The following is a 56544-nucleotide window of genomic DNA, read 5'->3' on the forward strand; positions in this document are numbered from 1 at the left end:
AGTTCCTGGATGGTGATGCGCTTCAGGAAATCACCCAACCCGAGGCCGCTGTAGGCACGCGCAAACCCATAGGTCGGCAGTACGTGATTGGTACCGCTGCAATAATCCCCCATGGTCTCCGGCGTCCAGGCCCCCAGGAAGACCGAACCGGCATTGCGGACTTGCGGTACCCAGGCACGCGCCGCGGCGATCTGTATGATGAGATGCTCGGGTGCATAGGTATTGCTGAGATCGAATGCATCCTGCAGCGAATCGACCAGGAACAAGCGCGTATTCTGGATGGCTTCACGCAAGGTGCGTTCACGCTCGAGCCTGGGCATTTGCGCCGCCAACTGCTCGAGCGTAGCCTGTGCCAGAGCCATGGAGGTGGTTACCAGCACCGACTGCGCATCGGCACTGTGTTCTGTCTGTGCCAGCAGGTCGGCCGCGACGAATTCGGGGTGCGCCTGCTCATCGGCGATGACCAGGACTTCCGAGGGACCGGCCGGGAGATCCAGCGCGGCGCCGTCGGGATCGTTCGCTACCAACAGCTTGGCGGCCGTCACCCAGGCATTGCCGGGACCGTAGACTTTGTCGACCTTGGGCACGCTGGCGGTGCCGTAAGCCATGGCGGCAATGGCCTGTGCACCGCCAAGTTTGAATACACGCTCGATACCGCATAGCCGTGCAACCGTGAGTACGGCCGGATCGGCGGAGCCGTCCTTGCGCGGCGGCGTGCAGATAATGCGTGTCGGACAACCGGCGATGAGCGCAGGCACTGCCAGCATGATAGCGGTGGAGGGCAGGGGAGCCACGCCTGCGGGCACATACAGCCCTACGGCGTCGATGGGACGAAACTCGCGCTCGCACGTCACGCCCGGAGAGATCTCCAGCCGAATGGGTTCAGCGCGCTGGGCTTCGTGGAAACGTCGCACATTGGCGATCGCACGCTCCAGCGCCTGGCGCTGCACCGCATCGAGCGAGGTCTGCGCTGCGGCAAACTCCGCGGGCGTTACTTCCAGCGTCGTGAGTTCCACGCCGTCGAAGCGGCGCGCATAGTCGACCAAGGCATGATCGCCGCGGCTGCGCACTTCCTGGATGATCTCGCGCACCTGCTCATGCAGCGCCTGGGTATTACGTTGCGCGGGACGCCGCAGGGCGGTATATCGCTCCTGGGCGGATAGCGAAGACCATCGGCGTATGGGCAGCTGTGATCGTAGCTCGGCGGTCACATCAATCTCTCATTTGAGTCGGTCCACTAGAGACCGTCTGATCGATTCCAATCGGATCGGCTCATTCAGGCCAGCATCTTTTCCACCGGCAGTACCAGGATCGAGCTGGCGCCGACACCCTTGAGGCTCTCGAGCGTTTCCCAGAATACGTTCTCGCGGCAGACAGCATGCACCGCCACCTTGTCGCCGGCCCCATCGAGAGGCACGATCGTCGGCGCTTCGCTGCCGGGCAGGAGTTTGCGGATATCGGCGAGCTTGGCGCGCGGCGCATGCAGCATGATGTACTTGCTTTCCTTCACCTGCTGCACGCCATCGATGCGCATCCTCAAGCGCTGGATCCAGGCCTGCTTCTCCGCCGAGACAGCCACTGGGGTGCTGATGATCGCGGCGCGGCTTTCCATGATCATCTCGGCTTCCCGCAGATGATTGGCGAGCAGCGTGGATCCGGTGGAGACCAGGTCGCAAATGAAATCCGCCCGGCCGAGCCGGGGAGCGATTTCGACGGCGCCGGAGAGGGTGACGATCTCGGCAGTCACGTCGTTCTCGCGCAGGTAGCGCGCCAGGATGTTCGGATAGGTCGTGGCAATGCGCTTGCCGCGCAGTGAGGCTGGACCGTCGTACTTCGCGCCGTCGGGTACGGCAATCGACAGGCGGCACTTGCCGAAGTCCAGCACCTGGAGCTGCTCGAATAAAGGCGCGATGCCGCGCGCCTGGAAAGCCAGGCGTTTTTCCTCGATTACGTTCAGGCCGACGATACCCAGATCACAGACATCCTGCTGGACCAGATCGGGAATGTCATCGTCACGCACCAGCAGCAGGTCCAGCGGCATGTTCTCGCCATAGCACAGCAGCTGATCCTTGCCGCGGCTGTACTTGAGTCCGCAGCGCACCAGCAGGTCCAGGGAGTTGTCGGTGAGACGTCCGCTTTTTTGCAGCGCGACCTTGAGGCGGGAGGCTTTGTCCATCATCAGGAGATCAAACCTTGGGTTCTTGGCGGATGCGATCGATTTTGAGACGCTCGGCAGCCAGCAGGTAGCCGCCGTTGCCGGTGCTCAGGAACCGGGCGACACGGCCGATCGTAGTGACGCTGACACCGGTCTGCTTATGAATTTCGCGATAGGGAACCCCTTTCTGGAGTAGACCTACCACAACCCAGCGATCCGTCAGGGCCCCTGTAGCTCGGCAGGGGTGCACAGATCCTGAAAAAAGGCGCGACATTCCTCCGCGCTGCGCAGAGTCAGGATCGCGTCGAACAAGGCGCGTTCCGCCTGTGCCTTCTGGCGCGGCGTCAATGTGCGGTTGTCTTTCACGGCTGCTACGGTTATCGGCGGCGGTATCGGCTTATCGATCAGCTGTACTAGCGTAATAGCATGATATTACATTGATACAGCGCTTCAGGCAAGCGGTGTCTCGGACAAGCGGATTCGAGCCGGTTTCGGAGTGGACCGGTTCCGGGCTGGGCTGGTTCTGGCTGAATTGGTTCTGGAGTGGCGGGTCCCGGCCCCGAATCAATCCTGGACCGAGGGACTCCTTTTGGCCGTTGCAGACGCCGGACAACTGTCGCATAGCCACATCCCGTTCCTGGTTCCCACCGATCATGCCTTCGGATTTAAGGCATGATCGGTGGGAACCAGGAACGGGGCTAGTCCGTAGTATGAGCGAGCGACTTGAGGCTGGCGGACCGGCCGGTGCCGGTCCGCCTTGTGCGAAGTGGCGGGAACCGCGCGGTTTCGGCCGATCAGCCCAGGACCTGTTCCAGCTCCGGGAGAACCTTGAACAGATCGCCGACCAGTCCGATGTCGGCTACCTCGAAAATCGGCGCTTCGGGATCCTTGTTGATCGCCACGATGGTACGCGCATCCTTGATCCCGGTGAGATGCTGAATGGCACCGGAGATGCCGACTGCCACGTATAGCTCCGGCGAAATGATCTTGCCGGTCTGTCCGACCTGCAGTTCGTTCGCCGCATAGCCGGCATCGACCGCGGCGCGCGATGCGCCGACACCCGCGCCGATTTTGTCGGCAAGGCTGTAGATCAGCTGGAAGTTCTCGGCGCTGGCCAAGGCGCGGCCGCCGGAAACGACACGTGCCGCGGTTTGCAGGTCTGGACGGCCGGTGGCCGCCGCCGAGCGGCTGACAAAACGCGTATGAGTGGGCAGATCCACCGCGACAGTAGCCGCTTCGATGCCGGCGCTGCCGCCCTGCGGCGCCTCCTGGAAGGAGGCGGTTCGTACCGTGGCCACCAGCGTGCTGTTCTGACTGGCCTCGACCGTGATGATGGCGTTACCGGCGTAGACCGGACGCTGGAAGCGCCACGCCGACTCGGCCATCATGATATCGCTGAGCTGGCCGACGCCGAGGAGCGCCGCGACACGCGGCATCAGGTCCTTGCCGAAAGTGGTCGAAGGGCCGAATACATGGCTGTAACCGGCGGCGAGCGCGGCTACCTGGGGCGCCAGCACGGCTGCCAGGGCTTCGGCATTTGCCGGGTTGTCCACCTTCAGGACGCGATTGACTCCCTGGATTGCGGCAGCTTGAGCGGCGACTTCCGCCGCGTCGCTCGCGAACACCGCGATGTCGATCTGCGCGCCGTCTATGGCGCTGGCACAGGCCACGCACTTGGCCGTTGCCGGGTTGAGCTTGCCGCCGGCGTGTTCGGCGACGATCAGAATCTTGGCCATCAGACGAGCCCCTTCTGTTTCAGCGCGGCCACGAGTTCCGCGACGTCTTTTACCATGATGCCCTTCTGGCGCCCCGCGGGCGGGTCGTACTTGAGGGTCTTGAACTGGGAGTCGGTGCTCACGCCGAGATCGGCAATGGACAGAACATCCAGCGGTTTTTTCTTGGCCTTCATGATGTCGGGCAGCTTCACGTAGCGCGGCTCATTGAGGCGCAGGTCGCTGGTGATGACCGCCGGCAGATCGACTTCGATCGTTTCGAGCCCCGCGTCCACCTCGCGCGTGATCCTGGCCTTGGCGCCGTCGAGTTCGACCTTGGAGGCGAAGGTCGCCTGGGGACGATTCCACAATGCGGCCAGCATCTGCCCCGTCTGGTTGTTGTCGTCGTCGATCCCCTGCTTGCCCAGCAGCACGATCTGCGGAGACTCCTTTTCGATCAGCTGCAGAAAAATACGGGCCGCAGCGAGCGGTTCTACTGTCGCATCGGTTTGCACCAAAATAGCGCGGTCGGCGCCCATGGCCAGGCCGGTGCGCAACTGCTGCTGGGCGTCGGCCGGACCGATGCCGACAACGATGACTTCCGCTGCCGCGCCTTTTTCCTTGATGCGCAGCGCCTCTTCCAGCGCGATCTCATCGAAGGGGTTGATGCTCATCTTCACCCCGTCGGTCACGATGCCCGTGCCATCGGGTTTGACGCGCACGCGGACGTTGTAGTCCACCACGCGCTTCAGGCCCACGAGAATCTTGCTCACTAGCGCTCCTTGAAACGATGAATTGCTGTTGCCGCAGGCCTCGCGCGGGCATGGCACTCACGCTCTGGCCGTCTTGCGCCGAAGGCGCGGAAAAGGGCCGCCGGGAGGTGAAACAAGCCAGCGAGGGACCCGGTCGAGGTGTCGCAAGGTTGCGAGACTACCGGCCGGGCAGCGGCGGGCACGCTAACGGATGAATCGGCAAGAGTCAAATGACATTGCCGCTTCAGGCGATCAAGCCAGCCTGGCTGCCCTGCAACCCGCCATGCAGATTCACCTCGGTGAATTCCGGCCGGTGTGAGCTCATTCCTGGAACTGTCTGTTTTTAAAGGTTACGGCATATTTGAAGGGCACGGCGCACGGAATCGAATCCGCGCCTCCGTTACACTGCGCCCATCACGGCTGGATCTGTAACCCCTCATGCCCGACGCACTGGCACCGCGCCTCAAACTTGGAGTAATTTCCCCGGCGACGAATACGATCGTACAGCCCGAATACGACGCCATGCGACCGTCGGGCGTCAGCAACCAAATGACGCGGGTGATGATCCCGGACACCCCTGTGGGGACTCAGAACGAATTCGAAGCCATGCTGGGACAGGTCCGCGGTTCGATCGAGGCGGCGCTTGACACCGTCATGGCCTGTTTGCCCGGCGTCATCGTGATGGGCATGGCCGCGGAAACATTCTGGGAGGGCTCCATGGATGCCGCGGCGCTGCGCAACCACCTGGAAGCGCGTGCCGGCGTGAAGGTGGTGCTGGGCGTGCAGGCCGCCATCGCCGCGATTCAGCGTTATGGCGGCATCCGGCGCATCAGCCTGATCACTCCCTACATGCCTCCGGGGGATGCCCAAGTCCGCCGTGCTTTCACCGATGCGGGTTTCGAGGTCATCAACCTGCTGGGCCTGAAATCCAACAGCCCGCTGCTGATGTCGCACGAACCTCCCGAGCGCCTGCGCCGCGCGGTGCGCGAAGTGGATGACGGCAATGTCGAACTGATCCTGCAGATGGGTACGAACCTGGCGTTCGCCCGCATCGCCGACGAGGCGGAACGCTGGCTCGACAAGCCGGTGCTGGCCGTGAACACCTGCACCTACTGGCATGCGCTGCGCGGTTGCGGCATCGATGAGCGCATGGAAGGCTTCGGCTCGCTGTTGCGGGAACATTGAGTCGCGGGAGCCGCCGATCTGGGAAGACGGCCAATTCGGGAAGACGGTGGGAATACACCTTGCTGCAGGCGCCGAGCTGTGATCAGGTGCAGTTCTACGGGCATGCATTCTGTTATCTTTACATGTGATCTCCCGACCCGGCCGGCTTTAGCCTTACCCAAGCAGTTTTCCCATGCGCACCATCCGCCCCAGTTCCAGCCTCGCCAACGTAAAGTACGAGATCCGTGGAGACCTGGCGCGGCGCGCCAACGAAATGGAGCGCTTGGGTTACGACATCGTGCCGCTCAACATCGGTAATCCAGGCGTCTTCGGCTTCCGGACCCCGGAGACCATGCGCCTGGCCATGATCGAGAATCTCAAGGCCAGCGAGGCCTATTCCCACCAAAAAGGTATTTTTCCCGCTCGCGAAGCCATCGTGATGCAGCAGCAAAGCCGCGGTGTCCGCGGTGTCACGGTGGATGAGGTCTTCATGGGCAACGGCGTGAGCGAGTTGATCGATCTGGTGCTGCGCGCCCTGTTGTCCACGGATGACGAGGTGCTGGTGCCCAGTCCGGACTACCCCCTGTGGACTGCCGCTGTGAACCTGAATCGCGGCCGGGCGGTGCATTATTCCTGCCGCCCGGAGAACGGCTTCCAGCCCGATCCTCAGGAGATGGAATCATTGATCACCAGCCGCACGCGGGCGATCGTGGTCATCAACCCCAACAATCCGACCGGCGCGGTGTATTCGCGCGCCGTCCTGGAGGGCATCGCACAACTGGCGGAGCGCCATCATCTGGTGGTGTTCAGCGACGAGATCTACGACCAGATCCTGTACGACGACGCCGAATTCATCCCGATGGCGACGCTGGTGCAAGATACCCTGTGCGCAACCCTGTCCGGCCTGTCGAAGGTGTACCGGGCCTGCGGCTATCGCGTGGGCTGGGCGGCGTTTTCCGGGGACGTGGAACCGGCGCGCGAATACCTGGCAGCCCTGGACAAATTGTCCTCGCTGCGCCTGTGCAGCAATGTTCCGGGCCAGTGGGCGGTACAGACCGCGCTCGGCGGCTACCAGAGCATCCATGAGCTCACGCGGCCCGGAGGGCGGCTGTTCCAATCCCGCCAGGCCATCCTGGAGGGTGTCCGCAACAGCAAGTACCTGCAGATACATACGCCCATGGGCGCCATCTATGGTTTCGTCGGTGTCAAGGAAGGCGTATTGCCGGATTTCGACGACCAGCGCTTCGCCATGGATCTGCTGGAACACAAACATGTGCTGATCGCGCCGGGAACCAGTTTCAATGCGCCCTACAAGACGCATTTCCGCATCACCAACCTGCCGGATGCAGAGGTGATTGCCGAGGTGTTCCAGCGCATGGAGGAGGTTTGCGACAGCTACCTGTCGGACCGCCGGCTGCCAACCCAGACGGAGACGACCCAGCCAGAGACGGCCCAAACGGCGGATCGACGCGCCGAACCTCGGGCGGAACTGAAAGTCGTCGCCAAATAGGCCCGATCATGGGCGCACCGGCGAACGAGCGGTGTGCTGCCGTGCCGCCGGCGGCATCGTTCCCTGCCGGTGCGGCTACGATGCCCCCGAAGATAGCGTCGGTGACGATCCTGGCCGCCAGCCGCCGGCTGGCACATGCCCTGGTCCAGGACCATGCCCGGCGTGCCGTGGCCGCGGGACAGCTCGTCTGGCGTACACCACGCATCCTGCATTGGTCTACCTGGCTGCGCCAACAATGGCTCGAAAGACGCGCGCTCGGGCAGCATCCGGCACTACGGCTGTTGACACCGGCCCAGGCCCGGGTGATCTGGAGCGATGTGGTCGGCGCCAGCGAACCCGGGGCAGGGCTGCTGACGCCCGCCGGTGCCGCCAGACTCGCGGCCCGCAGCTGGCAATACATGCAGGAATATCTGCTCCCCCTGGAGGATTTGTCGCAGGCCGACGGCGCGGAGGCCCAGGCATTGGCGCATTGGTGTGCAGGCTTCCAGGCGCGTTGCCGATCCATGAATGCCCTGGACGAAGCAGACCTGCTGTACTGGGCTCACGAGCAGGCACTGCTGCCCCATGAGCCGGTGGCGCTGGTCGGCTTCGATGTCGTGCCGCCGGCATTGCGGCGTCTATTCGATCGATGGCGGGCGCATGGCAAGCTCCTCGAGGCGGATGAGACGGCGTTCGAGGAGCGCGGGCAGGTCGCCGTGGTCACCGCCCGTGAACGCGAGCATGAACTCGAACTCGCCGCCCGTTGGGCGCGCGCGCATTGGCAACAGGGTGTGCGCCGTATCGGCATCGTCATTCCGGACCTGCAGGCCCGGCGGGCGGCGGTGCGGCGTGTGTTCGAGGACGTGTTCGCGCCGGGCCGACGGGCGGTAGGACAGGACCCGCAGAGTTCGGCGGTAACGATCGCGGCTGCGCAGCCGCTGACGGACTATCCGCTGGTCGAGGCCGCCATGCAGGTGCTGCAGTTCGTCTTGCCCGGCCGTTCCAGCGTGCATGCCGGACGCCTGCTGCGATCGCCCTTCCTGGGCAGCGCCGAAGGCGAGCAGGACCGGCGCGCCCTTGCCGATGGCCGGCTGCGCCAGGAGCGGCGCGAATGTTGGGACTGGTTCGAACTGGAACGCTGGGCGGGCGTGACGCAGTGCGAACGGCTGCAGCACCACGCTCGCGAAGTCTGCACCCGGTTGCGCGGGGAAACCTCCGCCGCGCCGCCCAGTCGATGGGCGGAACGTTTTCATGGCTGGCTGAAGGCGGCAGGGTGGCCGGGCGAGCGCACGCTCAGCGGTGTGGAACACCAGACACGGAATAAGTTCCATGCGGCGCTGGCGGAATTCGGCACTTTCGATGCGGTACATACCCTTCTTGGGCTACCGGCCGCGCTGGCGCGCCTGCAGGAGTTGCTGGGCGAGACGGCGTTCGAGCCTGAGACGCCGCCGGGCGTGGTCACCGTGATCGACCCGACGACCGTTACCGGGATGCGCTTCGATGCTCTGTGGGTGGCGGGACTGGATGCGGGTTCATTCCCGGGCCCTGTCAGCCCCGATCCTCTGATTCCATTGTCGATACAACAAAACGCAGGTATGCCCGGAGCATGTGCCGAGGAGGTCATGCGGCAGGCCAGACGACGGCTGTCCGGCTGGGTCGGTTGCGCTGCGCAGGTCGTGCTGAGCTGGCCCCGGCAGGAGGCGGAGGCTGTACTGCGCCCCAGCGCACTGCTGGCGCCCTGGGCGCCTGCCGACGGCGCTCAGGAAGTCGCGCCGCTCGCCGGGGTACGCGCCTGGCACCGCAGCCTGTTCGCGCATCGGCCCCGGATGGAGACATTCGAGGATGATCGAGCGCCGATGCTGGCGGACAGCGCCGCGCGCGGCGGTGCCCGAACGCTCGAGCTGCAATCCAGTTGTCCGTTTCGGGCACAGGCGGAACTGCGCCTGGGCGCGACGGCCTTGGCGCGGATCGGCCTGGGGATCGAGCCGATGGATCGCGGCACGATCCTGCACCGGGTACTCGCCGAGGTATGGAAATCGCTGGGCACCCAGGCGACGCTGCACTCACTGGCGCAGGAACAGCTGCAGGCACAGGTGCGAGCGGCGGCGCAGCGGCATGTCGCGCGGGCGCTGCGGCCGGCGTTGCGATATCGCGCCCGTCTGGCGGCATTGGAGACCGAGCATGTCATCGGGCAGGTGCTGCGCCTGCTGGAACTGGAGAAACTGCGCGCACCCTTTGGTATTCGCGTCGCCGAAGCCTCCGAACCCTACATGATCGGCGGCCTGGCGATCACCCTGCAGCCCGATCGGATCGATGAACTGGGCGAGGGCGGGCAACTGCTGATCGACTACAAGCTCGGCACTGCACACCAGCCGCGCCAATGGCTGGATACCTGGCCCGGCCGTCCGCAACGTCCTCAGCTGCCTCTATACGCGCTGGCGCACCAGGATTCCTTGCGCGCCCTGGCGTTTATCGTGCTGGCGCCGGGAACGGTGGAATATCGCGGCTGGAGCGACGGCACCGCGGTGGGACCGGGTGTGGATGCGTATCCGCAGGGCATACGCCCGGATGAAACCGTGTCCGATTGGCCCGCGCTGCTGGCGCACTGGCGATCGACGTTGACGCAGCTGGCGCGCGCCTATGTCGCCGGGGAAGCCGCGGTGGATCCCTTGCCGTACGCGTGCACCTGGTGCCATCTGAGCACGATGTGCCGCATCCACGAGCATGCCCCGGCATTCACCGGGGAGGATGCGCCGAGCGAGTGGCGCGACGATGAGTAGCGACGCAGACGCACGCCGCCAGGCGCTGGATCCGGCGCGCTCATTCATCGTGCAGGCGCCGGCCGGCTCCGGCAAGACGGAGTTGTTGACACAACGCTACCTGCGCCTGCTCACCACCGTACAGCATCCCGAACAAATCCTGGCCATTACGTTCACGCGCAAGGCTGCTGCGGAGATGCGCAATCGTATCCTGCAGGCGCTGCATGGCGCGGACGGGCCGGCACCTCCCGAGGAGCACAAGCGTACGACCTGGACCTTGGCCGCGGCGGTGAAAAAACAGGATCGCCGGCATGGCTGGCAACTTGCGGATCATCCCTCGCGCCTGCGCATCCAGACGATCGACGCGCTCAATGCCGGCCTGGCGCGGCGCCTGCCGGTGCTGTCCGGCACCGGGGCCGCGCTGGAGCCCGCCGAGGATACCCATCCCTTGTACGAGGCGGCGGTCGCTCGACTCATCGAACGTCTCGGTGACGGATCGGCCGAGTCGGCCTGCCTGGAAACGTTGGTGATCCATCTGGGCAATCGCGTCGACCGGCTCGATAAACTGCTGCGCGATCTGCTGGCCAAGCGGGATCAATGGCTGCATCCCATCATGAACGCGGCGGCGCACGATGATCTGCGCGGCATGTTGGAGCAAACGCTGTCGGATCTGATCGAACGCCACCTGACGCAATTGTGCGCCGAACTGCCGGCCCCGCTGCGCGCCGAGGTGTGGGTCCTGACGAGCTATGCCGCCGCGAATCTGTTGCGGGGTGCCGACCTGCCGCCCGGGCGGCGCGCGCTGTTCGAAGCCTGTGTGGAAAACAGTGCGAGCGGCGCGACGGCCCTGGAAGCGCGCGGCGAGTGCCTGCAGGCGTGGCTGGCCGTCACGGAAGTATTCCTGCGCAAGGAAGGCCAGGTCTACAAATCGGTCAACGTCAGGCAGGGCTTTCCGCCGCAGGATACCGCGATGAAATCGCGCATGCGCGAGACGCTCGCCGCGCTGGCCGAGAATGCCGACCTGTGCGCATATCTTGCGCTGCTGCGCGAGTTGCCCGCGCCGCACTACTCGACCGGGCAATGGCGCGTTCTACAGGCCTTGCTCACGGTGCTGCCGCTTGCGGTGGCCGAACTGCAACTGGTGTTTCAGGCGCAAGGCAAGGCCGATTACCTGGAAAACGCGCTGCGGGCACTGCGGGCGCTGGGTACGAACGAGGCGCCGACCGACCTGGCGCTGGCCTTCGACTACCGGCTGCAGCATCTGCTCATCGACGAATGCCAGGATACCTCGTTTGCGCAGTTCGATCTGCTGGAACGCTTGACGGCGGGCTGGACGCCGGGCGACGGGCGCACACTATTCTGTGTCGGCGATCCCATGCAGTCGATTTATCGCTTTCGCCAGGCCGAAGTAGGATTGTTTTTACAACTGCGCCGCCAGGGACTGCGCACGGTGCAACTCGAGCCGCTGCGGCTCACGGCGAATTTTCGCTCGCTGCGCCCGCTGGTGGAATGGGTCAACCAGGTCTTTCCTTCAGTACTGTCGCCGCGGGATGATCCGGAGCAGGGTGCCGTCAAATACAGTCCCAGCGAGGCGGTACGCGGAGCATATCCTTCCAGCGAGGCGGTACGCGGAGCGGCTGATGCCAATATCGCGATACACAGCGGCGACGCCGAACCCGCCGATCAGGCTCAAAACGGAAATTCGGCTCTGACATCGGCGGGCCTGGCACCGAACCAGGATGGATCGCCGGAGGCGGACACGTTGCCGGTCGGCGTGCATGTACATGCGGCGCTCGATGAGGATGCTTCGGCGCAGGCGCTGCGCGTAGTGCATATCGTGCGCGAGGCACGGCGGCTCGATCCGGCGGGAAGCATCGCCGTTCTGGTGATGGCGCGCCCGCACGTACAGCAGATCGCCGCCGCGCTGAGCGCCGCCTCGATCGATTTCCAGGCCATCGAGATCGAACTGCTGAGATCCCGGCCGGTGGTACAGGATCTGATTGCGCTGACGCGCGCGCTGGTGCATCCGGCCGATCGCACCGCCTGGCTGGCCGTGCTGCGTGCGCCATGGTGTGGCTTGAGCCTGGCCGACCTGCATGCCCTGGTCGGCATGGATCGGAAACACACGATCAATGAACTGCTGGCACAAGCGCAGCTGGAGAATGGCTGGCCGGAAGCGCTCGGCACCCAGGGTCGCATACGCATCGGCCGGGTTCATGCGGTGTTGCGCACCGCCTTGCATGAACGTGGCCGCGTTTCTCTGCGCGACTGGGTCGAGCGCACCTGGAACTCCCTGGGTGGACCGGCTTGCCTGCAGCGCGAGCAGGATCTGGACGATGCGCAAGCCTTCCTGGAACGCCTGGAACAAATCGAGGTGGCTGGCGACCTGGCGGACGTGGCGCGGCTCGAAGAGCAGTTGGAGCGCCTGTTCGCACGCCCGCGCGGCGAGCAGGAAGCGCAGCAGGCGGGCCCGGTGCCGGGACCGGCAGGCATCGAACTCATGACCATCCACAAGGCGAAGGGCCTGGAGTTCGACACGGTGATTCTGCCGGAACTGCATCGCCGGATGCGTAACGAGGACCAGGAGCTGTTGCGCTGGACCCGCGTACCCGGCCACGGCGGCATCGTATTCGCGCCGCTCAAAGCGCAAGATGCCGAGGTGGATCCGATGTATCGCTGGGTCGAGCGGCTGGAACGTCAGCGCGGCTCGTGTGAACGGGCGCGACTGCTGTATGTGGCGGCGACCCGCGCCCGACGCGCGCTGCATTTGCTGGGCAGCGTGCGTTCGAGGCAGGACGACTCGGGAGTGCGCCTGGTCGAGCCGCGCGAGGGCTCGATGCTGCGCATGCTGTGGGGCGCATTGCGGCCTCGCTTCGAGGAGCTGACATCGGCATCGCCGGTGGCGCTGCCGCCGGTGCCGCCGGCGTCCGGAAGGATATTGCGGCGTTTGCCTCTGTCCTGGCAGGCGCCTGCCGCGGATAGCGCCGTGCCCGCGCAGCCCCCACCGCTTGCCGGCATCGATGCCTCGGCGCCGGATTTCGATTGGGTGACGGAAACAGCGCGCCATGTGGGAACGCTGGTACATCGCGAGTTGGAGCGTCTGGTGCGTAACGGCCTTGCGGTGGCCGGTGGCGCCGTACCGGCCGACGCCGCGCCGCGCCTGGCAACCGAGCTGGCCGAACTGGGTGTGCCGCCGCAGCGCTGCGAAGCGGCCGTCCTGCGCGTGTTCGAAGCTATCGAGAATATCTTGTCGGATGCCCGGGGCTGCTGGCTGCTGGGTATCGGCGAGCCGATCCAGGAGGCGGAATCGGAGCTCGCGCTCAGCGGGGTGGTGAACGGCCGCGTCGTCTCCAGTGTCATCGATCGCAGCTTTGTCGACGCCCGGGGGATACGCTGGATCGTCGACTTCAAGACCAGCACGCACGAGGGCGGGCAGCTTGCATGGTTCCTGGATTCGGAGGTAGAGCGTTATCGTCCGCAACTGCGGCGTTACGTCCAGCTGATGCGCTGCCTGCATCCGGCGCAGCCGGTACGTGCAGCCTTGTATTTTCCCCTGCTACGCCAATGGCGTGAAGTCGAAGTATAGGCAGCCTGTCAGAAGCTGCCCTCGAGGGAGAAGGGCCGGCGGCCCTGCGCATCCGCCGGACCCAGAAACTGCAACGCCTGGACGATCTCGCTCGAGGCTTCGGGGCGCGGTGTGACGAGTCCTTCGATGATATAGCTGCGATCGGCCCGCAGCTGCACGCTGCCTGTCACCTGCAGCGGACCGCCGGTGTCGATGAGCGTGCCGGCCGGCACCGCGGCTCGTGTGCTGTCCGCGGCGGGCGCGAAATCGACCCGATAGCTGCCGAGCCTGAGCGGCCTGCCCGCTGAACCGCCCATCGATCCGCCCACCCATCCGCCCACCCATCCGCTGAGCGCCACGGCATCGAGCCGGCCGGCCGCCTGGATCGGCCAGCCCCGCTCCAGGCGCAGATCGGCAAACTTGAGATCGAGCGTACCGTTCCAGCCGCCCATCGACGGTATCGCCGACAGCGCATTCAACGGCAGGGAGGCAGTGAGATCGGTGACGCGCAGCCGGCCTTGCCGGCCGGCGGTTACCGTGGCCTGCGCAAAACCATCGGCACGGTTGAGGGTCAGGTCCGCACGCAGGCGCGCGCCCAGCAGTGCTGTCGGGTGCAGTCGCCATTCGAGCCGCCCCAGTCGCGCTTCCTGCCATTGCAGGTTCTCGGCGCGCCCATGCCAGAGCGTACCCGATATGCCCTCCAGGCGTGTCTGAGCGGGCGCAAGCCATCCCAGCGCCAGGCGCGCGGGCAGGGTGAGCAGCGCAAACAGGAGGAAGGCACCGCCGCCCAGCAGGACGAAGGGCATGATGCGGCAGCCAGACGCTTCCGTGCCGAAGAGCTTCTTCATGGCGGCCCGCCGCAGACCTGGGTACGACGGAACGCCCCGCTCGGAGGTAAGGCCGGCGAGTACATCGATCAGCTGCCTGCGCGTGTGAGCACCAGGCTCGCGTTGACATATCCAGGATTGCCGCTGCGATCGATCGTCGCAGACTCGACATTGATGGCATACCGCTGCTGCAGATCCCCCAGGCAGGCCACCAGCGTGTCGAATTCCGCGGCCTCCAGCCTGACGCGAATACCGGTCTCGCCGTCGGGCGTCTGGCCGGTGAGTGCGGTGCCCAGGCCGCATTCGCGGGCGGTACGATCGACCAGTACGACCAGCGAATCCGTGGCGGCGTGCTCCGCGGCGGGGGCGCCGGCATTCAGCGCCAGCATCTCCGGGCCGATGCCGCGCATCCAGGCCAGATCGGCTTCCTTCCGGACGACCCGTTCGCTGCGCGATTTCACGGCATCGTGGAAGGGCGCAAGCGCCAGCGTATAGAGCGCGAGCAGCACGGCCAGGACGACGCCGACACCGATGAATAGCTGCTCGCGCGCTTGCAAGGAATGAAATCGGTCCTTGAGCTGCTGCAGATTCATACGCCCGGATTCCTGAGTTGCAGCCGGCCCTCGAACTTGGAATCACGGGGATTGGCCGATTCGATCTTGGCGCTGACGCCGCGTTCGCCGGCCACCTGGCGAATACGATCCAGCGTCTCCACGGACGGGACCAGCACTCGCAGATCGGTGATCTGGTCCCGATAGGACAAGGCTTCGATGTTCGTCCCGGGCGCTTCCGCCAAGGCTTCGCCCAGGGCCGCCAGGGTCGCCATCATGCCCTGTGCGACATTGCCGCCGCGCAGCTGGGCCAGGCGAGCCTCCACCCGCCTGCGCGCCTGGTCCGCCGCCGGCACCGGCGTGCCGGGCATGAGCTGCTGATAGATCGCGGTGATCTGCGTATCCAGGCGTGCTTCGGCAGCGCGGTCATGCATGTACTGCCAGGATTTTGCGCCCAGGTGCAGGGCGGCAAACACCAACGCCAGTGCGGCGGCATGGCGCCAGGGGGCGAACGATATGTTCAGTCGTGTACGGACCTGATAGGGGCCCTGCAGCAGGTTGACCGCCGTACCTTGCACGATCTGCGCAGCCAGCATCGGCAGCGGGCCCTGCGGCAGCAGTTTCAGCTGCAGGCTGGCAGTGAATTCACGCAGTCCCTCCAGCAGCTCACGCTCCCGTTGGTAGTCCTCCTCGCCGACGTAGATCGTGACGTGCTCACGTGTTTCCTCGCCGGAGGCGAGCGCCAACTGCAAGGCTTCGATCAACGGCTCGACCTCGAGTACCACGGCGGGCGCGAGCGGACGCTTCAGGTACACGCATAGTTCGTGGATCAGCACCGTGACGCCGTTGGGTGTCGGCGGCAGCGCCTCGGTCTCCGCGTAGATCGCGTTCGGATGCAGTCCGGCGGCGGCCAGCGCGGCCTGCCATGCCTGCATGGCCGGGTGCGTAACGATAGCGACCGGCGTGCCGCGTGACGCCGTACGCCGAGGTCCGAGCGCCGCGCCTGCGGCGAGGCGGCCGATGGCGAAGTGCTGATCCTCGAGATCGCCGGCCAGCTGTTCCTCGAGCGCGAAGGGTACGATCTGCGCCAGTTTTGCTCCGCTGCGCGGCGGCAGCACCGGCTCGACAAGCAGCACCTGCGTACCCGGAACGAGCACGATCAGGCGGCGTGCGGGGGTCTGTGCCGCGGCGGCCAGCGACAGCGGACCCGAGCATACGGCGTCACGCGCCACGCCGTCGCCGTCGACGATGAGCCACTCCGCCAGGTAGCTGATCGGATCGGCGGGCGGTACGGCGCCGCCGTCCTGACCGGCTGCCGGCTGGAGCGGCGTATCCGCGCCCTGGGTGCCGGGAGTGTTCCTGTTGCCGGGGCGCAATCGAACGACTAGAAATTCCGGCATCAGCATCCTGTCCGGGTCGACGGCGGCGGCGAAGTTTCGAGGGGCGAGCACATGCCTATTCGGATTCTCTGTCCTGGAGCGTCCATCCGCGATGCCTGGCTGGGGGGGGGGGGGTACCTGAATGTCGGATCGGGGTATCGGGTCAGGTCAGGGTGTACCGGCGCTTCTGAGTATGGGGCGCACCAGATTCGTGCCTTCGTTGCGGTACAACAGACTGTACAGCGTGTACCGGGTAGTTCCAATAGTGACCCAGAGGGTGGCGCGAAACCAGGCGCTTTTCTCGTCGATCGAGGCTTCCAGGGTTTCCTTCTGTCGCGCGTTCAGGCCGCTGAGGCGCTGCTGAAAGTCCCGTCTGTCCGGGAAGCAGCGCTGCTTGCGCATTTCCGCAGTGTTCTCGCGTGCGAGGGTATACTCCGTCTGTCCGTCGATCAATGCATCCAATACCTCGGGTGAGGCCGTGCATAGGTTGATTCGAGTGCCGACGGGCAGCGCCGTTACGAACGGCTCCAGCCGCCGATAGCGCTCCGGCCCGAACCCGGCGATGGCCAGCAGTTCGCTCACCCGTGTGATGGGCATGTTAGCCGTGCGATAGGGCGGCGTCAGTCCGGTATAGGCCGAATCCTCCGCGCCGGCAGGAAAGCCCTCCTCGATGTCGGAGTCGATCCAATCGGCGATGATTGCCGCCCATTTTTCCTCGAGATCCAGCAGCTCCAGCAAACGGCTGAAACGCTCCAGCGCTGCCGTGTCGACCCGCAGCGTGCCATCCTGCAGTGTCACCAGATTATTGAGATTGAAGCGTCCTTGCATATCCTCCAACTGTCCCTGGAATTCACCATCCTCGATCGGAATGGGCGGAATCGGTGTCGCCCATTCCTCGGTGAAGTCATCGGTTTTGCTTCGCTGCCCGTCGCGCTTGAGTACGTCGGCTGCCCAGGCCTCCCCGCCGAGTGCGATCTGTAAACCCTGATCCAGAGCAAAGGCGGTCGCCGTGCGCCGCTGGTCCAGGTATCCCTTGAAGCCGACGCTTACGGCCAGGATGGTCGCCAGCGCCACGATCAGCACGGCGGTGATGAGTGCGACCCCGCGCTGTCGGCTGCGCCTCATCCCGGCACCTCGATCAGCCGGATGATCCGGCCCCAGTCCGCAAGCTCCAGGGTGATCTCCACGGCGATCGGCCGCAGGCGCGGCGCATCGGATGCGGAATAGCCCGCCGGCGGCCATTGGGCATGCCAGTTGCGATTGGCGTCCAGAAAGCGCAGCTTGAGTTCCTTCACCTGATCCAGGAGTACGACGCCGACCGGCTCGATCGCCAAGGTACGATCCAGCACCACCCAATATTCGCGGCGCAGCGTCTCGTCTTCGAGCTGATAGGCCACCCGTTGCAGGGTGGAGCGCGGTATACCGGCAGGGTTGCTCCAGCCGGCGCGGGTGAAATCCGCGATACGTGTCCCACCGCCCTCGGCACGCAAGGCTGGTTCGATGGCCTCGCCCAGAGGCTCACGCACCGGACGGGGTTCGAGCATGGAAAAATCCAGACTCAGGCGCTGCACGGCGCGCTGCACCGCGCGCGTGCGTGCGGCGCCGGCCTCGGCGATCCCGCTTTGCTTGACCAGTTCGTTGTAGCCGCTCAGCGCCAGCGTGCCCACGACCGTGAAGATCGCGACGGCAACGAGCACCTCCAGCAAGGTAAAACCGCTCGGGCACCGGCGCATCATTGTCCGTCCTGCGCCGGGTCCATGGGCGGCTCCACGGGATCTCCGGTCTGCGGCGACGGTACCTGCCCGGGCGCCGGCTCCTCGGCTTCATCCGCATCGAGGGCCAGTGCGTCCCGCCAGGAGACCAGCGTCGTTCCCGATGGCGCGATCGCCGTTCCGTAGAAGCCGATGACGGACGTCATGCGCACCGTCTCGCCGGCCTCGGCGAGCCGTACGCCGACATCGATCCGCCGGACGCTGTCCACCGGCGTCTGGGTGACTTCCATGGTCCAGCGCCAGCGCCGCCCGGCCATCTCCACCTCACCGGAGGTCTTGTCGATCTTCGGCGCGGTACGCTGCAGCCGGACTTCCGTCAACCGATTCAAGGCCACCCAATGGGCAATCGTCTTGTCGCGCAGATAGCTGCCATTGCCGGCGGTCTGGCCGACGGCCTGGATGACGCCCAGCATGCCCAGGGAAACGATGATCAGTGCAGCCAGGACCTCGATGAGAGTGAAGGCGCGCTGGCGGTTTCCCGCCGGTGCGGACGCGGCTCGGCGGATAGTGCGGGAAAGGCGGGGAGTACGGTGCCAGAGGGTGTTCGGTCCGCCGCTTCGTACCGCATCATGATACGGCTTAGCGGCGCGCATCGGATACCACTCTCTGATCCTCGGCAGACCGGGACTCGCCGGGGCGGGTTGGGGTGGGGCGGGTGTGGGCGACCGGAATCCAGTCGCGCTGGGATTCCCGGCGCTCGATCCGCAGATCGTTGTCGGCCTGTGCCACGAAGCGCCACAGGGCTTCGGCGGCATCGCGCTCCAGGCGCAGTTCGAACGGCATGACTTCGCCGCTGGACAGCACCAGGATCTGGGGCGGCCATCGCTGATGTTCGTCCTTCCGGCCGCGATCGACGGGTGCGGGCTTCAGCACGATCTCGCGCGCATCCACCCATAGCCGGAAGCGCAGACCTTCCGGCAGACCGCGGGGCGCATACAAGCGATCGTCCGTGATGGGGATCCAGTCCGACTCGCGCGGCTCGTGGCGCAGGAATTCATATCCGGTGGCCGAGACGAACAAGCCGAGATCCACGCCCTGCAGTTCGGCTTCCTCACGTATTTGCTGCAGCACTGCCCAGAAACGCCGGGTTTCGTCCTCGGCCTGACGATCGCGCCCCAGCACCCCGACCGCCAGGGTCGCGGCTGCCACGATCACACCGATGATGACCACGACGACCAGAATCTCCAGCAAGGTGAAGCCGCGGGAAAAACGCGGCGCCGTGGCGCCCGGCAGCCGCAGCCGGTTCACCGGGCGTATCACCGGGTCATCCTCACTGCCGCACGCTCCTTGCCCCTTATTGCGTCGCCCAATTACCCCGATCGGCATTGATTCCTTCGCCGCCTTCCTGAGCATCGGCGCCGAGGGTGTAAAGATCATATTCACCGCCGCGGCTACCGGGATTTGCATAGATATAGTCGTTTCCCCAGGGGTCCTGGCGCAGGCCTCCGCTGAGATAGCCGCCCTGTTTCCAGTTGCGCACCGTCGGATCGTTGGGCTGAGTCACCAACGCCTGCAAACCCTGCTCCGTGGTGGGATACTTGAAGTTGTCCATGCGGTATAGATTCAGGGCAGTCTCGAAGGCTTGGAGATCCTGCTTCACTTTCGCGATCTGCGCATCGTCGATGCGCCGCATCACGTTCGGCGCGACCAGCGCTGCGAGGATTCCCAGGATGACCACGACGACCATGATTTCGATCAAGGTAAAACCTGCAGAACGGACGCCTGGGCGACCGGTGCCCGAGCGGATCGGAAAGGCAGTGTGCGCACGAATCATGTCAGCATTCCTGGGATCGAGATGGCGAGCCCCGCGCTCCCGCGCCGCGACTCGGACGAAGGCTGCAGCGAAGGGGTGGCATCCATTGGCCTGCGCAGATCGGGCCCGGGCAGGTTCATGGGCGCGCCGGATCATAACAAAGCCCCATGCATGATGAATGAAGGTATCGCCCCATCTTCCCAGCGGCGCTTCACTGCTCCTGCCGGTATTCCGCCAGGCGCAAGCCGCCCCCGGCAGTCGGCCTGGCTGCTTGGACTGTTGTTCGTCATTCTGGTTCTACCGGCTTGGTGTGGCGAGGCAGGGCGAGCGGCGCTGCGCTACGAACGCGCCGCCGTTCTGACCGGCGACTACTGGCGTCTGCTGACGGCCCATCTGATTCATGGCGATGGGCGCCATCTGGCGCTCAACCTGACGGGCCTGGGGCTGCTGGCCATGCTGTTCCCCCGCGCATACAGCGCGCGCGAATGGGGTCTGATCATGCTGGCAAGCATGGCAGTCATAGATCTCGGCTTTGTCTTTTTGGAGCCACAGTTGCACTGGTATCTGGGTTTTTCCGGGATCCTGCATGGTGGATTGGCAGCCGGCGCACTGGCCTGGTGGCGCCAGGACTCCAGGGCATCGGCACTGGCATTGACCTTGATCCTGCTCTCCAAGCTGTTCTGGGAGCAGCTTGGCGGAGGACTTCCCTTGTCCGGAGACCTGCCGGTGGTCGTGGAGGCGCATTTGTATGGCGCGATCGGCGGTGGACTGGGCGCAACACTTTTACGACTGCGCACGCAAGACTGGTGGTGCCAGTCGCGATCGTTATAATCGCGCGCCCTGTGCCATGCAGCCGGCCGGACAGCTCAGAGCCTGATGAGAACAGAATGACGCTTGCTTTCGTATTCCCTGGACAGGGTTCGCAATCCATCGGCATGCTGGCCAGCCTGGCAGCGGTGGAGCCGCTGGTGCAGGAAACCTTTGCCGAAGCCTCCGAGGTGCTGGGCTACGATCTGTGGGCCCTGTGCCAACAGGGGCCGGCGGAACTGCTGGCCAGTACCGAGCGCACCCAGCCGGCCATGCTGGCCGCAGGCGTCGCGACTTGGCGGGCCTGGCGCAGGCATGGCGGTGCTCTCCCTGAGGCCATGGCTGGACACAGTCTGGGCGAATACACGGCGCTGGTGTGCTCAGGTGCCCTGGATTTCCGTACTGCCGTGGCGCTGGTGCAATTTCGCGGCTGGGCCATGCAGCAAGCCGTTCCGGCCGGGCAGGGCGCGATCGCCGCGATCCTGGGGCTGGACGATGCGCAGGTGGAGGCGGCCTGTGCCGAGGCGGCGCAAGGCGAAGTGGTCCAGGCGGCGAATTTCAATGCACCCGGACAGGTGGTGATTGCCGGAGCGAAGGCGGCCGTGGAGCGTGCCATCGAGGCGCTCAAGGCACGGGGCGCGAAGCGGGCCATCAAGCTGCCGGTCAGCGTACCGGTGCATACCGCGCTGATGGAGCCGGCGGCGCAACAGCTTGCCGAACGGCTGCGTGACACGGACTTTGCGGCATCCGAGGTGCGGGACCTCTATACTGTCGACGTGCGTCGCCACGGCGACGCCAACAGTATCCGGCAGTCGCTGGTGGAGCAGGTGGTCAAGCCGGTGCGCTGGACCCAGACGATCCAGGCGATACTTGCCGCCGGCGCGCGGACCATCGTGGAATGCGGGCCGGGCAAGGTACTGACCGGATTGAACCGGCGCATCGACAAGAACAAGGAAATCGCCATGCTGGCAATCGAGGATCCGGAATCGCTGCAGCAGGCGCTGGAAATGTGCAGGAGCAATGCATGAGCGAGGCGGTCCTGGCTCAAGACATCGCGCTGGTCACCGGCGCTTCACGCGGCATCGGCCGTGAGATTGCCGCCGAACTGGCGCGCCGCGGTGCGGTTGTAATCGGTACCGCCACCAGCGAAGCCGGCGCGCAGGCCATCACCCAATGGCTCTCGGCGATGGGTGCGCGAGGCCGCGGATTGGTGTTGAATGTCACACAGTCGCAGTCGGTCGATACCCTGCTCAAGCAGATCGAAGGCGCGGAAGGCGCCCCCACCATCCTGGTCAACAATGCCGGCATCACGCGCGACAACTTGTTGTTGCGCATGAAGGACGAGGATTGGGATGAGCTCATCAATACGAATCTGGCATCTGTTTTTCGTCTCTCCAAGGGTGTCCTGCGCGGCATGATGAAGGCGCGTCGCGGCCGCATCGTCAGTATTGCCTCCGTGGTCGGCGTCATGGGCAATGCCGGACAGACCAATTACGCCGCCGCCAAGGCAGGCATCATCGGTTTTTCGAAATCCCTGGCGCGCGAAGTCGGTTCACGCGGGATCACGGTCAACGTGGTTGCCCCGGGCTTCATCGCCACCGACATGACGGCAAGCCTGCCGCCCGAACAGCAGGCGCAGTTGACCGGCCAGATCGCGCTGGGCCGCCTGGGTGCTCCCGCGGATATCGCACATGCCGTCGCATTTCTCGTTTCGCCGCAGGCCGGATATATCACCGGCGAAACCCTGCACGTCAACGGCGGCATGTACATGATTTGATTCGAGCCGGTGTGAGCGAGCCAACTTCGCATATATGTTGGCCGTAACACATTGTTAACTTAGAATACGCCCGCCGTGCGGTCCGCCCAACGAGTACGAGGGTCGGTCTTTGCGAAGGGTTCAGCAGCCTCACAGAGGACTTGTATACCAATGAGCAGTATCGAACAGCAAGTTAAAGCCATCGTCGCCGAGCAGTTGGGGGTGAAGGAGGAAGAAGTCACCAACGATGCTTCCTTCGTCGATGACCTCGGCGCGGACTCGCTCGACACCGTCGAGCTGGTCATGGCGTTGGAGGAGGAGTTCGAGACCGAGATCCCCGACGAGGATGCGGAAAAGATCACCACCGTTCAGCAGGCGATCGATTACATCACCGAGCGTCGTAACCAGGCCTGAGCGCCTGGAGGTTCCCGAGCGGCTCTGGGTTCATATCCAGGTTGTCGGGGACTGAAGTTCAGGGTCATAAGGGCGAAATCGGGCGGCTTCGGGGGTATCCCCGAAGCTGTTTCGAGGCCTACCGGGCCGCGCGCTTTTTCCACCCGACATTGTCACCGGCCAGGGAAGGCGGGCTGACTTCTCGTCCGCCGTTCTCGCAGCTATCCGAGGTATTCGCTTGTCAAAGCGACGCGTCGTCATCACCGGTCTTGGCATCATCTCACCTGTCGGCAGCACGATCGATACGGCATGGGCGAACGTACTCGAAGGCAAGAGCGGCATCGTGCCCATCACCCGCTTCGATGCCAGTGCATTCCCGGTGCGTTTCCACGGCGCAGTGACCGGTTTCGAGCCCGAGAAATATCTGCCGCCGAAAGAGCTGCGCAAAATGGATCCGTTCATGTATTACGGTTATGCGGCAGCCGCGGATGCCATCAGTGACTCCGGAATCGAGGTGACACCGGAAAATGCGGCACGCATCGGTGTTGCCATGGGCGCAGGCATCGGCGGTCTGGATACCATCGAACATAGCTACGAAAAATATATCGAGACCCGCAGCCCGAAGAAAATATCTCCGTTTTTCGTGCCGAGCAGCATCATCAACATGATCTCCGGTCACATCTCGATCAATTACAAGCTCACCGGGCCGAATCTCGCTACCGTGACGGCCTGCACGACCTCCACACATGCGATCGGCCTGGCCATGCGGCTGATCCAGTACGGCGATGCGGACGTGATGATCGCCGGCGCCGGAGAAATGGCGACGACGCCGCTGGGCCTGGGCAGCTTCTGTCAGGCACGCGCTTTATCCATGCGCAACGAGGATCCGCAGCGCGCCAGCCGTCCCTGGGATCGCGATCGTGACGGCTTCGTACTATCGGATGGTGCCGGAGCGGTATTGCTCGAATCCTATGAACATGCCAAGGCGCGCGGCGCGAGAATCTATGCGGAGATCATCGGCTTCGGCATGAGCGGGGATGCGCATCACATCACTGCGCCGCCGGAAAACGGCGAAGGTGCGCGCCTGGCGATGGCGAATGCGATCAAGGACGCGCAGCTGAATCCCCAGGACATCCAGTATGTGAACGCACATGCGACTTCGACGGAACTGGGTGATCTGGCCGAAACCATCGCCATGAAGCGCTGCTTCGGCGCGCACTCCGCGGACCTGGCGGTCAGTTCCACGAAATCCATGACGGGCCATCTGCTAGGCGCCGCCGGCGCGGTGGAAGCGATCTTTTCGATTCTGGCCATCCGCGATCAGGTGGTTCCGCCGACCATCAATCTGGACAATCCCAGCGAGGACTGTGATTTAGACTATGTACCGCAAACCGCACGGCCCATGCCGGTTCGGGCGGCATTATCGAATTCCTTCGGTTTCGGCGGGACGAACGGCAGTCTGGTGTTCCGCGCGATCGACTGACCTCGTACGCTGCCGCCTGGCCTGAGCGTCGTGGCTGCTCCCATCATCGAGGCGGTGATGCCGGATGCCGCCGAGCTGCTGGCTTTGCATGCACTCTGGCCGCACCGTTACCCGGCCTTGCTTGAAAGCGCAGCGCCGGGCGAACCGCTGGGCCGCTACGACATCCTGTTTGCCTGTCCGAGCGGACGCCTCAACCTGTCACAGGACGGACGGTTGGCATGGAGCGGCGGCGGCGGCCATACGCTTACCGTTGATCGGACAATAAACACACTCCAGGCGCCTGCGTTCGGTACCTTTCTGCCGGCGCTGGACCGGTGGTGGCGCAGCAACCGGCCCGCCGTGCAGCCCGGAGCTCATGCGCCAGGCATGTCCGCGGCGGATCCATCGCCATCGTCGCTGCCGTTCACCGGCGGCTGGCTACTTTATCTGGGCTATGAACTGGCCGGCCAGATCGAGCCGGGATCATATCCGCGTGCCGCCGCGGGGCCTGTCGCCCAGGCCATCCGCGTCCCGGCCGCGATCATCCATGAGCACGCCACGCACAGAACCTGGATCGTAGCGGAGCAAAGCGCGGCCGGATGCGTATCCCGGATTCGCCGGGATCTCGCCTGCGTCACGCCGCTGCCGGCGCCGCCGCGCGCGCTGCTCGACGAGGACATCGAGGAGGATCCGCCCGAGCATTATTTGCGCATGGTGGAGCGCGCACTGGCATATATCGCCGCGGGAGAGATCTATCAGGCGAATCTGTCGCGCTGCTGGCGCGCGCGGCTGCGCGCGGGCACCGAAGCTCACCACGTATATCAGCGTCTGCGCCGGACGAATCCCGGACCCTTCAATGCGATTGCGATGATCGATGAAATGGCGGTGATCAGCTCCTCGCCGGAGCGGCTGGTGGAAGTGCGGGCCGGGCAGGTATCGACCCGGCCGATTGCCGGCACTCGGCCTCGCGGGCCGAATCCGGCGGCGGATACAGCGCTGCTGCGCGAACTGCGGGAACATCCCAAGGAACGCGCCGAACATATCATGTTGATCGACCTGGAGCGCAACGACCTGGGACGCATCTGTCAGCCCGGGACCGTGCGGGTGGACGAGTACATGAGCATCGAATCCTATACTCACGTGCACCACATCGTGTCCAATGTCCGCGGCCGTCTGCGGGAAGACGTATCGCCGGGGGAAGTGCTGGCAGCGGTGTTTCCGGGCGGTACGATTACAGGTTGCCCCAAGGTGCGCTGCATGGAGATCATTGGTGAATTGGAGCAGCAGGCACGCGGCGCCTATACCGGATCGCTGGGTTACTTGAATCTGGATGGCAGCATGGACCTGAATATACTCATTCGCTCTTTGCAGCTGTACGGCGATACCGTATCGCTGCGGGCCGGCGCGGGTATCGTTGCCGATTCGATTCCCATGCGTGAACTGGAAGAGACTCGCGCCAAGGCGCACGGCGTATTGCGTGCGCTTGCAGAAGCACCGGACCTGCCGAGGAAGAGCGGTACATGAGCGCAGCGATCCTGATCGATGGGCAGCCGCCGCTGGAGGAGGCGCGGGCATTGCATGCATCTGAACGCGGTTTTCACTACGGGGACGGGGTGTTCGAAACTGCGCTGGTCCGCGATGAAAGGGTCCGCTTCCTGGATGATCATTTGTCGCGCCTGGCGCATGGCTGCAAGAGCTTGAACATCCAAGCTCCGCGTCGCGCCGTATTGCAGGCGGATATCGCACGGCTCAGCACCGGCTGCGCCATGGGCATACTCAAAATCATCGTTTCCCGCGGTGCCGGCACACGCGGCTATCGTCCGGATGCGCATGCCGGCGAACCCACGCGCTTCGTAGCGATGTATCCGGCGCTGCCCCGCGCGCCGGCACGCCCAATCCGTTTACGCTGGTGTGAAACCCGGCTGAGCCGCAATGCACGTCTGGCGGGGATCAAGCATCTCAATCGCCTGGAGCAGGTGCTGGCGCAAGCGGAGTGGCGCGATGATCGTATTGCTGAAGGCTTGATGCTGGATACCGAGGGTGAATTGGTGAGCGGCACTGCGAGCAACATATTTCTGTTGCGCGATGGGATGCTGGCGACACCGGATCTGCGTTTCTGTGGCGTACAGGGTGTCATGCGAGCACAGGTGATCCGCGCCGCAGCCGGCCTGGGGATCGCAGTGGTCGAGGAGCCGCTATGGCCGCATGATCTGGAACAGGCCAGCGAGGTATTCGTGACCAATGCCGTACGCGGCATTCGGCCGGTACAGGCGCTGGGAAATCTGCGCTGGAGTGAAACGACCGTGGCGTGCAGACTCAAGAAGGTGTTGGAATGCTGATGCGCCTGCTGTTGCGCACTCTGGGCGCGCTGCTGCTGCTGGCTCTGATCGCCGCCGCATTCCTGAGTGCATGGAGCTATCAATGGTTGCGCTCGCCGATCGCCGGATTGCAGCAGGCGACGACGATCGAAGTGACCAAGGGTTCGAGCCTGCGGGCAGTCGCGGCATCTTTGCATGCACAGGGGCTGCTCGATCAACCGTATATCTGGGTTGCCTGGGCGCGCTTGGCGGGCGACGCGCAGGGAATCAAGGCGGGAGAGTATTTACTGCAGCCCGGATTGACGCCTGCGGAACTGCTGGAACTGCTCCATTCGGGACAGGTCGTGCTGCATGCGGTCACTTTCGTGGAGGGTTCCACGTTCGGCGATATCCGCAAGGTCTTGCTTGCGAATCCGTCGATCGACACAGAATATGCGCATCTTCCGGATGAACGGATCATGCAGGCTCTGGGTGTTCCCGAACTGCATCCTGAAGGACAGTTTTTTCCGGATACGTATCATTTCGCACGCGGCACCCGCGACCTGGATATCCTGGCGATGGCGCACCGGCGACTGCAGCAGGAACTCGAGGCGGCATGGCGCGCGCGCGCGCCGGACCTGCCGCTGGCCGGTGCCTACGAGGCATTGATCCTGGCATCGATCATCGAGAAGGAAACCGCGCTGGACAGCGAACGTGGCCGAATTGCCGGCGTGTTCCTGGAGCGCCTGCGCCGTGGCATGCGCCTGCAGACTGATCCCACCGTGATCTATGGCATGCTGGAGGCCTACGACGGCAACCTGCGGCGGGCCGATCTGACGCGCGATACGCCCTACAATACCTATACACGAGCCGGTCTGCCGCCGACGCCGATCGCCATGCCGAGTTTGCAGTCGTTGCATGCGGCAGTGCAGCCGGAGATATCAAATGCGCTGTTTTTCGTCGCTACGGGCGAAGGTGACGGCAGTCATTATTTCTCGGCGACACTTGCCGAACACAACGAGGCGGTCAGGCGCTATTTGCGCAGGCTGCGCCAGCGATGAAGACTGCATCAACGACGCACGGAAGGTTCATCACGCTCGAAGGCGGGGAGGGTGTCGGCAAGTCCACCCAGATCGCCACGCTGCGCGATCTGATCGCCGCGCACGGCTTCGAGGTGGTGACGACCCGCGAACCCGGCGGGACGCATCGTGCCGAACGCATCCGCGAACTGTTGCTGGAAACCTCGGAAGAATCCATGCCGGCGAGTTGTGAGTTGTTGCTGCTGTTCGCTGCACGGGCCACGCATCTCGAAAACCTGATCCGGCCCGCGCTGGCCCGAGGCGCCTGGGTGGTCTGTGACCGCTATACCGATGCCACCTATGCTTATCAGGGGGGCGGCCGCGGTGTCGATCCGGGGCAAATCGCCGCCCTCGAGTCCTTCATACAGGGAGATGTACGGCCGCATCTCACCATACTGCTCGACGCGCCCGTGGAACTCGGTGCCGCGCGAGCGCGCGCTCGCAATGAGGCGCAAGGCGGCAGCGATCGTTTCGAGCGGGAACAGCAAGCGTTTTTCGAACGGGTTCGCCGCTGCTACCTTCAGCGTGCCCAGGACGAGCCCGATCGCTTCCTGGTAGTGGATGCCAGCCTCGCACGCGAGGCTGTGACGCGCCAGATCGAGGCCGGCCTCATTGCCCGGCTATTGGCCCCCGCCTCGCCGCAATCCTCATCGACGCCGCCCAACCCGGCGAAGACCGGTGCGGCGGGGTTTCAGGACAGTCCTTCGGAATCCACCGGCAGTCCGCAGCGTGGTTCGCGGCAACCTGGGAGCCGCTGATCGTGGCCAGACCGACGGCAAAGACGCCGGCCAGGACCGCGAAGCACGCAGACGGCACGCAAACAGGTGCAGGATCCACGATCCCGGCGCCCCGTCTGCTGCCCTGGCAGATGCAGGCCAGCGAGCAACTGCAATTAGCCTGGCGCGCCGGACGCCTGCCGCATGCCTTGCTGGTACAGGGCGCCGAGGGCGTGGGTAAACGTGGCTTTGCCGCCTGGCTGGCGTGCGCCGTACTGTGCGATACGTCTCGGGAGCATGGACGGGCACCTGGTGCGTTCGGCGAATCCCTCCCCCCCCCCATCGCGGGCTCACCAGACGATCCGGAAGGCAGCCTGCAGGGCTGCGGACACTGCGCCAGTTGCCTGCTGATCCACGCGGGATCGCATCCCGATCTGGCATGGGTGGCGCCGGAGGAGGGCAAGCAGCAGATTTCCGTCGAGCAGGTGCGCGCGGCGATCGATCGCCTGGCCAAGACCAGCTACCGGCAAGGCTACAAGGTGGCCGTGCTCGAACCCGCTCACCAGATGACGAGCGGCGCCGCCAACAGCATCCTCAAGACCCTGGAGGAACCGTCTTCCGGCAGCCTGCTGATCCTGCTGACTTCGCGAGCCTCGTCATTGTTGCCGACCGTGCGCAGCCGATGTCAGAAGATCACGATTTCACGGCCCTCCAATCCGGAGGCCCTTGCATGGCTGGAGGCGCAGACAGGGCAGACCGCCGATGCCGCGCTACTGGAGTTCTCGGGCGGCGGTCCATTGCGAGCGCTGGAGTATGCGGAGCGGTTCGAGGCATTGGATTTACAGATGCAAAAAGACCTGGAGGAACTGCTCGGCGGGCACACCGATATCAGCCGTATTGCCGCCGAATGGGCCAAGGAGGCGCTGCCGGAACGCCTGATCTGGCTGGATCTATGGTTGATCTCGGTGGCGCGCGGGTCGCTTGCGGGAAATGCAGACCGGTTCACGTTCCCTGGGAGACGTGTGCACTTGCCAAGCTTGCCGCAGACGTTGAACATAAGCAGCGTTTACGCTCTAGTGGATCGTTTGCGAACGCTGCGCGCGCAGTTGTCGCGCACGGCGCTGCAGCGCGAATTGGCCGTCGAATCCTGGCTGATCGGGCTCTTGGATGTCCTGAGAGCCGCATATGTCGCTCAGCGCCGGTGAGCTACGGCAGTAGTCTGCGACGAGAGCGCCAGAAATAGATACGGTACGCCTGAGAACCAGAAATCCGCAATCTGTCCGAGTCAGTGCAACGTGGTCCATTCCTGTCTTTCCCCCACTTCCAAACCACCCCTCTTCCCGAGCGCGGAACGGCGAGCGTGACCATGCGTCAGCCCAGCAGCAAACCCGGTCTGCTGACCCTCACCATCAAGGACAAGAGCGCCTTGTACCTTGCGTACATGCCGTTCGTGAAGAACGGCGGTCTGTTCATTCCCACCAACAGCAACTATCGCCTGGGCGATGAAGTCTTCATGCTGCTCAATCTAATGGGCGAGGACGAAAAACTGCCCGTGGCCGGCCGGGTGATCTGGATGACGCCCAGGGGGACGCAGGGCAGGCGCACCGTCGGTATCGGCGTGCAGTTCAGTGAGCAGGATCGAGGCAACACCCAGCGCAAGATCGAAAGCTATCTTGCCGGTGCTCTAGGTGGAGACAAGCCCACCCATACCATGTAGCGTCCGGCCAAGCCGGCCACCGATTCCCGGACTCGATACCGCCCGCCAGTCAGCCAAATCATACGGAGCACTCAGCTCGATGCATCAGAGGGCGATGTGTCCTGGAGAGCCTTCTCGTTCAGACCAGGCGAGATGCTTCTGTCCGTCGCCGCCAGCCCGTGACGCAGCACAGAGGCGCGAAAACCGCGTTCGGAAAGAATGTAGGCACCGGCCGAACTACGTCTGCTGGTGTCGCAACACACGACATAGTGGGTGTTGCGGTCCAATGACTTGAGCTTCAGACGAATAAAGTACAAGGGCAGATTCACCGCCCCTGGCATGTGATAGTTCTCGAACTCGCTGGGCAGACGCACGTCCAGCCATTGCCCGCCCCGGGCAACGATGTCCTCGGCCTGCTGCAGATCCACCCACTCAAGCATGGGCTCGTTCAACAAGGTGCGAAAGTCCTCCTTGGACAGGCGCATCAAGGTGCCGTCGCTGGTCATGACTACGCTGGCATTGCGCCGCGCATCGGAAATGAGGGCTTCCTCGCCGAAGGTGTCGCCCATGCCGAGATCCGCCAACTTGATGCCTGCCTTGTTGAGCGGGGTCTCCCGCGTGACAGAGCAGGTGCCCTTGACGATCACATAGAAATAATCGCCTTCATCGCCTTGCTTGATGACCGTCTCGCCCGTACGCAGATCCACGCGCTGCATGCGCATGAAGATCGCCTGGATGTTCGCCGGCGGGACCTTGTGGAATGCCTTGGTTTGCAGCAGGGTGGTCATCCAGTCGTCGCTTGCCGGACCGGGATCGTCCACGCCATGCAGTTCGTTGACTTCATAGGAACCGGTCTGATCCCAGGTCAGCATCATATCGAGCATGTTGCCGTCGATGCCGATATATTCGATACGGTCGGACACTACGCGCGCGCTGCAGCGGCGCGGGCTGGCAGCGGCGATGGGGTTGCGCGCTTCCGGGGAACCGCCGCGTATGATCATGATGGTACGGCCGTCCTGCAGCAATTCGAGTACGCCGCTGATCAGGTAGTAGGTGTACTTGTCGGCTTCGCCCTGTTTGAACAGAAGGCGTCCGGCGCCCAGTTCCTGCAGCGAAGTTCTGCGCGCCAGCGACTGCAGGTTCTCGGACTTCAGCCCATCGAGTGGTGAAAATGACCGCAGCAGGCCAAGTTCGAGCGGCTTGCTCTCCATGTGTCTCCAACCAAGAGCGGCCGCAGATCGCGCATTCCCGGCCCGGATCTCAGGATGCAAGGCCCAGAATGATCACAAGCGGAGCGCTCAGCAGCGGCGTGAGCGGACGGTTTTTCGAGAGGCGAATGTTAGCACAGGCTATTTTCGCCGGATCTCATAGGCGCCGCCGGAGCTCCGCGGGGCGCCGCATACCGCGGGTTGCATACCCTGGTGCGTCCGCACGCTTCGAAACGGGTGCGCGCACGCCGGCAAGCGCAATCACCGGCTCGATCAGCGCAGCGCCGACCAACCCGCATCCGCCGCGAAACGTTCCCCATGCGACTCACGCAGTTTCTCGAGGCAGGCCAGGATCTCCGTCACGCCCCTCTGACGGGCATAGCGCAGAGGGCCGCCCAGGAACGGTGCGAAACCGGCGCCGAAAATGACGCCCGCGTCCACCAGATCCTCATCCTCCACCACCTGCTCGCGCAGCACGGCCACGGCTTCGTTGATCAGCGGCAGCAGCAGGCGGTCCTGCAGATCCTCAGGAGCCGCAGCGGCACCGGCGGAGGGCTTCACCGGTTTGCCGTCACGCCAGACATAGAAGCCTTCACCGGTTTTTTTGCCAAGTTTCCCCAAGGCCTGTCTCGTGGTCAAAAGGGTCGGTAACTGGATGTCCGGAGCCAGAAACACCTGGCTGACCCCGGCGATCACGTCCAGGCCGACCATGTCAGCCAGTTCGATGGGCCCCATGGGCATGCCGAATGCCTCCGCAGCCCGGTCGATATGGATGAGCGCAATACCTTCCTCGGCCGCACGCAGAGCTTCGCCCAAATAAGGCATCAGGACGCGGTTCACCAGGAAACCGGGAGAACTACGGCAGGGTAGGGGCAGCTTGTCGAGACGGCGCGCGAAGGCAAGCCCGGCTCGCAGCACGCCGGCGTCGGTATCGCGTGTATGGATGACTTCCACCAGCGGCATATGTGCCACCGGGTTGAAAAAATGCAGTCCGATGAGCCTCCGGGGCGCCGCCAGTTTGTCTGCCAACCGTTCCAGCACGATGCTGGAGGTGTTGGTGGCCAGTAGCGCACTCGATTTCAGGCGCGGTTCCACCTCCGCATACAGCGATTGCTTGGCCTCCAGATTTTCGAAGATCGCCTCGATCACCACGTCCGCATGTGCGACGCCTTGCCCCTCGACATCCATACGCAGACGCGCCGAGGCTGCTGCACGCCGGGCCTCATCCTGATATCGCTTCTCGAACAATCGCTGTGCACGTTCCAGCGCGGGCTTCACGTATTCCACAGCGCGATCCTGCAGGGTGACCGTCAGACCTCGCAGTGCGCACCAACTGGCGATATCTCCGCCCATCACGCCGGCACCTATCACGTGCACGTGCTGGACGGGTTCCTTGCCGGCTTGGTTGGCATCCGTTCTACCCAGGGATTTGAGCCGATCCTGCAGAAAGAATACCCGCACCAGATTTCGGGAAGTGGGCGAACACAACAGCCGTGCCATGGAGTGCGCTTCCGCCTCATAGGCACGTTCGCCGCGTCCGCCATGGCGCTGCCACAGATCGACCAGGGCGTAGGGTGCCGGGTAGTGCGCGGGACGTACCTGGCGGGCCACCCGCGAACGCAGCTGTCCGGCGACGATCGGCCGCAGCGCTGCACTATTGAGCAGGCGATTCTTGAGGGAAACCCGCCGCCTGGGCGGCGGATGGGTCGCAAGTACGCGTGCCTGAGCAGCCAATTCCCGGGGCGGGGAAAGACGGTCTACCAATCCCAGCTGTAACGCTTGTTTCGGCCGAACCATGCGTCCTGTCAGCATAAGGTCCAGTGCCGCGATCGGGCCGGTGAGCTGCACCGCCCGGACAGTACCCCCGAACCCCGGATGCACCCCCAACTGCACTTCGGGAAAACCCAAGGTTGCGGATACTTCGTCCGCCAGGACGCGATAGCGGCATGCCAGTGCCATTTCCAGCCCGCCTCCGAGCGCATGGCCGTTGATGGCCGCCACGGTGACGCATTTCAGGGCGGCGAGCCGATCCAGAACCCGCTGGCCGGCGCGAATCAGGGCATAGGCCTGTTCCGGAGTGTCGATGTCGAGGAATTCCTTGATGTCGGCGCCGGCGATGAAGCCCTGCTTGGCAGAGGTCAGGATCAGAGCTTTCGGCAGGTTCGCCTCGATGTGTGCCAGCTGCTCGCCGAGTTGCTCCATGACGTCGCGCGACAGGCTGTTGGTCGAAGCACCCACCTTGTCCAGCGACAGCCAGGCCAGCCCTTCCGTATCCGTCTGCAGCCGCCAGTGTGCAGGACGGTGTGCCGTATCGGTCATCGTAGGCTCCATGAAGGGTCTCTCAGGAAGAACGATTCGGGGACGGGTCGTGTTCGGGGCAAGTTCCTGGAGGCCGAATGATCGGAACGGTCAACTCTTCAGAAGGCTGCGCTGCGGATATCAAAGTCGCAGATCAGCGGCCGGTGATCCGAGTGTCGCACATCCGGCACATCGAAGCGGGAAATCGCAATGTCGTTCGAATACAGTACGAAGTCCAGCTCCTTGCGAGGATTGCGGCTGGGGTAGGAGGGCAATCCCAGCCGATTGGCGTTCTTGAGGCCGGAGGCTTCCATGAACAGGAAGATTTCATGGTCGCCCCAGAACGTGTTGAAATCCCCGGCGACGATCACCGGCTTGCGCGAGCGTTTCACCAATTCATGCAGGTGACGTAGCTGATCGTGACGGTGGCGGAATTTCAAAGACAGATGCACCAGGAAGATAGCGACTTCCTCGAGTTCGAGTTCGATGATCAGGCGCTTGATACCGGTCTCGAAATAATGAAAACGCTCGCCTTCCACCCGCGGCGCAGCCAGGAAGGCGTTGCCCTGTTTGCGCACGATCGGCACCCGCTGGTTGAGCGAGCTCGTGCCATACTTGCACTGATAGGTTGAATAGTGCCCCAGCGAATCGGCGATCTGCTGGGCCTGATTCACCAGACCGGAACGGATCGAGCCGGTGTCGATTTCGATGAGCCCGACCAGGTCCGGATCCAGGGACTTCAGGTATGCGGTGATGCGTTCGAGTACCCGCGAATTGCTGCGCAGATAGCCCGCACCTGGCACGGGAAGATGAAAGGTAGGGCCAGTACCCGTGGCATAGCGGATGTTGTACAAGACAAAACGCATCGTGGCGGCTGGCGCAGGCGATATCGGCTAAATCGTGATGGGCGCATTTTACCTTACAGCTGCGCTCCACGCTGGCTTGCGGACGGTCGCCCCTTCCCGAGGCGGATTCCTGGATTAGAATGCGGGCTTAGTGAACGAAAGCAAACGCTGCGCGACGAGCGCTGCGGGGGGCGTCAAGTGGGCAGCATTTCCCAGCAGGATCCGGTACGTGTATTCGTGAGCCACGCGTTCGAGGCATCGGACGACTATCATCGTGTGTTCGAATACCTGGAAAGTTCTCACAACTTCTATTATCGCAATTGCAGCGATCCGGAGAGCAAAGCCGGAGCCGACCGCGAGGCGCAGAAGGAGGAACTGCGCAAACAGATAAATCTGGCGGAGTGCATCATCATTCCCTCGGGGCAGTACGAGCGCTATCGTGACTGGATCGACTTTCAGCTCAACTGCGCCAAGGGTTTCAATAAACGGGTCATCGTACTGGAGACCTTCGGCGTGAAGCAGAAGCTGCCGGTGCAGCTGGAAGCGCTGGCGGACGAAGTCATCGAATGGAACGAGCGCGAAATCGCCGATGCGATCCGGCGCCAGGCTCGCCACGAAGATACGGCGCGCTGGGACGTCATCGAATTCAAGCTGGACTAAGCGAAACGATCACACCGCGACGAAAGCCGGTTCAGCCTTCGCCGACAGCCCGCAGTTTGGGGCGCTGCATCGTCTGCTGACGAGACAATGTGTCGAGCATGCCGACGATGCGTACCGCGATTCCGCCGGCTTCCCTGTCCGACATTTTGCGCACCGTGGCCTGCACCGCAGTTTCGCCACGCAAGGGGGGCACACTGCACATGCAGCTCGACAGGTGCGAGAATTCATCGCGGATTTCTTTCGGCAACTCCTCGTGATCCAGATCAGCCAGGTGGTTGCGGTAGGCTTCCACCAGTCGATGCTTGATCGGGCCGGCCGACGCAAGAATGATCGTGGCCGCGAAAATATGCTCCCAGGCGGTGCTCATCCAATTCACTCCCATCAAGTGCCCCAGAGGCGGATCCGCACGCCGCTGTCGCGCGAGAGACGGCCAGATCGATCGGCAGCGCACAGCGGCGGGAAAGCTTAGAAAGTACTTTAATACCCTGTGGCTTTTCTTACGGCCACTCAGGCATCTATAGCTGGAATATACTCCAGCTTATTCGAAAGGCAAGATGCTCTGGAAGGGTTTTATCAACAATTAATCTTCGGAACACAGCGCTTCGGCATGACGCGGCAAGGTTGCCACGCTGCGCATCACGCGTCTGCCATCGCGGGTTCAGGCCCGTGCGGTATCGCAGATCGCGGGTCTTGCTTGTTCAAGACCGTCCTGAGGTGCCAGTCCCGCCCATGGTTCTTGCCGGCCGTGAATCCCGAAGGCACGGCCGGCAGGAACCATGGGCGGGACTGTACTTCTATGCGATCATGAAATCGTGGGCGATCATGGAGCTGTGGGGCTCACGCCGATCGTAGCGCCGACATGCCTTTCATCGCAGGCCGTGCGCCTGTCGGATTTTTCCTGATTTTCGCCTGGGCTGAAATCCCTGGCCCCACCTGCCGGAGAACCTCATGAGCGGAGTCAGCGCCGTCGTCCTGATCAAGGCCGAAACCGGCCTCGTCAATGAACTTGCCCAGCAGTTGGCCCGATTGCCGGGGGTCACCGAAGTATTCTCGGTCGCGGGCCGATACGACCTGGTCGCCCTGGTACGGGTGCGCGAAAATGAAGATCTGGCCGAGGTCATCAGCCATCAGATCCGCAAGCTGGAAGGTGTCATCGGCACCGAAACCCTGATCGCATTCCGGGTCTACACCAAGGAGCAGCTCGCCGCGGTGGTAGATGTGGATTAGATCGAAAGGATCACCACCGCCCAAATAAACCGGGACCGGGCTACATGTCGGATCGCTGATCGAGGAGGGCGGGAAGGTACCCCCGAACTGGAGACACACTCAATTTGGGTTGAAGGAACCGCTAAAAACCGGCTTATTGTGGAAAAATTAGTGAATATAAACAATATATAGCAATGAATTTATAGAAATAAACTTAGAGTTGACCGCCCGCTCTGATCGCGATGCGGACGCCATTTTTTGAAAGTGTTATTGGACCGTGAATCCGATATGCAAGGTGACCTGCCAGTATGCAATTTTGCCGTCGTCGATATTACCGCGGGTTTCGATGACCTTGAACCAGCGCATGTTGCTGACGCTATCGGACGCTTTTTCGATAGCGATGCGAATGGCATCGTCAGCACTCTTGCGTGAAGAGCCGGTGATCTCGATCGTCTTGTAGACATGATCGTTCATGGTGTCCTCCTGTCGGGAAATATCGCTGCGTAGATATATTGAATAGCAGAGCACATGAATAATGGAAATGGGGAATTGCGCTCATCCTTGTCAAAGCCCGTCCATGCGATTCACGCCATCCCGGCGACGCTGAAGCTCCCGTAACAACTGCATATTGAGCCCATAGGCGGTAAGTTCACCGATAGTGAATGCCGATCCATCGGGGCTATGAAGGCGCCCGTCCTTGCGCAACTCCCAGCCATCCCAGTCGGACCTGATGAACTGGAGTTGACCTCTCAGCGTGAGTTCCAGCCAACGTATGACCAGCCGTGGTGCCAGACCCGTCTTGATCCAGCCTCTTGCCGCCCGCTCAGTGCTATGCGTGAGATGCGCCAGACGCCGCGCGCCGTAATTGGCGAAGCCTCGCAACGGCTCCATGTCCAAGGCTGCATTGTCCATGGCGGCGGGTTTTCAGACGATCAGCAGGCAGTTACGGGATTCTGACAGCCTGCCGGAGAAGCGCTTTCACAGCCACCTTATCAATTGCGCATAATGTATATTATGGTAAAAAACGTATGAGGCTATTAGCCGCCTAAAATTAAAGATTTACAGCTAATCGCCGTCCTTTAGCCATTTAACTGCAGGATTTCGCGCAATGGACCCGCCCGATTTCCTCTGATTGGACCCACCTTGCGTGGGTTACCGGCGGAGCCGCTGGCGAGGAGTTTTACGCGTCCTTTTTGCGCGAAGCAAGTTTCTTGGCCTTGACACCGCGGTAGCTCTCGCCGGTGACCTCGATGGTCAGCGCCGAGTGCTGCAGCCGATCGAAGATGGCGTCTGCGATGACGGTGTCCGCGATCACCTCGCTCCAGTGAGCGAGGGGCAACTGGGAGGTGAACACCACGGATTTGCTGCTCGATCGCTCTTCCAGGATCTCGCATAGATCCTGAGCCTCGGTGGCGGTCAGTTTGCGGCTGCCCATCTCATCAAAGATGATCAGATCTAACTTGGCGAGCTTGTCCCGATAGCGCAGATACGTGCCGCTGGAGCGTGCCAGATTGAGATTCTCGAGCCACTTGGTGATGCTGGTGAACATGACGGATTTCCCGGTAGCACACGCGTGAAGTCCCGCGGCCTGCGCCACGAAGGTCTTGCCGACGCCAGTGGGTCCGAGGAGCATCAGTGGCCGTGCATCTGCGAGCCAGTCGAGGCTTTGGATCTCTTTGATCTGTGCTCGAGTGAGCGAACGCTTCGCGGTGAAGTCGAAGTCTTCGAAGGCCGGACGATCGCGGAACCGGGCGGCTTTGATGCGATTAGCGGTTTTACGCTGTTGCCGGTAATCGACTTCGGCTTGCACCAACTGATTGAGCAACTCGCTGCTACTGAGCTGATCGCGGGTGGCCTCGGCGAGTGCGTTGTCCAGCACGCCGAGCATACCGAGCAGCTTCATCTCGGCCAACTGATTTTTTACCATGGCAATACTCATAGCGGTAGATTCTCCTGGGCTGCAGTAGATGAGAGAGAAGGTTTGTCAGCGGCCTGCAGCGCTGCGCCGCCAACGTACCGGAGCATGGGATTGCCGGGCTTGCGCACGATGTCGCGCTCGGGCTGGGAGTTCATCGATTGTTTACGCGCCTGAGCGAGCAATTCCTTGAAGTACGGGACACGGATCCGGTTGTAGCGGCGCATGGCGGCAATGGCTGCGGCGATACGTACGCTGGCAAGTTCGTGTCCAACAAGATTGATCTCTTTGGTGCATGCCGAGACCAGCCCCATGGCGCGACGGATATGTGCAAAAACGTCGTCGTTGAACAACTCGATGAAGAGCGCGTGAAGATCGGCGTGGATAAAACGCGACTGTGACAACAGCCGCTGCGGTGTCGACTCGTAATAGGCATCGGAGTTCGGCGGGAAGTGTTCCTTGATCTTGATCCGCTGGCCGGATTTCATGCGGCAGCGTGGATGGACCGCCAGGCGTTCCAGGTTCAGGAAGATCTCGACCTGGTTATCGGTGAGCTTGATTCGTAGCGTTTTATGACGATGGATGTGCGGCGCGCTGTAGTAATCGCCTTCCACGGCGAGGAAGCAATCGGGATGCAGTTTCGCCTCCTTCCACTCCCCGCCATCGTACTCGGCTGTGGGCAACGCCTTGAGCGCGGCCCTTTCGATTGTCTCGAAGCGTTCGCGGCGCGAGACGCCAAAGCGTCGGTGCCGCTGGTCATTGATCCGCTCAACGCATACCATGAGCGCTCGATTGATCTCGGCGATGCAGGTAAATCGTGAGTGACGAAAGCGGAAGCGAAAGTAGCGACCGAGGATTTTTACCAGTCCCTCGACGATCGCCTTGTCCTTCGGCCTTCTGACGCGCGCCGGAACGATTGCCGTGGAAAAATGCGCGGCCATGTGTGCATAGTTTTCGTTCAGATCGGGGTCGTACAAGTGACATTTGACGACCCCTTGCCGCAAACAATCAGGTACGGTGACGTGAGGCACGCCGTTGTAATAGGCGTACATGCGTCGATGGCTGGCGATCCAGTTGCGGCTCTTCATATCCTCCGCCGCCCAGGCAAACAGCAATTGGCTGAAGCCCAGGCCGGACACGAACACATAAGCTTTGTGGATTTCGCCGGTCTTGATGTCGTACCACTCGATCGGATCGCCGGCGTAATCGACTTCGACGCGCTCCCCGGGCTCGAACGTTCGGGCGGTAACGCTGGCGTTGCGACACTGCGGGAACTTGCGATAAAACTGCTTCCAGAAGTTGGAGTACGTCGTCAGCGTCTGCGCCTTTTCTTCCCAAATGAACTTCAGCGGATGACCCAGCCCCAGATCGTGAATGATCACCGGCCAATCCAGCTGCGACATCCACAGTGGATCCGGACTCGCGGCGATCGCGTGTGTCACGCGCACGCCGTCGCGGATCTCGCGCACCAGGCGGCGTGAGCAACTCAACGCGCTCGCGATCTCACGTACGCTGCGGCCCTCGGCGAGCCGTCGTTTGATTTCTTCATATCTCTGCACCGTCAATTCCCTCCGCGCCATCCAGTTCTCCCCGTGCGAGCAAATTGCACGACGATAAGCGGATTGGCTGTGTGAGCGGGCCGGCGCCCGCGACTGGGTGGTGATTGCGGAAACGACGGTGCTCGCCGTAGAAGGCGCTGCGCCACGATCGAGCGCCCGGGGGGCGGGGCTCGCTCCGGGGCTTACCCCCGAATAGGACATCGCCTGGGTTGACATCGCCGTTTCGCTCCTGAGGCCGCGGCGGCGCGCAACAGCGCGCGCCGCCGGGCTCGAAAAGCAGCTCCGGCGGGTGGTCCCATTGCGAGGAAATTGGGTGGGTCCATTCCCAGGAAATCGAGTGGTCCCATTCCTAGGAAATTAGGCGGGTCCAATCACAGGAAATCCTGCATAACAATGGACAATTCCACCTACGGACTGCCAGCGTGGCAACTGGCAGCACTCAGCGGCACCCACATCGACACGGCGCGACGCTGGAAACGCGCCGGACAAATACCACGCCAAGCAGCCGCCCTAATCAGCATCCGCTTACATGGCGAACTTGGAACAATCGATCCGGAATTCGAAGGATTCATCATCCGACGCGGATCCATTTGGACGCCAGAAAACGCGGAGATCCGCCCCGGAGAACTGCGCGCCATCCCGTACAGGTCACAGCAAATCCGGGAATTAGACTGAAGTTCTTGTGAAGAAAGAGTAAATTTATTCGCAGGCTCAGATACTTAACCTGAGCCTGGGGTGCTCGCGCCTGGCTACACGGTGATCTTCTGCAACAACTCCAGTGCGCGCTGTTGTTTCGAGTTCGCGGTGGTCACCGCGGCGAACGTGGATGTCGACTCGCCGGGCAGCGCGGCGCGGCAGGTATTTCGCACGATCGTGGACAACTCCGCCAGGAGCGTTGAGAAGCTGTGGGCGGGCGTTGCGTCGGGAAGCCGACCCGTCAGGGCTTTGCGTTTCGCGGCCTCAGAGCGCTTCGCCGGCGCCACCGGATCGCGCGTGGCTTTGGCGGCCTGGTCTTCGTCCGCAAACAGCAGCTCGCGCCAGGCTTCGCGCATGTGCCATTCGATGTAGTAGGCCAGTACGCACAGCAGGATATGTGCGCGTACTCGCTCGGCGAGCCGATGATGGATCGGCCGGATGCGCAGATCCACGCTCTTCAGCGTTCGGAACGCGCGCTCTACTTGAGCCAACGATTTGTATTGGCGCACGCATTCGGCCGCGTCCATGATCTGGGCCGGGACGCTGGTGCGGATGACATAGAGCCCATCGAGGCGGGCTTCGGTTTCGATACCGTCGGTCTTGCGCTCGAAGCCGAAGAGATCCTCGCGGATATCGAGTGCGAAGTGCTTGGCCATCTTGTATTGATTGACTATGCGGCCAACCCGCACACCGATGTTATCTTGGCCTCGCAAGCGCCCCTTGGCCACGGACGCGCGGATCTTCTCGAGCTGCTTTTCGGTGGCGCACAACAGCTCTTCGCGCTTGTGTGCGCGCAGTTGCGCGAGCGCCGGGTTACGGCAGGCAACCAGGCGTTCACCGGGATAATCGGGGTGCTCAAGCTCGAACAGATTGCGCTCGTCGAACAGATCCAACTGCACATGTCCCTGGTTCACCAGCGTGCGGATGGAGGTGCTCTTGAGCGCGGTGATCCAGCGTACGCCTTGTTCATTCGTCAACGTATGGATGGCTTTCTGGGAGATCATGCCGCGATCACCCACCATCACCAGCTGCTCGACCCCAAACTCCTGCTTCAGCCGCGCGATTTCCGGCATCAGCGTTTGCGGGTCTGAGGTGTTGCCCTCGTAGACCGATACAGCGACCGGACAGCCCCGGCGGTCGGTGAGCAAGCCGTAGTTGACCTGCAGCATCCCCCGCTTACCGTCGCGGCTGTAGCCGAGTTTCGCCAGCGGGCAGGTGGTTCCCTCGAAATAGCTCGACGACAGGTCGTAGAGCACTACGCTGTCGGGACCCAGATGCCGCTGGGCCAGCTTTTTCTGGATCGCGCCCTGGCGCTCGAGCAGCCAGTCCATGGCGGCGTAGAGTTCCGTCTCGCTCGCATCCGCCACGCCGAAGTCCTGCGCGAGGGTGGTGGTGTGCCACCAGCGGGTGGTGGCGAGCTTGGTGCGCGGGCAGAGCACCCGGGCGGCCAGCATGGCCAGCACCAGATCGCGTTCGCGTGAGGGCTTCGTGCCCAGCAGTGAACTCAGGCGCAGCTTGGTCATGGCCAGGCGCACCGCCTCGACGTGGCCGTGTGCCTGCGATCCCACGACGTTGAACAGCGTCTGGAGTGGGTACAGGGGCTCACCCTTGAGAATCGCGCGCAAGGCATGGATCTGCTCATCGGTGAGGCTGGACAAGTTCGCGATCGTGCGCTTCCTGACCGTGTTTCCCTCGCGGAACGTCTCGCGCAGCAGGTAGGCGGGGCGGGACTTACGGTTGGGTACAACATCGATATGCATGCGCGTATTCTACGCTAAATTGGCCCCGTTGCAACTATTTACATGGGTACATATTTTGCGCAGAAAGACCACACAAGACTCGCAAGCCACTGATCCGCAACGGCTAACTAATTACCCAACGGGGGAATTCAGAAAGAACTTCGGATTAGAATGCCGACTCGCAGAGCCGCAGCAATATCGCCTCCTGTAGACCCGGCCCGAGGCAATTCCGTCGCCGAGACGCCTGCCGGCAACGCTTCGACACCCTCACCGCTCACAAGATCCGCGCCAGGTCAAAGCACCTGTCACGGATCTTTCCGACCTGAATCTCACCGACCACAAATAACGCTGCGGAAAGAATGTTTGCGCCTGGGGCGAGCGGGCTGTTTTTTAAACTGATGTTTCACGTAGAACAATCAATAGTTGATCGCTCATCAATGAAGAAAAAAATCATGAAAATGCCACGATTCAAATACACCGATGCCCGTGCCACGCTCTACACCTTCCACGTCGACCACCTATCGACGCTAGAAATCGTCGGAGACCCTGATAACGCCGCTTAGAATGGCTCATCCGCCGAGAAGACGGCAGCGTGGAAAACCATTCCAACCATGGATACGGCCAGTCAACAATCGCGCTACGCGACGGACTAATCTTCTTTCACGGCCTCAGCAGCTAAACCGCAACAAGACGCTCCACGAAACACAATCCTGATATACTGTCAACCCTTAGAGGACCACCCATGGCCAACATAGAAAACCTAATCATTGAGCATCTACGCGCCATCCGCGCAGACATCGCTACCCTAAAAGACGATGCGCGCGAAATAAAGAGCCGAATCACTAACATCGAAGCCGGCATTGCAGGCCTAAAACGCGACAATGCCCACAGCTATAGCGAAATAGCCGACCAACACCTGAGATATGACAAATTAGCCGAACGGATAGAGCGCATAGAAAAGCGCTTACAGCTCACCGAGAGCTAACACACGAAAGGGGCCGAAAGGCCCCTTGTACTCCGCATCCAGATAACCTACGGCAACATTGAAGCTCAGGCTGTCCGTTGCGTTGGCGGACACTTCCAGTTCCACGCCACGGGTCTCGGCCGAGGCGGCGTTCGTGACGATTGTCTCCGTGCCCGTCGGAGACAACGGCTCCGGCTGCACGATATCGACCTGCAAGCCATCATATTTGTTGTAGAAACCCGTCAAATTTGCTCGCAGACGCCGCTCGAACCAGCTGGACTTGATGCCGATCTCATAAGCATCGACCTTTTCCGGTTTGAACGGACCGATCGAGGTCGGCGTCTGGCCGCGACCGCTGAAACCACCCGCCTTGTAGCCCTTGGAATAGCTGCCATAGACGTTCAGATCATCGGTAAACTTGTACTGAAGGATGGCGCGCGGCGTGGTCTCGGTCGAATCGTAGTCGGCCTCGCACCGCGTAAATCCAACCATGTCTGCCGCGACGCAGCGCACGCCGCCGTAGTCTCCGGACGCGAAGAGGATTGTCGTATGAAAATCTTTCTCATCACGGGTAACGCGCCCGCCGAGCGTCGCGGAAAATGCGTCGGTAAAGTTATAGGTGCCCTCGGCGTACACCGCGTACGACTTGGATGTCTGCCCCGTGATATTCGTTATTACCGTGGCGGTGGGCAGGCCGATCAGCATACCGCCGGCGGTCGCTTCGATTTCATACGCCAGCCCGTGATCGAACGCAGAGTACCGATATCGGTGTCCCAGGTAACATCCAGCACCGCACCGCTGGATTCGATGTTCTGCCGGAACTGGCCGTCCGGCTTCGTTACATAGGGATTCAACCCGGATGTGAAACGATCGACTTCCGCAATCGGGACGCCCGCACCGAGCGCCAACGCCGCAAAGACGCTCTGTTGAGCCTGCGGAATGGCCTGCTGCGCGATGGCGCAATCCGCGGCCGACAGTGCCGGCGAACACGAAAGCGGCGTCGTGGAGTGAGCAGGGATGAATCCCTGCGTGCCGCTGCGATCGCTCGTATGGTCGACGATAAGGTCAATGGTCCAGTCGGCCGTCGGCGTATATCTGAGAGACGCGCGCACGGCCGTCACATCGGTGAACGACGCGTCCGTCGGCTGCGGCGTGAACTCGTTCCTCCAGAAACCATCCGAGCTCAATGACAGCGCTGAAATCCTGGCCGCAAGCTTACCGTCGATCAAGGGCAGATCCGCGGAAGCGCGCAGATTGAGTGTGCCTTCATTGCCATAGGTCACGATTGCCTTATACGCCTCCAGCCCCGACGGGCGGGCCGTGCGCACGTTGATTGTCCCGCCGATGGTGTTACGACCGAACAAGGTACCCTGCGGGCCGCGCAGGATCTCAACCTGCTCGATATCGAAGAAATCGGTCAACGAACCGATATTGCGCCCGATGAATACGCCGTCGATGGTCACGCCAATCGCCGGATCGAAACTGGACTCGACATCCTGGTAACTGATGCCACGGATCGCAAAGTACGCCGCCTGTCCAAACGCTCCACCCGCGTCCAGCACCACGTTCGGCGCCACGCCCTGCAGGTCGGCCAGGGTGTTTGCGAAGCGCTGTTCCAGCATCGCCCGGTTGATCGCCGACACCGCGACCGGCGTGTCCTGAATGCTTTCCGCCCGGCGGCGCGCCTGGACAATGATTTCTTCGAGTTGTGCGCCCTCAGTTTCAGTCGCTCTCGCCGTTTCCTGGGCCAACGACGGCGCCGCCACCACGCTCATCGCGCCCAATGCAAATAAATGGAACCTGTTTCTCATCTTCGTTCCCCTCGCCAAAAACTCCGTCGAAAAGATCGTACCCATATCAGGACCACTGCCCTGCACACGTCGAGTCGGCGGCGCGCCGGACAGCCAGCCGCAAACCTTCGGCTCGGTTCAGTACACCACGGAGCCGCCATCAGCCACAACGACGGCCCCGGTCATGTAGCTTGCGGCATCGGACAACAGAAACAGCGCAACCGCCGATCCCTGCGTACGCCGCCTGGCGGCAGGCAATGACGGTAGCGCCCTCGTGCGCCAGGGCGATGCCTGCTGCGCGGCCAATCCCGGAACTCGCTCCTGTGACCAGCGTAACCTTCCCCGAGAATCGCTGCTCACTCATCGCCCATCACCTTCTATTGGTGATTGCGTACTGTACGTACCGTTGCGTCGCAGCCCCGCCCATTGACGCTCAAACCACCGACAAGAAGACGTCAGCGAAAGCGGGTTTCCGCTACGCCTTTCGCTGGTCACGAAGCGCCTAAGTACATGCTTAACTATTAGTCGATCCACCGTCTCGTAAATACCCGTCATCCTGGGCAGGAAAACGTAGGTCTGCTGCCTATAATTGACCGCACAACCCTGCTGATCCGCTCCCTGCGGTACGCAGCACAGCCATCGTATTCATTCCCGGCTGCCGGCTGCCGGCTGCCCACCAAACGGCGCCTAAAGCATTAATAAACAATCGTGCCTGTTTTTTTATAGTATAGTGTAACATTATCAGTTCCAAGCCTTCATCAGAAGATCTAAGTACTTTGGGAATCAATCCAAGTGGCATCGGTACCGTGGCGCGATTGTGATCGTGCAGGTAACGACTCGATCAACGACTGTGGAGATCGAACATGGGTATCAGAACATTGGGATCGGAAGAACTGGGCGCGAAACAGGCCATCATCAAGGTGATTCACCGCGATTGCCGCAGCATGGACCGTACGGATGAAGATATCGGCAAGTTCTGCTGGCATCCAGGCGGAACCTGTGACTACGCACCACTTTATTAAGGGTCCATTCGAAGGGTTCATCGAATGGCTGCGGCCGGTGCACGCGACGATGCTCACCACACGTCATACCGTCAGCAACGTCCTGATCGAATCAGATTTATTTTCAAGAAAATCAGCTCGGCCGGCTCGGTGCGCGTGTTCGCCTGGAAACGACGACGAACCGGGACATGATCAGATCACTTTATCCGGATACCATCGTCATCGCCACGGGTTCCACTCCTCGCCGGCCGCATGATACCGCCAACATTGGGCTGCCGCACGTGATCCAGGGCTGGGACGTGCTGGCGGGCAAGGTGAGGCCGGGCAGCGCGCCGCGTGAGGTAATGGCGCCCGGCCTCGTATCGAAGGATTTCCCGAACCGGGCCGCCGTCACTAGGTGCAAACCACAGTGACCGTGAGGGATCAACCCTATGTGGCAGACGAGCTTAACAGCGCCTCGATTTCCTTCTGCCGAGGATTTCGCCGCAGCGTCAAGCCGCCGTTCACCTGAAGATTCTGCCCAGTCATGAAACATGCATCGGAAGCGAGCCACAGCGCGGCCTCGGCCACATCCTCTACCGTGCCAATCCGTCCGAGCGGATATTCTTTCCGGAACAGTTCAACGAAAGCGGGAGTTTGGAACGCCTCCGAGGTCATCGGCGTATCGGTCAGCCCGGGTGAAATCGAATTTGCCCGGATACCGCGCTCGCCGTATTCATTGGCGATGCACCGAATGACATGATCGATACCGGCCTTCGTTCCCATGTAGGCAGCATGGTTATCGAGCATGATCGTCGCCGTAGCCGAAGAGATCTGTATGATCGATCCGCTGTCCGCCATTCCCTTGAGGACTTCCTGGAAAAACTGGAATGGACCGGTGAACTGAACCGCGGTCATGTAATCCAGATCGGCGCGTGTCGTCTCGAGAAACGGCTTCAGCAATCCATAGCCGGTCGCGTTTATGGCGACATCGAGCTTACCGAACCGGTCTAGCGTTGCGGCCACGAGAGCTCGAAGATCGGCCTGATTCGTTATGTCGCAACCGCAGCTGGACCCGTCGATCTCATCCGCCAGATTCCGCAAATTGTCCTTGTTGCGCCCGGCCACCATGACTTTGGCCCCCTCGCGAGCGAAACGGCGCGCCATCACCTGACCCATGTTGCCGGCGCCCGCGGCGCCGAGGATGACTACAACCTTTTCCTGAATGCTATGCACCGCTTTTCTCCTGCGAAAGCCACTTCACGCAGACCATCACCGTAAAACTAGACCGTGGTCCATCCGCCATCCACATCCAGGATCATGCCGGTCGCGTAGTCGCAATTGATGAGAAACATCGCCGCTGCCGCCATATCGCGCGCCGTTCCCGATCGCTTCAATGGAATCGAGTTGTCGATAAAGCTCCGGCGAACTATGTCATCGGGCAATTGGCCATCGATTGCGCGCTCGTACTCCTCGTCCGTGAGGATCAGGCCAGGAGACAAGACGTTTACCCGAATGCCGCGAGGTGCCAACTCGAACGCGAGCTGGCGCCCCATGGAATTGACCGCGCCGCACACCGCCGTGCCGCCGGCGTAGTTAGCGATGGCCGCCTTCGCGGCAATCCCCGAACAGAGCATGATCGACCCGCCGGCAGGCATCTTGGGCACGGCATAGTGGCAGGCGTACATCTGGCCGAAGAATCTTCCGGCAAAAAGCTCTACCCACCGCGCCGGCGGCAACTCGTCGATCGCGCCGAATACCCATCCTCCGGCGCAAGTCACCAGCACATCCACGCGATCCAACGGCTCGAAGAGGGCCTTCACCTGGGTTTCATCCGCGACATCGACGCTGATGCCGACCGCGCCGTGACCGATCGAGGTAACCGCCTTCTCCAGGCGGTCTGCGTCGCGAGCGGCAACAATGACCTTTGCGCCTTCGGCCGCGAACCGACGGCCGATCTCGAGGCCTATATTCGAGCTGCCGCCGGTAATTACGGCAACTTTGCCATCAAGTATACCCATTGATGCCCTCCTTCATCTTGCATCCCGCTGGATAGGAATCCGTGTGAACAGCTCATGCACCGGCAATCCGCAGGATCGACGCCTGCGTAACACGAGCGGCGCACGGTGCAGGCCGAGCTAGTATCTCCAGCGCGGGTACGGCGGAATGATCGAGTATTCGGAGCAGCCATATCCCCTCTCTCCTGTTTCCTCGACCTCATAATCGAAAAAGGACTCGTAGCAATCCAGAGTGCACTCCGCCTCGTTCTCGCCGCGCATCAAGCCATTCATCGTGTGGGCATACTTGCGCCCGGTCCTGACGTGAATGACCTTCCCTCCGGGAAGAATGAACCGGTACCGGAAGCTCATCGCAGTGCGACCATCGGCTTCGGTACGAATCTCGCAGCTGGCGCCTTCGATGGGGTGGCTGCCATTGGCATCGGACAGAAAGCCGCCGGACCGGGGAGCTCCTTCGAACGGCGGCTTGAAATCGGGATTCATCCAGCCAAAGGCGTTCAGATGCATGCTTTCCGTCTGAATCGAAGGCCAGAAATGAAACAGGCTGTCGCGGTGGCTCAGCGGCGCGAGCTCCCAAGGCGTTTCATGGCTGAAACGATTGGTCCAGGAATGATCCCGATGAGCAAATGAATTGATCTGGCGACGGCCCTGCCGCGGGCCGGCTCTGACTTCGAATTCGCCGGTACACAGCATGCCCTGCTCATAGTGACCACCATAGTTGTATTCAGCAGAGCTCGTCAGCGGATTGCCGCCGATGCAGTCATTGTAATCGAAAACCGGGAAGCGGCCTTTGTAGAGAAGATCGAAGCCGTACTTTGGGCCATCGAAAGTGACACGAATCTGCTCGAGCGGCTTGACGACCTCATATGTCATCCGGCCTTCACTCAGGCGGTCGAACTTCTGGACATTGGGCAAGACCACCTTGTTGGCCCAGGGTTGAACCACGCCATCGATGACCATCATCGTGCTGAACCGCGCGTAACCCTTGTTCAGGCTGGCATGAATGTGATTTACACCGAAAATATCCGCTTCTCGATCACAGATGGAGAGCCAGAAATTGTCGCTGAACAGTCCCTTGCTTTCATCCGAGGTGCGATGCAGATATTCGTCTTCAGTGCGTACGGTCATGGTCGATCAACTCCTATGAATCACGAGACGGAAGAAGTCAACTTCGGGCTGTTCGGGAATTCTGTGTTTCCCGGCTCTACGAGCGCGCGGCCGCCCGGGCGGCAATCGACTCGCGTGCATCCACCTTCATCTTCTCCATGAATTCGGTGGTTGCCGCGTCGAAGCCTAGAATCTCGATAACCGATGCACCCGCATCTTCACAATCAAAGTATGCAAACTTCACTCCTCCGTCCGAGAGGACGCCCGATGACATTGCCGTCAGCCCCCGACTCGTCAACATTTTCACGGCTTCTTCGAAATCCGGAACGGAGAATGCAATATGGTGTAGTCCATAGCCTTTCTTTTCGATGAATTCTTCATAGATGCTTGCCCCCCGGGCAGGTTCGATCAGCTCGATCTGCACATCCCCGGCATACCCCAGCGATAGCTTCATGGAAGAATCCGCAGGTTTTCCACGGTAGTAGCATCCCTCCCCAAGAACGATCTCCATCGTCGTCCATGCCGGGACACTCAATATTCGCCCGAACCATTTCTCGGCGGCGGCGAGATCCCTGACGACATAGGCCGTCTGGAAGTAATACGGACCCAGGCGGAAATCGACAGTCATGATGCTTCCCCTCAAGGGCTCAGGACGACTTTGACGGCACCGCTGCTCTTGTCTGCCGCGATCTCGAAGGCCTCGCTGATGCGATCCAGTGGTAATACATGGGTAATGAGATCCTGCATCGGAACTTTCCGCGAGCCCATGAGCTCGACCGTGTAAGCAAAATCCGTCTTTACTCCATGCGCCCCATAGGTCAGGCAAAAGCGATAGGTCACATCCTTCAGCACGGCCTTCCAGGAATCCATGGGCACCAGTTCGTCCCACAAGCCGAGCACGACCACCTCTCCCCGAGGCCTGACGACTTCGGTCGCATAGTCCAGGGTGGGCGCATGGCCACCCACAGTCTCCACGACGATATCAGCCCCCAGACCGTCGAGTTCCGCTCTGATCTCATCCACGCATTTCGAGTCCGTGCTGCGCACGACCGCATCTGCGCCAAACCGCCTCGCGAAGGCGGCCTGCTGCTCGTGCTTTGCGGTCGCTACTACGCGGCTTGCACCCATCGCCTTGGCGGCCCCGATCGCGGCCAACCCGACGACGCCGGAGCCCAGAACCACTACCTGCTCTCCGCCATGGAGCCCGACCCGCCTGAGCGCGCTGACCGGAACGGCGGCGGGTTCCGCGATGGCCGCAGCATGCGTCTCGATGGAATCCGGCAGGAGATGTAAGCCTCTTTCGGAGAGCTTGAGGTATTCCACGAATCCACCGACCGAATGCGCCGGTCGGCCGGTGCATTGGTTGGTCCATCCCATCATGCAGTAGGAACACCTGCCGCAGGATGTGCTATGGAAGAAATCGACGGCCACCCGGTCGCCGACCTTGACGGCGCCGACGCCTTCACCCGCTTCCACCACCACGCCGGCGAATTCGTGTCCTCCGGCTCCTGGCATCGGATAACAGGACATCGCGTTCGCCGATCCGCCGCCGTACCAGAAATGCAGGTTGCTGCCGCAAATGCCATGACCTTCTATCTTGACGATCACGGAATCGCGGTCGACGACTGGTTTGTCCACCTCGACGATCTCGAACCTTCGAGGAGCCACGAGTGTCACCGATCTCATCTTTGTCATAACTGTCTCGATAAAAACCGTCTATCCTGATTTTAATTATCGTCCGGCGGGATCCCGTCGCCAGCCCCGAATGACGCCGGAGCACGGGGCGGGGTCATCTCGGACGCTCAGGACATCCAACGAAACGAGCCCATGCCCGTTCCTGTCGATGCTCAGGGACCATCTTGTCGGGCGCTCTTGGAATCCTCTTTGCGAAGATCCTGCTTGCCGTCACGATCGCGGGTCGTCAGTTCGGCGAAAACCTGCGTCTGGGCGCCCTCGCCCTCGCGTCGCGCGCTTCGCACGAAATAACGCTGAATCTCGAGCAGCCGCTCGCAGGCTGCATCCGATTCCGACACTGCACGACAGCGTTGCGCCAGGGCCTCGAGCCGCTCCTTCACCTCGGCGTTCTCGGCCATGAGCTGATCGACATCCCAGCCATCGGCACTGCAGTCGATCGCCTCCCCTGCGTTGCGGAGCAGCAAGGCCCCCTCCTCCGTATCGGCCTTGATGCGTTTGAGCGCCGCCGGCTCGAATGATCGCGGCAGCTCGTTCAGCAGAACGATCAACTGCTCCGCCTGGATACGAGCCATGGCGTCGCTGAGATACGGCAGAATCCACTCTCGAATGCAGGCTGCCATGCCTGCCGTCATTTGTTTCAATGGAATCATTTGTCCGATCATTTTCCGAGCCCTATGGCTTCAGCTTCGGCCGGAATATTGTTCACGATCGCATCTATTCCTATCTGTACCAGTCGAAGGTCGGACGATCTTCCATCCGCGAAAACCTTCAGGGCAGTAAGCCCCACCAGATCGGCTTTGAGCGTCTCGAGAAGCGTCCAATATCGCACGCGGTCCTCATCTACGACGATTCCCGAGCGCTGCTCGTATCTGCCTGCCATCTCGCCACTGATGCTGCACCAGCCCGCCAGGTGCAAAAGGCGCGTAAAAGCGATATCGGCCATCGGATCACCGATATAGACCCGCTCCCAGTCGAGCACGGCACGTATCTTGCCGTCGCGCCAGACGAAATTTCCCATACGATAGTCGTTGTGAACCAATGACAGTCTCGGGCAGTAAGGCTTGCGGACGCGCAGATAGTGGATGACTTCCCGCAGGACAGGATGTGGTCTGAGTTTGACGCGATCAAGCAATTCCTCGCATCGATCGAGCGCGAGAGCAGCGGGGTCCGTCCGTTCTTTCGGAACGCCGAGGAACGAAAGTCCTTTCGCCTCCCAATCAAAGGTGTGGAGTTTTGCCAGCACGTCCGTGAACTGGCGCTTGATTTCCAGCCGCTGCTCTTCGGGAACGGCATCACCCCACGGCAGAGGCACGTCGCCTTCGATGAATTCCATGATGTAAAAGGACGTTCCCAGAACCGAGCCGGTCGGATTGCACCAATACACCTCCGGCGTCGGAACGCCCGAATCCGCGAGCGCCTTCAGGACTCTGAACTCGACACTTGCGTCGTACGGCTCCAACAAGCCCGCACGCGGCGCCTTGCGCATGATGAGCGAGGAGACTTTACGCTCCCCGCGTTCGAGCCAGCTTGCCGTCAGTCGCCATGTCTCGTACGAGAAACCGCCTGGCATGCGCTCCAGATCGCGGACCTCCGACGCGCCACCGGTCTGCTCGTCAATGAATGCCGCCAGCCTGGCGCTCATCTCAGCAATGTTCATTCCAAGAGATCCTGAAGCATGAAATCAGCGCACCGCTTGATTGACGTCGAGTCAAGTTCCAGGCAACCATCGGAGAACCGGCGGATTTTCCATGCCGATCCAGGAAGGATCATCAGCGCGTCGCCCCGAAAAAACGCTCTTGTGGAGGCGATCGTCCCAGCCGACGAGAAAAGATACCAACAATCATGTGTGTTTTCTATAGATCAGGTGCGACGCCCCGCCAGGTGCCCCTCGAGGATCGCGGACTGCGTGCATCCCCGACGACCGCTCGCGCGCCCTGACGGTAGACTTCCCGCTCGAGCCAGTCGGTAATATCGCCGATACCCATGCGGCGCGGCGCCCGCTTTGCGACATTGACGGCGCCACCCCAGCCGGCTGGAAGCCTCGGCGAGTATCACCCGATGCCCTCCGAGCGCAGCCACCCTGGCAGCTTCCAGACCTGACGGACCGCCACCGACCACGAGCACCGTTCGGAGCCGGGTGACCGCACGATGAACTCTTCGGACAAGGCGGCCTCATTGTCCACCGTAACGTTGACGGTGCATCCCATGCGACCCGCGGTCAACAAACCGCCGATACATCCATGATTGCAGCCGATACAAGGTCTGATCTCCTCGGTCCGCCCTATCTCGTCTTGCGCACCAAATCCGGATCAGCGATATGCGCCCGTGTTAATGCAACCAGATCGACCCCTCGTGCGCAGATCACCTGATCCGCTTCCTCGAGAGTCCGGAAACGCCCGCTGACCAGCACCTACAGCCGCGTCGCCTTCCTGACCGGCTCACCGTACGGCAACTCATATCCCACCGGTTCGTGCATTGCGCCGATGATCTTATGAGGGTTGTAATCCGTACCGATCGTAAGATTGACGAAATCGATCAGGCCACGCTCCTCGAAGGCCCTAGCCACCCGCGCCACGTCGTCCGGCTCCATGCCTCCCGGTAGGAGTTCGGAACTCAGCCGCACTCCGAGTGCCATGGTGGAAGGGGTCGCGCTGCGCACCGCGGACAGCAATTCGAGAGGAAGGCGCAGCCGATTCTCGAAACTACCACCATATTCGTCGTCTCTGAAATTATGGAGCGGCGAGAGAAACTGCTGAACCAGGTAGCCGTGCGCCAGCAGCAACGCGATCAAAGACTGATTTCCAGTTCACAGGTCAACTTGATGTCGTAGGATAGGACTCGTGGAGCACGGCCGTCGACCAGTGACTAAGTTGCCACACCTACTCATGTGTGCACTGCGTATCTCGATGACGAAATCTATCGACAGTGCTCTCAGCGTCTCGAGGTTGGAATCAGCGAGATACGTCAGGGAGTCAGGCCGATATACCAAGCCGCTTCTGAGAATTTGCCCTTCCTCATTGCGATATTTGCCCAAGTCCCGCAAATTCGGCGCGTATTGCATACTAGGGATCTCTCGCGTCAAGTCGTCCATCAGCGGCAGTTACACACTCTGAACGCTACCGCCATCTACGACAAACCCCTGCCCGCTGATAAAACCAGCACCAGCGGAGGCCAGGAATACCGCTGCCGGCGCGATATCGCCCGGCTGCCCGATTCTTCCCAATGCGGCCTTGCTCTCCCAGTATATGCGGTACGCATCATCTTGTGCGAATGCATCACGAGTGATGCCGGTGAGGACGGCACCGGGCTGAATGTAGTTAGCGGTTATTCCAAACTTACCGAGTTCGGATGCAAGGCTCTTCGTCAGACCAGCGACGCCGTGCTTCGTTGCCGCATAAGCTGAAAGGCCGATGCCACCGAACGACGACATTATCGACCCTATATTGATGATACGTCCTGTCGCGCTACGCTTCAGCAGCGGTAGCGCACTTCGACACATTCGAAAGACGAGCGTGAGGTTTATCAGTATTGTGTTGTTCCAGGTTTCATCACTAGTATCTTCAATGAGCGCGGAAGGAGCGATTCCCGCATTATTGACCAGCACGTCGAGCCTCCCCCAGCGTTCCTGCGCGACCGCCAGAACTCGATCGACCGCGTCTGGTGCAGTCAAATCTATTTGTAACGGAACAATACCGGAACATCGCAATTCCTCCGCCGAGAAAGAACTACGATCGACTGCCAGAATCTCCGCACCCGCGTCCAGATAAGCGTGTGTGATTGCCTGCCCGATGCCCGAGGCGGCACCCGTCACCAGCGCGACCCGATTCTCTAATACCCTGTTCACGTTCGATTCTCCAAATCCGGACCAATTATATAAGGCATAACCTGCGAAGCGATGCCTCCCCCTGAGACGGAGGAAGGTATGCGATCAAATCGACGTGCCGTCATTCACATCGAGGAGAACGCCGGTGATTCTGCCGTCTTCTTCCGACGCGAGCAACAACGCCATGGCGGCGATTTCTTCCACTCGAGCGTGCGGCGCTCAAGGCACTGCCATGCCATGCCTTCAAGGCGGAAGGGTGGAAAGAGGCGACCCCGCATGCCGAGAGCTACGTGCACGTCGAGACGATGTACTACAGCGCCCCGCATGTCCATCGACACAAGCGTCTGCGCCAGCGTTGATTTTATTAAGAATTGGTTTCGCCTCCCTCCGGCTGCGGACAATGCGATTAGTCATCGAGTGATGAGCGATCCAACCGGTTCGAACAGCGCTGAAGACACACTAGCCATGTCGATAGCGTCAGTGAGCGTCATCCCGTTCGAGATGGCCTATTGCAAGGCAGTGATCGATGCTTCTGGATCTTTGGCTTCGATATCAATAATTCCATCACGATCAGATAACCATGATCTCTCGCGACGCACCCCTCACGTCCTTCAGTCCCGCCAACGCGACGCTTGTGTCGAGTTCGTAGCAGATGATGTCAAGCGCCTTGCGGACCCCAGCCTCGCCGCCGACGCCGAGCCCATACAGTTGGGCGCGACCCGGCAGGCAGCCCTACCTGCCATAGGCAAGCACCTTGAGAAGGTCCTGTCCCGAGCGCACTTCGCGGTCCAGGAAAACCTCGCCACGGTCACCCATGCCTTCTACAACGCTGGGTAGGACCGAAATAGTCGATGCGGCGCCGTCCAACTGGTTGCCGCCGTGATTGGAGACGCTCACTGCGTCGGCACCATGATCCATAGCGAGGCGGCCATCTTCACGGCTGTTGATGCCTTTGACGATGAGCTTAGTCGGCCAGACACTATGAACTCATTCCAGGTCCTTCCAGGTGCTCGACCTCAATCTCGTCATGCGCTTCCTTCTCCTCCTTGGCCTTCTCCAAGGCTCGCACCTGCTGCTCGGTCAGGACCAGTCCGTCCTGCGCCACCCGCGCTGAGAGCGCCTTGCGCCGCTAGATCTCTACCAGCGCCGCCTCACCGCCGTTCTCGTGCAACTCCTTGAATCGCTAGAAACTGTCCCAGCGGAAACCCATCACTTGCAGGCCTGCAAGACACTGCCCAGGATCTCGGCCGACTTCAGCAGTCCTAGCTTGTTCTTGATAACCTTGTGCTCTTGCATCATCTGACATCTCCTACGTATTAGGACGCACCGGCAGCAGAGATAACCTATACTGCCATTTACGAAGCGGCACATGATTAGGTCCTTTTATTTTTTCGATCGCATGGGCTCCACGATAATTCGAGCCAGACCTACCCCGCTCGGTCGATGTGCGATCATATCTATATATCGGCCTGTCGGCCGTCATCTATCTGGTCGAGGAGAAATCATGCACCACGATAGCGTGAGTTCGTAGCAGTCGATTCATTCGAGTGAAGTCAACCGGATGGCCATCGCTTACTCCGAGCGCCTCGAACAGGCGCGTGTCGACTGGAAGGCTGGACGCATGAAACTACCCGATCTCGACGATCAGGAATTCATTCCGCTGCCGCCTGAACCAGGTGCGGCACCAGAACCGATGTCGTGAACGGATGCACGATACGCCCTCGGGCGCACGTCCATTGCGCCTGTATTCTTCTATAAAAAGTCTGGTGTTGAACCCATTTGCTGCGGGCTGCTATTCACGCAAGGTCCGGCAATTGCCGCAGGTCGTTGCATAGGGAACGATCCGCAGGCGTTCTGCGTCGATCGGCGCATCGCAATTTTCGCAGATTCCATAGTCCCCCTGCGCCAGGCGCAGCAGAGCATGGTCGATGGCGGTGATTTCCGTGACGGCGGCAGT

The 56544-nt window shown here is 61.9% G+C and carries 55 protein-coding genes and 5 pseudogenes (2 of these 60 cut by a window edge); 22 read left to right on the forward strand and 38 right to left on the reverse strand.

Features of this window, described 5'->3' with window-relative positions:
- The 5 genes and pseudogenes from hisD to ACG33_RS07665 all read right to left on the reverse strand — a co-directional run.
- Nucleotides 1-1211, reverse strand: the 5' portion of a protein-coding gene (gene hisD, locus ACG33_RS07645; protein WP_210399219.1) for a histidinol dehydrogenase. The gene continues 181 nt to the left of window position 1, outside the view; only the first 1211 of its 1392 coding nucleotides appear in the window; its start codon is at nt 1209-1211; its stop codon lies beyond the left edge, outside the window.
- Between the two features lie 65 nt (nt 1212-1276).
- Nucleotides 1277-2179: an ATP phosphoribosyltransferase gene (gene hisG, locus ACG33_RS07650; protein WP_066920095.1), complete on the reverse strand. Its 903-nt coding sequence runs from the start codon at nt 2177-2179 to the stop codon at nt 1277-1279.
- Nucleotides 2180-2186: 7 nt separating this feature from the next.
- Nucleotides 2187-2467 (reverse strand): annotated as a pseudogene (locus ACG33_RS17035) (YerC/YecD family TrpR-related protein).
- Nucleotides 2468-2949: 482 nt separating this feature from the next.
- Nucleotides 2950-3891 (reverse strand): electron transfer flavoprotein subunit alpha/FixB family protein, encoded by a 942-nt coding sequence (locus ACG33_RS07660; protein ID WP_066920096.1) that lies wholly within the window; start codon nt 3889-3891, stop codon nt 2950-2952.
- Nucleotides 3891-4640 (reverse strand): electron transfer flavoprotein subunit beta/FixA family protein, encoded by a 750-nt coding sequence (locus ACG33_RS07665; protein ID WP_066920097.1) that lies wholly within the window; start codon nt 4638-4640, stop codon nt 3891-3893. Before ACG33_RS07665 ends, ACG33_RS07660 begins: the two co-directional genes overlap by 1 nt.
- A gap of 417 nt (nt 4641-5057) precedes the next feature.
- On the opposite strand from ACG33_RS07665, the gene ACG33_RS07670 reads away from it, so the two are divergent.
- The 4 genes from ACG33_RS07670 to ACG33_RS07685 all read left to right on the forward strand — a co-directional run bounded on the left by ACG33_RS07670 (nt 5058) and on the right by ACG33_RS07685 (nt 13617).
- A complete protein-coding gene (locus tag ACG33_RS07670) occupies nt 5058-5804 on the forward strand; it encodes a maleate cis-trans isomerase family protein (protein WP_066920098.1) in 747 nt (248 codons plus the stop codon).
- A gap of 172 nt (nt 5805-5976) precedes the next feature.
- Nucleotides 5977-7293: an aminotransferase class I/II-fold pyridoxal phosphate-dependent enzyme gene (locus tag ACG33_RS07675; protein WP_083536567.1), complete on the forward strand. Its 1317-nt coding sequence runs from the start codon at nt 5977-5979 to the stop codon at nt 7291-7293.
- Nucleotides 7294-7373: 80 nt separating this feature from the next.
- Nucleotides 7374-10052, forward strand: a complete 2679-nt coding sequence (locus ACG33_RS07680) for a PD-(D/E)XK nuclease family protein (protein WP_066920100.1) — start codon at nt 7374-7376, stop codon at nt 10050-10052.
- Nucleotides 10045-13617, forward strand: coding sequence for a UvrD-helicase domain-containing protein (locus tag ACG33_RS07685; protein ID WP_066920101.1), 3573 nt, complete (start codon nt 10045-10047; stop codon nt 13615-13617). Before ACG33_RS07680 ends, ACG33_RS07685 begins: the two co-directional genes overlap by 8 nt.
- Nucleotides 13618-13625: 8 nt before the next feature.
- Here the strand turns inward: ACG33_RS07685 and ACG33_RS07690 are convergent, their stop codons facing one another.
- The 8 genes from ACG33_RS07690 to gspG all read right to left on the reverse strand — a co-directional run bounded on the left by ACG33_RS07690 (nt 13626) and on the right by gspG (nt 19899).
- Nucleotides 13626-14444, reverse strand: a complete 819-nt coding sequence (locus tag ACG33_RS07690; protein WP_066920102.1) for a type II secretion system protein N — start codon at nt 14442-14444, stop codon at nt 13626-13628.
- A gap of 68 nt (nt 14445-14512) precedes the next feature.
- Complete coding sequence (gspM, locus tag ACG33_RS07695) at nt 14513-15016, reverse strand: type II secretion system protein GspM (RefSeq protein ID WP_066920104.1); 504 nt, start codon at nt 15014-15016, stop codon at nt 14513-14515.
- Nucleotides 15013-16425, reverse strand: coding sequence for a type II secretion system protein GspL (gene gspL / locus ACG33_RS07700; protein WP_157071706.1), 1413 nt, complete (start codon nt 16423-16425; stop codon nt 15013-15015). The genes gspM and gspL overlap by 4 nt, the downstream gene beginning before the upstream one ends.
- A gap of 96 nt (nt 16426-16521) precedes the next feature.
- The gene (gspK, locus tag ACG33_RS07705) at nt 16522-17478 is read right to left on the reverse strand and encodes a type II secretion system minor pseudopilin GspK (protein ID WP_066920108.1); all 957 of its coding nucleotides are present in this window, start codon (nt 17476-17478) and stop codon (nt 16522-16524) included.
- On the reverse strand, nt 17475-18089 hold the full coding sequence (gene gspJ, locus ACG33_RS07710) for a type II secretion system minor pseudopilin GspJ (RefSeq protein ID WP_083536574.1): 615 nt from the start codon (nt 18087-18089) through the stop codon (nt 17475-17477). The genes gspK and gspJ overlap by 4 nt, the downstream gene beginning before the upstream one ends.
- Complete coding sequence (gene gspI / locus ACG33_RS07715; protein ID WP_066920114.1) at nt 18086-18718, reverse strand: type II secretion system minor pseudopilin GspI; 633 nt, start codon at nt 18716-18718, stop codon at nt 18086-18088. The genes gspJ and gspI overlap by 4 nt, the downstream gene beginning before the upstream one ends.
- Entirely contained in the window at nt 18705-19385 is a 681-nt protein-coding gene (gene gspH / locus ACG33_RS07720; protein ID WP_168160044.1) for a type II secretion system minor pseudopilin GspH, read from the reverse strand. The genes gspI and gspH overlap by 14 nt, the downstream gene beginning before the upstream one ends.
- Nucleotides 19386-19419: 34 nt before the next feature.
- Nucleotides 19420-19899: a type II secretion system major pseudopilin GspG gene (gene gspG, locus ACG33_RS07725; protein WP_083536580.1), complete on the reverse strand. Its 480-nt coding sequence runs from the start codon at nt 19897-19899 to the stop codon at nt 19420-19422.
- Nucleotides 19900-20049: 150 nt separating this feature from the next.
- Between gspG and rrtA the strand changes: the two genes are divergently transcribed.
- The 11 genes and pseudogenes from rrtA (at nt 20050) to ACG33_RS07780 (ending at nt 30105) form a co-directional block, all read left to right on the forward strand.
- Complete coding sequence (rrtA, locus tag ACG33_RS07730; RefSeq protein ID WP_168160045.1) at nt 20050-20709, forward strand: rhombosortase; 660 nt, start codon at nt 20050-20052, stop codon at nt 20707-20709.
- Between the two features lie 56 nt (nt 20710-20765).
- The gene (fabD, locus tag ACG33_RS07735) at nt 20766-21713 is read left to right on the forward strand and encodes an ACP S-malonyltransferase (protein ID WP_066920118.1); all 948 of its coding nucleotides are present in this window, start codon (nt 20766-20768) and stop codon (nt 21711-21713) included.
- Complete coding sequence (gene fabG, locus ACG33_RS07740; RefSeq protein WP_066920120.1) at nt 21710-22462, forward strand: 3-oxoacyl-ACP reductase FabG; 753 nt, start codon at nt 21710-21712, stop codon at nt 22460-22462. The genes fabD and fabG overlap by 4 nt, the downstream gene beginning before the upstream one ends.
- A 150-nt stretch (nt 22463-22612) precedes the next feature.
- Entirely contained in the window at nt 22613-22855 is a 243-nt protein-coding gene (acpP, locus tag ACG33_RS07745) for an acyl carrier protein (protein ID WP_066920125.1), read from the forward strand.
- A 217-nt stretch (nt 22856-23072) separates the two neighbouring features.
- A complete protein-coding gene (gene fabF, locus ACG33_RS07750) occupies nt 23073-24317 on the forward strand; it encodes a beta-ketoacyl-ACP synthase II (RefSeq protein WP_066920127.1) in 1245 nt (414 codons plus the stop codon).
- Between the two features lie 30 nt (nt 24318-24347).
- Nucleotides 24348-25820 carry an aminodeoxychorismate synthase component I gene (locus ACG33_RS07755; protein WP_237392708.1) on the forward strand — a complete coding sequence of 491 codons (1473 nt, stop codon included), beginning with the start codon at nt 24348-24350 and terminating at the stop codon, nt 25818-25820.
- Nucleotides 25817-26635, forward strand: coding sequence for an aminodeoxychorismate lyase (pabC, locus tag ACG33_RS07760; RefSeq protein WP_066920129.1), 819 nt, complete (start codon nt 25817-25819; stop codon nt 26633-26635). The genes ACG33_RS07755 and pabC overlap by 4 nt, the downstream gene beginning before the upstream one ends.
- Nucleotides 26629-27654: an endolytic transglycosylase MltG gene (gene mltG / locus ACG33_RS07765; RefSeq protein WP_210399220.1), complete on the forward strand. Its 1026-nt coding sequence runs from the start codon at nt 26629-26631 to the stop codon at nt 27652-27654. The genes pabC and mltG overlap by 7 nt, the downstream gene beginning before the upstream one ends.
- A pseudogene (gene tmk / locus ACG33_RS07770) lies at nt 27651-28292 on the forward strand (dTMP kinase); the annotation flags it as partial. The gene mltG and the pseudogene tmk, both read left to right, overlap by 4 nt.
- Before the next feature lie 140 nt (nt 28293-28432).
- Nucleotides 28433-29593, forward strand: coding sequence for a DNA polymerase III subunit delta' (gene holB / locus ACG33_RS07775; RefSeq protein ID WP_157071708.1), 1161 nt, complete (start codon nt 28433-28435; stop codon nt 29591-29593).
- A gap of 161 nt (nt 29594-29754) precedes the next feature.
- Nucleotides 29755-30105 carry a PilZ domain-containing protein gene (locus ACG33_RS07780; RefSeq protein ID WP_066920137.1) on the forward strand — a complete coding sequence of 117 codons (351 nt, stop codon included), beginning with the start codon at nt 29755-29757 and terminating at the stop codon, nt 30103-30105.
- Between the two features lie 71 nt (nt 30106-30176).
- Here ACG33_RS07780 and ACG33_RS07785 read toward each other — a convergent pair whose 3' ends face one another.
- The 3 genes from ACG33_RS07785 to ACG33_RS07795 all read right to left on the reverse strand — a co-directional run bounded on the left by ACG33_RS07785 (nt 30177) and on the right by ACG33_RS07795 (nt 34456).
- Nucleotides 30177-31295 (reverse strand): cyclic nucleotide-binding domain-containing protein, encoded by a 1119-nt coding sequence (locus ACG33_RS07785; protein WP_066920138.1) that lies wholly within the window; start codon nt 31293-31295, stop codon nt 30177-30179.
- A gap of 270 nt (nt 31296-31565) precedes the next feature.
- Nucleotides 31566-33623, reverse strand: coding sequence for a 3-hydroxyacyl-CoA dehydrogenase NAD-binding domain-containing protein (locus tag ACG33_RS07790; RefSeq protein ID WP_210399221.1), 2058 nt, complete (start codon nt 33621-33623; stop codon nt 31566-31568).
- A gap of 86 nt (nt 33624-33709) precedes the next feature.
- Nucleotides 33710-34456 (reverse strand): endonuclease/exonuclease/phosphatase family protein, encoded by a 747-nt coding sequence (locus ACG33_RS07795; protein WP_066920140.1) that lies wholly within the window; start codon nt 34454-34456, stop codon nt 33710-33712.
- A 177-nt stretch (nt 34457-34633) separates the two neighbouring features.
- Here ACG33_RS07795 and ACG33_RS07800 point away from each other — a divergent pair, with 177 nt between their 5' ends.
- Complete coding sequence (locus ACG33_RS07800) at nt 34634-35095, forward strand: TIR domain-containing protein (protein ID WP_066920142.1); 462 nt, start codon at nt 34634-34636, stop codon at nt 35093-35095.
- 31 nt (nt 35096-35126) lie between these two features.
- Here the strand turns inward: ACG33_RS07800 and ACG33_RS07805 are convergent, their stop codons facing one another.
- The gene (locus ACG33_RS07805) at nt 35127-35462 is read right to left on the reverse strand and encodes a hypothetical protein (RefSeq protein ID WP_066920143.1); all 336 of its coding nucleotides are present in this window, start codon (nt 35460-35462) and stop codon (nt 35127-35129) included.
- Nucleotides 35463-36043: 581 nt separating this feature from the next.
- Here ACG33_RS07805 and ACG33_RS07810 point away from each other — a divergent pair.
- Nucleotides 36044-36322 carry an Lrp/AsnC family transcriptional regulator gene (locus tag ACG33_RS07810; protein ID WP_066920144.1) on the forward strand — a complete coding sequence of 93 codons (279 nt, stop codon included), beginning with the start codon at nt 36044-36046 and terminating at the stop codon, nt 36320-36322.
- Between the two features lie 246 nt (nt 36323-36568).
- On the opposite strand, the gene ACG33_RS07815 is transcribed toward ACG33_RS07810, so the two are convergent.
- The 4 genes from ACG33_RS07815 to istA all read right to left on the reverse strand — a co-directional run bounded on the left by ACG33_RS07815 (nt 36569) and on the right by istA (nt 39775).
- Nucleotides 36569-36775: a dodecin gene (locus ACG33_RS07815; RefSeq protein ID WP_066920154.1), complete on the reverse strand. Its 207-nt coding sequence runs from the start codon at nt 36773-36775 to the stop codon at nt 36569-36571.
- 90 nt (nt 36776-36865) lie between these two features.
- Entirely contained in the window at nt 36866-37213 is a 348-nt protein-coding gene (locus ACG33_RS07820; RefSeq protein WP_066920156.1) for a DUF3653 domain-containing protein, read from the reverse strand.
- A 268-nt stretch (nt 37214-37481) separates the two neighbouring features.
- Complete coding sequence (gene istB / locus ACG33_RS07825) at nt 37482-38240, reverse strand: IS21-like element helper ATPase IstB (protein ID WP_066918470.1); 759 nt, start codon at nt 38238-38240, stop codon at nt 37482-37484.
- The gene (gene istA, locus ACG33_RS07830; RefSeq protein WP_168159999.1) at nt 38237-39775 is read right to left on the reverse strand and encodes an IS21 family transposase; all 1539 of its coding nucleotides are present in this window, start codon (nt 39773-39775) and stop codon (nt 38237-38239) included. Before istA ends, istB begins: the two co-directional genes overlap by 4 nt.
- 393 nt (nt 39776-40168) lie before the next feature.
- Between istA and ACG33_RS07835 the strand changes: the two genes are divergently transcribed.
- Complete coding sequence (locus ACG33_RS07835; RefSeq protein WP_066920158.1) at nt 40169-40450, forward strand: hypothetical protein; 282 nt, start codon at nt 40169-40171, stop codon at nt 40448-40450.
- A 74-nt stretch (nt 40451-40524) separates the two neighbouring features.
- Here ACG33_RS07835 and ACG33_RS07840 read toward each other — a convergent pair whose 3' ends face one another.
- Complete coding sequence (locus ACG33_RS07840) at nt 40525-42231, reverse strand: IS1634 family transposase (protein ID WP_066918020.1); 1707 nt, start codon at nt 42229-42231, stop codon at nt 40525-40527.
- A 721-nt stretch (nt 42232-42952) separates the two neighbouring features.
- On the opposite strand from ACG33_RS07840, the gene ACG33_RS07850 reads away from it, so the two are divergent.
- A complete protein-coding gene (locus ACG33_RS07850; protein WP_066920165.1) occupies nt 42953-43195 on the forward strand; it encodes a hypothetical protein in 243 nt (80 codons plus the stop codon).
- Here the strand turns inward: ACG33_RS07850 and ACG33_RS07855 are convergent.
- The 3 genes from ACG33_RS07855 to ACG33_RS16490 all read right to left on the reverse strand — a co-directional run bounded on the left by ACG33_RS07855 (nt 43175) and on the right by ACG33_RS16490 (nt 45324).
- Nucleotides 43175-43879, reverse strand: a complete 705-nt coding sequence (locus ACG33_RS07855) for a TonB-dependent receptor (RefSeq protein WP_066920166.1) — start codon at nt 43877-43879, stop codon at nt 43175-43177. The two genes, ACG33_RS07850 and ACG33_RS07855, sit on opposite strands and share 21 nt — an antisense overlap.
- Nucleotides 43873-44985: a TonB-dependent receptor gene (locus ACG33_RS07860; RefSeq protein ID WP_168160046.1), complete on the reverse strand. Its 1113-nt coding sequence runs from the start codon at nt 44983-44985 to the stop codon at nt 43873-43875. The genes ACG33_RS07855 and ACG33_RS07860 overlap by 7 nt, the downstream gene beginning before the upstream one ends.
- Before the next feature lie 117 nt (nt 44986-45102).
- Nucleotides 45103-45324 (reverse strand): hypothetical protein, encoded by a 222-nt coding sequence (locus tag ACG33_RS16490; RefSeq protein ID WP_210398973.1) that lies wholly within the window; start codon nt 45322-45324, stop codon nt 45103-45105.
- Between the two features lie 503 nt (nt 45325-45827).
- Here ACG33_RS16490 and ACG33_RS16065 point away from each other — a divergent pair.
- Both ACG33_RS16065 and ACG33_RS07865 read left to right on the forward strand, forming a co-directional pair.
- Entirely contained in the window at nt 45828-45986 is a 159-nt protein-coding gene (locus ACG33_RS16065) for a hypothetical protein (RefSeq protein WP_157071711.1), read from the forward strand.
- A 167-nt stretch (nt 45987-46153) separates the two neighbouring features.
- Nucleotides 46154-46378: a hypothetical protein gene (locus ACG33_RS07865; RefSeq protein WP_066920171.1), complete on the forward strand. Its 225-nt coding sequence runs from the start codon at nt 46154-46156 to the stop codon at nt 46376-46378.
- A 16-nt stretch (nt 46379-46394) separates the two neighbouring features.
- On the opposite strand, the gene ACG33_RS07870 is transcribed toward ACG33_RS07865, so the two are convergent.
- The 12 genes and pseudogenes from ACG33_RS07870 to ACG33_RS17155 all read right to left on the reverse strand — a co-directional run.
- A complete protein-coding gene (locus tag ACG33_RS07870) occupies nt 46395-47180 on the reverse strand; it encodes an SDR family oxidoreductase (protein WP_083536586.1) in 786 nt (261 codons plus the stop codon).
- A gap of 47 nt (nt 47181-47227) precedes the next feature.
- Nucleotides 47228-47965, reverse strand: coding sequence for an SDR family NAD(P)-dependent oxidoreductase (locus ACG33_RS07875; RefSeq protein ID WP_066920172.1), 738 nt, complete (start codon nt 47963-47965; stop codon nt 47228-47230).
- A gap of 117 nt (nt 47966-48082) precedes the next feature.
- On the reverse strand, nt 48083-49090 hold the full coding sequence (locus ACG33_RS07880; RefSeq protein WP_066920173.1) for a hypothetical protein: 1008 nt from the start codon (nt 49088-49090) through the stop codon (nt 48083-48085).
- Between the two features lie 76 nt (nt 49091-49166).
- Nucleotides 49167-49697 (reverse strand): VOC family protein, encoded by a 531-nt coding sequence (locus ACG33_RS07885; RefSeq protein WP_066920174.1) that lies wholly within the window; start codon nt 49695-49697, stop codon nt 49167-49169.
- A gap of 11 nt (nt 49698-49708) precedes the next feature.
- Entirely contained in the window at nt 49709-50764 is a 1056-nt protein-coding gene (locus ACG33_RS07890; protein ID WP_066920175.1) for a zinc-dependent alcohol dehydrogenase, read from the reverse strand.
- Nucleotides 50765-50916: 152 nt separating this feature from the next.
- The gene (locus ACG33_RS07895; protein ID WP_157071712.1) at nt 50917-51414 is read right to left on the reverse strand and encodes a hypothetical protein; all 498 of its coding nucleotides are present in this window, start codon (nt 51412-51414) and stop codon (nt 50917-50919) included.
- Nucleotides 51415-51422: 8 nt separating this feature from the next.
- The gene (locus ACG33_RS07900; RefSeq protein ID WP_066920177.1) at nt 51423-52421 is read right to left on the reverse strand and encodes a phosphotransferase family protein; all 999 of its coding nucleotides are present in this window, start codon (nt 52419-52421) and stop codon (nt 51423-51425) included.
- A 753-nt stretch (nt 52422-53174) separates the two neighbouring features.
- Nucleotides 53175-53555, reverse strand: coding sequence for an oxidoreductase (locus ACG33_RS07905; RefSeq protein ID WP_066920182.1), 381 nt, complete (start codon nt 53553-53555; stop codon nt 53175-53177).
- A 15-nt stretch (nt 53556-53570) separates the two neighbouring features.
- Nucleotides 53571-53855: a tyrosine-protein phosphatase gene (locus ACG33_RS17040; RefSeq protein WP_083536588.1), complete on the reverse strand. Its 285-nt coding sequence runs from the start codon at nt 53853-53855 to the stop codon at nt 53571-53573.
- 9 nt (nt 53856-53864) lie between these two features.
- On the reverse strand, nt 53865-54608 hold the full coding sequence (locus tag ACG33_RS07910) for an SDR family NAD(P)-dependent oxidoreductase (protein WP_066920184.1): 744 nt from the start codon (nt 54606-54608) through the stop codon (nt 53865-53867).
- 549 nt (nt 54609-55157) lie between these two features.
- Nucleotides 55158-55547 (reverse strand): annotated as a pseudogene (locus ACG33_RS16720) (alpha-hydroxy acid oxidase).
- 46 nt (nt 55548-55593) lie between these two features.
- A pseudogene (locus ACG33_RS17155) lies at nt 55594-55886 on the reverse strand (helix-turn-helix domain-containing protein); the annotation flags it as partial.
- A 280-nt stretch (nt 55887-56166) separates the two neighbouring features.
- On the opposite strand from ACG33_RS17155, the pseudogene ACG33_RS16505 reads away from it, so the two are divergent.
- A pseudogene (locus ACG33_RS16505) lies at nt 56167-56289 on the forward strand (pirin family protein); the annotation flags it as partial.
- 90 nt (nt 56290-56379) lie between these two features.
- On the opposite strand, the gene ACG33_RS07920 reads toward ACG33_RS16505, so the two are convergent.
- On the reverse strand, nt 56380-56544 hold the final stretch of the coding sequence (locus ACG33_RS07920) for a TraR/DksA family transcriptional regulator (protein WP_066920187.1). 180 nt of this gene lie beyond the right edge of the window; 165 of the gene's 345 nt are visible here — the last part of the coding sequence; its start codon lies beyond the right edge, outside the window; the stop codon is at nt 56380-56382.

This window comes from Steroidobacter denitrificans (assembly GCF_001579945.1).
In the GTDB taxonomy this organism is placed as follows: Bacteria; Pseudomonadota; Gammaproteobacteria; order Steroidobacterales; family Steroidobacteraceae; genus Steroidobacter; species Steroidobacter denitrificans.

Coding starts and splice junctions, on each gene's coding strand:
- hisG (WP_066920095.1), bottom strand. CDS start 2,179: ATGATGGACAAAGCCTCCCGCCTCAAGGTCGCGCTGCAAAAAAGCGGA.
- ACG33_RS07660 (WP_066920096.1), bottom strand. CDS start 3,891: ATGGCCAAGATTCTGATCGTCGCCGAACACGCCGGCGGCAAGCTCAAC.
- ACG33_RS07670 (WP_066920098.1), top strand. CDS start 5,058: ATGCCCGACGCACTGGCACCGCGCCTCAAACTTGGAGTAATTTCCCCG.
- ACG33_RS07675 (WP_083536567.1), top strand. CDS start 5,977: ATGCGCACCATCCGCCCCAGTTCCAGCCTCGCCAACGTAAAGTACGAG.
- ACG33_RS07680 (WP_066920100.1), top strand. CDS start 7,374: ATGCCCCCGAAGATAGCGTCGGTGACGATCCTGGCCGCCAGCCGCCGG.
- ACG33_RS07685 (WP_066920101.1), top strand. CDS start 10,045: ATGAGTAGCGACGCAGACGCACGCCGCCAGGCGCTGGATCCGGCGCGC.
- ACG33_RS07690 (WP_066920102.1), bottom strand. CDS start 14,444: ATGAAGAAGCTCTTCGGCACGGAAGCGTCTGGCTGCCGCATCATGCCC.
- gspM (WP_066920104.1), bottom strand. CDS start 15,016: ATGAATCTGCAGCAGCTCAAGGACCGATTTCATTCCTTGCAAGCGCGC.
- gspK (WP_066920108.1), bottom strand. CDS start 17,478: ATGAGGCGCAGCCGACAGCGCGGGGTCGCACTCATCACCGCCGTGCTG.
- gspJ (WP_083536574.1), bottom strand. CDS start 18,089: ATGATGCGCCGGTGCCCGAGCGGTTTTACCTTGCTGGAGGTGCTCGTT.
- gspI (WP_066920114.1), bottom strand. CDS start 18,718: ATGCGCGCCGCTAAGCCGTATCATGATGCGGTACGAAGCGGCGGACCG.
- gspG (WP_083536580.1), bottom strand. CDS start 19,899: ATGATTCGTGCGCACACTGCCTTTCCGATCCGCTCGGGCACCGGTCGC.
- rrtA (WP_168160045.1), top strand. CDS start 20,050: ATGATGAATGAAGGTATCGCCCCATCTTCCCAGCGGCGCTTCACTGCT.
- fabD (WP_066920118.1), top strand. CDS start 20,766: ATGACGCTTGCTTTCGTATTCCCTGGACAGGGTTCGCAATCCATCGGC.
- fabG (WP_066920120.1), top strand. CDS start 21,710: ATGAGCGAGGCGGTCCTGGCTCAAGACATCGCGCTGGTCACCGGCGCT.
- acpP (WP_066920125.1), top strand. CDS start 22,613: ATGAGCAGTATCGAACAGCAAGTTAAAGCCATCGTCGCCGAGCAGTTG.
- pabC (WP_066920129.1), top strand. CDS start 25,817: ATGAGCGCAGCGATCCTGATCGATGGGCAGCCGCCGCTGGAGGAGGCG.
- mltG (WP_210399220.1), top strand. CDS start 26,629: ATGCTGATGCGCCTGCTGTTGCGCACTCTGGGCGCGCTGCTGCTGCTG.
- ACG33_RS07780 (WP_066920137.1), top strand. CDS start 29,755: ATGCGTCAGCCCAGCAGCAAACCCGGTCTGCTGACCCTCACCATCAAG.
- ACG33_RS07785 (WP_066920138.1), bottom strand. CDS start 31,295: ATGGAGAGCAAGCCGCTCGAACTTGGCCTGCTGCGGTCATTTTCACCA.
- ACG33_RS07790 (WP_210399221.1), bottom strand. CDS start 33,623: ATGGAGCCTACGATGACCGATACGGCACACCGTCCTGCACACTGGCGG.
- ACG33_RS07795 (WP_066920140.1), bottom strand. CDS start 34,456: ATGCGTTTTGTCTTGTACAACATCCGCTATGCCACGGGTACTGGCCCT.
- ACG33_RS07805 (WP_066920143.1), bottom strand. CDS start 35,462: ATGAGCACCGCCTGGGAGCATATTTTCGCGGCCACGATCATTCTTGCG.
- ACG33_RS07810 (WP_066920144.1), top strand. CDS start 36,044: ATGAGCGGAGTCAGCGCCGTCGTCCTGATCAAGGCCGAAACCGGCCTC.
- ACG33_RS07815 (WP_066920154.1), bottom strand. CDS start 36,775: ATGAACGATCATGTCTACAAGACGATCGAGATCACCGGCTCTTCACGC.
- ACG33_RS07820 (WP_066920156.1), bottom strand. CDS start 37,213: ATGGACAATGCAGCCTTGGACATGGAGCCGTTGCGAGGCTTCGCCAAT.
- istB (WP_066918470.1), bottom strand. CDS start 38,240: ATGAGTATTGCCATGGTAAAAAATCAGTTGGCCGAGATGAAGCTGCTC.
- ACG33_RS07835 (WP_066920158.1), top strand. CDS start 40,169: ATGGACAATTCCACCTACGGACTGCCAGCGTGGCAACTGGCAGCACTC.
- ACG33_RS07840 (WP_066918020.1), bottom strand. CDS start 42,231: ATGCATATCGATGTTGTACCCAACCGTAAGTCCCGCCCCGCCTACCTG.
- ACG33_RS07850 (WP_066920165.1), top strand. CDS start 42,953: ATGGCCAACATAGAAAACCTAATCATTGAGCATCTACGCGCCATCCGC.
- ACG33_RS07855 (WP_066920166.1), bottom strand. CDS start 43,879: ATGCTGATCGGCCTGCCCACCGCCACGGTAATAACGAATATCACGGGG.
- ACG33_RS07860 (WP_168160046.1), bottom strand. CDS start 44,985: ATGAGAAACAGGTTCCATTTATTTGCATTGGGCGCGATGAGCGTGGTG.
- ACG33_RS16065 (WP_157071711.1), top strand. CDS start 45,828: ATGGGTATCAGAACATTGGGATCGGAAGAACTGGGCGCGAAACAGGCC.
- ACG33_RS07865 (WP_066920171.1), top strand. CDS start 46,154: ATGATCAGATCACTTTATCCGGATACCATCGTCATCGCCACGGGTTCC.
- ACG33_RS07875 (WP_066920172.1), bottom strand. CDS start 47,965: ATGGGTATACTTGATGGCAAAGTTGCCGTAATTACCGGCGGCAGCTCG.
- ACG33_RS07880 (WP_066920173.1), bottom strand. CDS start 49,090: ATGACCGTACGCACTGAAGACGAATATCTGCATCGCACCTCGGATGAA.
- ACG33_RS07885 (WP_066920174.1), bottom strand. CDS start 49,697: ATGACTGTCGATTTCCGCCTGGGTCCGTATTACTTCCAGACGGCCTAT.
- ACG33_RS07890 (WP_066920175.1), bottom strand. CDS start 50,764: ATGACAAAGATGAGATCGGTGACACTCGTGGCTCCTCGAAGGTTCGAG.
- ACG33_RS07895 (WP_157071712.1), bottom strand. CDS start 51,414: ATGATTCCATTGAAACAAATGACGGCAGGCATGGCAGCCTGCATTCGA.
- ACG33_RS07900 (WP_066920177.1), bottom strand. CDS start 52,421: ATGAACATTGCTGAGATGAGCGCCAGGCTGGCGGCATTCATTGACGAG.
- ACG33_RS17040 (WP_083536588.1), bottom strand. CDS start 53,855: ATGGACGACTTGACGCGAGAGATCCCTAGTATGCAATACGCGCCGAAT.